57 protein-coding genes (1 of these 57 running past the window's edge) are annotated in these 54,756 nt (G+C 63.2%); 29 read left to right on the forward strand and 28 right to left on the reverse strand.

The annotated features are described in order from the left end of the window. Positions 1-212 precede the first annotated feature (212 nt). On the reverse strand, positions 213-1,700 hold the full coding sequence (locus tag NKI59_RS01060; protein WP_352568512.1) for an ATP-binding protein: 1,488 nt from the start codon (positions 1,698-1,700) through the stop codon (positions 213-215). A gap of 334 nt (positions 1,701-2,034) precedes the next feature. Between NKI59_RS01060 and rpmH the strand changes: the two genes are divergently transcribed. The 5 genes from rpmH (at position 2,035) to yihA (ending at position 5,810) form a co-directional block, all read left to right on the forward strand. Next, on the forward strand, positions 2,035-2,169 hold the full coding sequence (gene rpmH, locus NKI59_RS01065; RefSeq protein WP_008833937.1) for a 50S ribosomal protein L34: 135 nt from the start codon (positions 2,035-2,037) through the stop codon (positions 2,167-2,169). A gap of 23 nt (positions 2,170-2,192) precedes the next feature. Then, entirely contained in the window at positions 2,193-2,546 is a 354-nt protein-coding gene (rnpA, locus tag NKI59_RS01070) for a ribonuclease P protein component (protein ID WP_352539960.1), read from the forward strand. 13 nt (positions 2,547-2,559) lie between these two features. Beyond that, positions 2,560-4,371: a membrane protein insertase YidC gene (gene yidC, locus NKI59_RS01075; RefSeq protein ID WP_352568513.1), complete on the forward strand. Its 1,812-nt coding sequence runs from the start codon at positions 2,560-2,562 to the stop codon at positions 4,369-4,371. 144 nt (positions 4,372-4,515) lie between these two features. Beyond that, positions 4,516-5,154: a CatB-related O-acetyltransferase gene (locus NKI59_RS01080; protein WP_023677492.1), complete on the forward strand. Its 639-nt coding sequence runs from the start codon at positions 4,516-4,518 to the stop codon at positions 5,152-5,154. Then, positions 5,151-5,810, forward strand: coding sequence for a ribosome biogenesis GTP-binding protein YihA/YsxC (gene yihA / locus NKI59_RS01085; protein WP_352472343.1), 660 nt, complete (start codon positions 5,151-5,153; stop codon positions 5,808-5,810). Before NKI59_RS01080 ends, yihA begins: the two co-directional genes overlap by 4 nt. Positions 5,811-5,831: 21 nt before the next feature. On the opposite strand, the gene NKI59_RS01090 is transcribed toward yihA, so the two are convergent. After that, complete coding sequence (locus tag NKI59_RS01090) at positions 5,832-6,581, reverse strand: TetR/AcrR family transcriptional regulator (RefSeq protein ID WP_352455986.1); 750 nt, start codon at positions 6,579-6,581, stop codon at positions 5,832-5,834. Positions 6,582-6,724: 143 nt separating this feature from the next. Between NKI59_RS01090 and NKI59_RS01095 the strand changes: the two genes are divergently transcribed. Beyond that, complete coding sequence (locus NKI59_RS01095) at positions 6,725-7,903, forward strand: HlyD family secretion protein (RefSeq protein WP_352588540.1); 1,179 nt, start codon at positions 6,725-6,727, stop codon at positions 7,901-7,903. Between the two features lie 67 nt (positions 7,904-7,970). After that, positions 7,971-9,524: a DHA2 family efflux MFS transporter permease subunit gene (locus NKI59_RS01100; RefSeq protein ID WP_352702257.1), complete on the forward strand. Its 1,554-nt coding sequence runs from the start codon at positions 7,971-7,973 to the stop codon at positions 9,522-9,524. 126 nt (positions 9,525-9,650) lie between these two features. Here NKI59_RS01100 and msrB read toward each other — a convergent pair whose 3' ends face one another. The 4 genes from msrB to NKI59_RS01120 form a co-directional block, all read right to left on the reverse strand. Further along, complete coding sequence (gene msrB, locus NKI59_RS01105) at positions 9,651-10,151, reverse strand: peptide-methionine (R)-S-oxide reductase MsrB (RefSeq protein WP_023677487.1); 501 nt, start codon at positions 10,149-10,151, stop codon at positions 9,651-9,653. A gap of 174 nt (positions 10,152-10,325) precedes the next feature. After that, a complete protein-coding gene (locus tag NKI59_RS01110) occupies positions 10,326-10,883 on the reverse strand; it encodes a fasciclin domain-containing protein (protein WP_352588546.1) in 558 nt (185 codons plus the stop codon). Between the two features lie 204 nt (positions 10,884-11,087). Beyond that, on the reverse strand, positions 11,088-11,792 hold the full coding sequence (locus NKI59_RS01115; RefSeq protein ID WP_352702259.1) for an anti-sigma factor: 705 nt from the start codon (positions 11,790-11,792) through the stop codon (positions 11,088-11,090). Next, positions 11,789-12,328, reverse strand: coding sequence for a sigma-70 family RNA polymerase sigma factor (locus NKI59_RS01120; RefSeq protein WP_023677484.1), 540 nt, complete (start codon positions 12,326-12,328; stop codon positions 11,789-11,791). The genes NKI59_RS01115 and NKI59_RS01120 overlap by 4 nt, the downstream gene beginning before the upstream one ends. A 126-nt stretch (positions 12,329-12,454) precedes the next feature. Here NKI59_RS01120 and NKI59_RS01125 point away from each other — a divergent pair, with 126 nt between their 5' ends. Together NKI59_RS01125 and argB are read left to right on the forward strand one after the other, a co-directional pair. Continuing rightward, the gene (locus NKI59_RS01125; RefSeq protein WP_352701782.1) at positions 12,455-13,951 is read left to right on the forward strand and encodes an amidase; all 1,497 of its coding nucleotides are present in this window, start codon (positions 12,455-12,457) and stop codon (positions 13,949-13,951) included. Between the two features lie 96 nt (positions 13,952-14,047). Next, entirely contained in the window at positions 14,048-14,941 is an 894-nt protein-coding gene (gene argB, locus NKI59_RS01130) for an acetylglutamate kinase (RefSeq protein WP_023677482.1), read from the forward strand. Positions 14,942-14,960: 19 nt separating this feature from the next. On the opposite strand, the gene bchE is transcribed toward argB, so the two are convergent. Together bchE and NKI59_RS01140 are read right to left on the reverse strand one after the other, a co-directional pair. Further along, on the reverse strand, positions 14,961-16,499 hold the full coding sequence (gene bchE / locus NKI59_RS01135) for a magnesium-protoporphyrin IX monomethyl ester anaerobic oxidative cyclase (protein WP_352701785.1): 1,539 nt from the start codon (positions 16,497-16,499) through the stop codon (positions 14,961-14,963). Positions 16,500-16,601: 102 nt separating this feature from the next. Beyond that, positions 16,602-17,078: an Lrp/AsnC family transcriptional regulator gene (locus NKI59_RS01140; protein ID WP_023677481.1), complete on the reverse strand. Its 477-nt coding sequence runs from the start codon at positions 17,076-17,078 to the stop codon at positions 16,602-16,604. A 140-nt stretch (positions 17,079-17,218) separates the two neighbouring features. Between NKI59_RS01140 and phhA the strand changes: the two genes are divergently transcribed. Then, positions 17,219-18,052: a phenylalanine 4-monooxygenase gene (gene phhA, locus NKI59_RS01145; protein WP_352578141.1), complete on the forward strand. Its 834-nt coding sequence runs from the start codon at positions 17,219-17,221 to the stop codon at positions 18,050-18,052. Here the strand turns inward: phhA and NKI59_RS01150 are convergent. After that, on the reverse strand, positions 18,047-18,547 hold the full coding sequence (locus tag NKI59_RS01150) for a MarR family winged helix-turn-helix transcriptional regulator (protein WP_352701787.1): 501 nt from the start codon (positions 18,545-18,547) through the stop codon (positions 18,047-18,049). The two genes, phhA and NKI59_RS01150, sit on opposite strands and share 6 nt — an antisense overlap. Before the next feature lie 93 nt (positions 18,548-18,640). On the opposite strand from NKI59_RS01150, the gene NKI59_RS01155 reads away from it, so the two are divergent. After that, the gene (locus NKI59_RS01155; RefSeq protein WP_352588558.1) at positions 18,641-18,808 is read left to right on the forward strand and encodes a hypothetical protein; all 168 of its coding nucleotides are present in this window, start codon (positions 18,641-18,643) and stop codon (positions 18,806-18,808) included. Positions 18,809-18,857: 49 nt separating this feature from the next. Here NKI59_RS01155 and NKI59_RS01160 read toward each other — a convergent pair whose 3' ends face one another. Then, entirely contained in the window at positions 18,858-19,619 is a 762-nt protein-coding gene (locus tag NKI59_RS01160) for a GGDEF domain-containing protein (protein WP_352701789.1), read from the reverse strand. 161 nt (positions 19,620-19,780) lie between these two features. On the opposite strand from NKI59_RS01160, the gene NKI59_RS01165 reads away from it, so the two are divergent. Next, positions 19,781-20,488, forward strand: coding sequence for a pyrimidine 5'-nucleotidase (locus NKI59_RS01165; RefSeq protein ID WP_352701791.1), 708 nt, complete (start codon positions 19,781-19,783; stop codon positions 20,486-20,488). 34 nt (positions 20,489-20,522) lie between these two features. On the opposite strand, the gene NKI59_RS01170 is transcribed toward NKI59_RS01165, so the two are convergent. Continuing rightward, positions 20,523-21,362: an LOG family protein gene (locus tag NKI59_RS01170; RefSeq protein ID WP_352701793.1), complete on the reverse strand. Its 840-nt coding sequence runs from the start codon at positions 21,360-21,362 to the stop codon at positions 20,523-20,525. 145 nt (positions 21,363-21,507) lie between these two features. Here NKI59_RS01170 and dapD point away from each other — a divergent pair, with 145 nt between their 5' ends. From dapD to NKI59_RS01190, 4 genes are all read left to right on the forward strand, one after another. Then, the gene (gene dapD, locus NKI59_RS01175; RefSeq protein ID WP_023677474.1) at positions 21,508-22,362 is read left to right on the forward strand and encodes a 2,3,4,5-tetrahydropyridine-2,6-dicarboxylate N-succinyltransferase; all 855 of its coding nucleotides are present in this window, start codon (positions 21,508-21,510) and stop codon (positions 22,360-22,362) included. 30 nt (positions 22,363-22,392) lie between these two features. Continuing rightward, complete coding sequence (locus tag NKI59_RS01180; protein ID WP_352455974.1) at positions 22,393-22,770, forward strand: DUF805 domain-containing protein; 378 nt, start codon at positions 22,393-22,395, stop codon at positions 22,768-22,770. A gap of 21 nt (positions 22,771-22,791) precedes the next feature. Next, a complete protein-coding gene (locus tag NKI59_RS01185; RefSeq protein ID WP_352701795.1) occupies positions 22,792-23,580 on the forward strand; it encodes a hypothetical protein in 789 nt (262 codons plus the stop codon). A gap of 335 nt (positions 23,581-23,915) precedes the next feature. Next, on the forward strand, positions 23,916-25,016 hold the full coding sequence (locus tag NKI59_RS01190) for a GGDEF domain-containing protein (RefSeq protein ID WP_352701798.1): 1,101 nt from the start codon (positions 23,916-23,918) through the stop codon (positions 25,014-25,016). On the opposite strand, the gene NKI59_RS01195 is transcribed toward NKI59_RS01190, so the two are convergent. Then, positions 25,006-26,037, reverse strand: coding sequence for a 2-dehydropantoate 2-reductase (locus tag NKI59_RS01195; RefSeq protein WP_352683066.1), 1,032 nt, complete (start codon positions 26,035-26,037; stop codon positions 25,006-25,008). The two genes, NKI59_RS01190 and NKI59_RS01195, sit on opposite strands and share 11 nt — an antisense overlap. A 129-nt stretch (positions 26,038-26,166) precedes the next feature. Between NKI59_RS01195 and dapE the strand changes: the two genes are divergently transcribed. Beyond that, positions 26,167-27,366 carry a succinyl-diaminopimelate desuccinylase gene (gene dapE / locus NKI59_RS01200; protein ID WP_352683064.1) on the forward strand — a complete coding sequence of 400 codons (1,200 nt, stop codon included), beginning with the start codon at positions 26,167-26,169 and terminating at the stop codon, positions 27,364-27,366. A gap of 2 nt (positions 27,367-27,368) precedes the next feature. Further along, a complete protein-coding gene (locus NKI59_RS01205; RefSeq protein WP_023677470.1) occupies positions 27,369-27,977 on the forward strand; it encodes a hypothetical protein in 609 nt (202 codons plus the stop codon). Here NKI59_RS01205 and truA read toward each other — a convergent pair. The 4 genes from truA to def are packed head-to-tail and all read right to left on the reverse strand — an operon-like array spanning position 27,959 to position 30,715. Next, a complete protein-coding gene (gene truA, locus NKI59_RS01210; RefSeq protein WP_352701801.1) occupies positions 27,959-28,714 on the reverse strand; it encodes a tRNA pseudouridine(38-40) synthase TruA in 756 nt (251 codons plus the stop codon). The genes NKI59_RS01205 and truA overlap by 19 nt on opposite strands. An 18-nt stretch (positions 28,715-28,732) precedes the next feature. Next, on the reverse strand, positions 28,733-29,242 hold the full coding sequence (locus tag NKI59_RS01215) for a GNAT family N-acetyltransferase (RefSeq protein ID WP_352568527.1): 510 nt from the start codon (positions 29,240-29,242) through the stop codon (positions 28,733-28,735). Next, positions 29,239-30,168 carry a methionyl-tRNA formyltransferase gene (fmt, locus tag NKI59_RS01220; protein ID WP_352702261.1) on the reverse strand — a complete coding sequence of 310 codons (930 nt, stop codon included), beginning with the start codon at positions 30,166-30,168 and terminating at the stop codon, positions 29,239-29,241. The genes NKI59_RS01215 and fmt overlap by 4 nt, the downstream gene beginning before the upstream one ends. Positions 30,169-30,184: 16 nt before the next feature. Next, complete coding sequence (gene def, locus NKI59_RS01225; protein ID WP_352455964.1) at positions 30,185-30,715, reverse strand: peptide deformylase; 531 nt, start codon at positions 30,713-30,715, stop codon at positions 30,185-30,187. 103 nt (positions 30,716-30,818) lie between these two features. Between def and NKI59_RS01230 the strand changes: the two genes are divergently transcribed. Continuing rightward, entirely contained in the window at positions 30,819-32,081 is a 1,263-nt protein-coding gene (locus NKI59_RS01230) for a DNA recombination protein RmuC (RefSeq protein ID WP_352701803.1), read from the forward strand. 39 nt (positions 32,082-32,120) lie between these two features. On the opposite strand, the gene NKI59_RS01235 is transcribed toward NKI59_RS01230, so the two are convergent. From NKI59_RS01235 to NKI59_RS01245, 3 genes are all read right to left on the reverse strand, one after another. Further along, a complete protein-coding gene (locus tag NKI59_RS01235) occupies positions 32,121-32,525 on the reverse strand; it encodes a GFA family protein (RefSeq protein ID WP_352701805.1) in 405 nt (134 codons plus the stop codon). 80 nt (positions 32,526-32,605) lie between these two features. Then, on the reverse strand, positions 32,606-33,571 hold the full coding sequence (locus tag NKI59_RS01240; protein WP_352701807.1) for a cation diffusion facilitator family transporter: 966 nt from the start codon (positions 33,569-33,571) through the stop codon (positions 32,606-32,608). A 122-nt stretch (positions 33,572-33,693) separates the two neighbouring features. After that, on the reverse strand, positions 33,694-34,503 hold the full coding sequence (locus NKI59_RS01245) for a transglutaminase-like domain-containing protein (RefSeq protein ID WP_352501143.1): 810 nt from the start codon (positions 34,501-34,503) through the stop codon (positions 33,694-33,696). Between the two features lie 215 nt (positions 34,504-34,718). Between NKI59_RS01245 and NKI59_RS01250 the strand changes: the two genes are divergently transcribed. After that, positions 34,719-34,844: a hypothetical protein gene (locus NKI59_RS01250; protein WP_013528464.1), complete on the forward strand. Its 126-nt coding sequence runs from the start codon at positions 34,719-34,721 to the stop codon at positions 34,842-34,844. 154 nt (positions 34,845-34,998) lie between these two features. Further along, positions 34,999-35,313: a quaternary ammonium compound efflux SMR transporter SugE gene (gene sugE, locus NKI59_RS01255; protein ID WP_352588587.1), complete on the forward strand. Its 315-nt coding sequence runs from the start codon at positions 34,999-35,001 to the stop codon at positions 35,311-35,313. Between the two features lie 82 nt (positions 35,314-35,395). Here the strand turns inward: sugE and NKI59_RS01260 are convergent, their stop codons facing one another. After that, the gene (locus tag NKI59_RS01260) at positions 35,396-35,824 is read right to left on the reverse strand and encodes a DUF6481 family protein (protein WP_023676956.1); all 429 of its coding nucleotides are present in this window, start codon (positions 35,822-35,824) and stop codon (positions 35,396-35,398) included. 230 nt (positions 35,825-36,054) lie between these two features. Here NKI59_RS01260 and NKI59_RS01265 point away from each other — a divergent pair, with 230 nt between their 5' ends. The 3 genes from NKI59_RS01265 to NKI59_RS01275 all read left to right on the forward strand — a co-directional run bounded on the left by NKI59_RS01265 (position 36,055) and on the right by NKI59_RS01275 (position 39,567). Then, a complete protein-coding gene (locus NKI59_RS01265) occupies positions 36,055-37,116 on the forward strand; it encodes an LLM class flavin-dependent oxidoreductase (protein WP_352701809.1) in 1,062 nt (353 codons plus the stop codon). Positions 37,117-37,249: 133 nt separating this feature from the next. After that, entirely contained in the window at positions 37,250-38,410 is a 1,161-nt protein-coding gene (locus NKI59_RS01270) for an AI-2E family transporter (protein ID WP_352701812.1), read from the forward strand. Between the two features lie 155 nt (positions 38,411-38,565). Further along, the gene (locus tag NKI59_RS01275) at positions 38,566-39,567 is read left to right on the forward strand and encodes an LLM class flavin-dependent oxidoreductase (protein WP_352701814.1); all 1,002 of its coding nucleotides are present in this window, start codon (positions 38,566-38,568) and stop codon (positions 39,565-39,567) included. Between the two features lie 144 nt (positions 39,568-39,711). Here the strand turns inward: NKI59_RS01275 and NKI59_RS01280 are convergent, their stop codons facing one another. Together NKI59_RS01280 and NKI59_RS01285 are read right to left on the reverse strand one after the other, a co-directional pair. Continuing rightward, the gene (locus NKI59_RS01280; protein ID WP_352701816.1) at positions 39,712-40,335 is read right to left on the reverse strand and encodes a L,D-transpeptidase; all 624 of its coding nucleotides are present in this window, start codon (positions 40,333-40,335) and stop codon (positions 39,712-39,714) included. 252 nt (positions 40,336-40,587) lie between these two features. Next, positions 40,588-41,607 carry a LacI family DNA-binding transcriptional regulator gene (locus NKI59_RS01285; RefSeq protein ID WP_352449454.1) on the reverse strand — a complete coding sequence of 340 codons (1,020 nt, stop codon included), beginning with the start codon at positions 41,605-41,607 and terminating at the stop codon, positions 40,588-40,590. A 217-nt stretch (positions 41,608-41,824) separates the two neighbouring features. Between NKI59_RS01285 and NKI59_RS01290 the strand changes: the two genes are divergently transcribed. From NKI59_RS01290 to NKI59_RS01300, 3 genes are read left to right on the forward strand one after another with little or no spacing between them, the layout of a single operon-like run. Next, positions 41,825-43,408, forward strand: coding sequence for a sugar ABC transporter ATP-binding protein (locus tag NKI59_RS01290; RefSeq protein ID WP_352701818.1), 1,584 nt, complete (start codon positions 41,825-41,827; stop codon positions 43,406-43,408). Then, positions 43,405-44,718, forward strand: a complete 1,314-nt coding sequence (locus NKI59_RS01295; protein WP_023676963.1) for an ABC transporter permease — start codon at positions 43,405-43,407, stop codon at positions 44,716-44,718. The genes NKI59_RS01290 and NKI59_RS01295 overlap by 4 nt, the downstream gene beginning before the upstream one ends. Then, on the forward strand, positions 44,715-45,680 hold the full coding sequence (locus tag NKI59_RS01300; protein ID WP_254815861.1) for a substrate-binding domain-containing protein: 966 nt from the start codon (positions 44,715-44,717) through the stop codon (positions 45,678-45,680). Before NKI59_RS01295 ends, NKI59_RS01300 begins: the two co-directional genes overlap by 4 nt. Positions 45,681-45,748: 68 nt before the next feature. On the opposite strand, the gene NKI59_RS01305 is transcribed toward NKI59_RS01300, so the two are convergent. The 6 genes from NKI59_RS01305 to NKI59_RS01330 are packed head-to-tail and all read right to left on the reverse strand — an operon-like array spanning position 45,749 to position 52,813. Beyond that, on the reverse strand, positions 45,749-46,210 hold the full coding sequence (locus NKI59_RS01305) for a MarR family winged helix-turn-helix transcriptional regulator (RefSeq protein WP_352578174.1): 462 nt from the start codon (positions 46,208-46,210) through the stop codon (positions 45,749-45,751). Continuing rightward, positions 46,207-46,791 (reverse strand): amino acid synthesis family protein, encoded by a 585-nt coding sequence (locus NKI59_RS01310; protein ID WP_352701820.1) that lies wholly within the window; start codon positions 46,789-46,791, stop codon positions 46,207-46,209. Before NKI59_RS01310 ends, NKI59_RS01305 begins: the two co-directional genes overlap by 4 nt. Then, positions 46,784-47,659, reverse strand: a complete 876-nt coding sequence (locus tag NKI59_RS01315; RefSeq protein WP_352701822.1) for a UPF0280 family protein — start codon at positions 47,657-47,659, stop codon at positions 46,784-46,786. The genes NKI59_RS01310 and NKI59_RS01315 overlap by 8 nt, the downstream gene beginning before the upstream one ends. After that, on the reverse strand, positions 47,656-49,200 hold the full coding sequence (locus NKI59_RS01320; protein ID WP_352701824.1) for a 6-hydroxynicotinate reductase: 1,545 nt from the start codon (positions 49,198-49,200) through the stop codon (positions 47,656-47,658). The genes NKI59_RS01315 and NKI59_RS01320 overlap by 4 nt, the downstream gene beginning before the upstream one ends. Then, positions 49,197-51,953 carry a molybdopterin-dependent oxidoreductase gene (locus NKI59_RS01325; protein WP_352701826.1) on the reverse strand — a complete coding sequence of 919 codons (2,757 nt, stop codon included), beginning with the start codon at positions 51,951-51,953 and terminating at the stop codon, positions 49,197-49,199. The genes NKI59_RS01320 and NKI59_RS01325 overlap by 4 nt, the downstream gene beginning before the upstream one ends. Further along, positions 51,953-52,813, reverse strand: coding sequence for an FAD binding domain-containing protein (locus NKI59_RS01330; RefSeq protein WP_352539932.1), 861 nt, complete (start codon positions 52,811-52,813; stop codon positions 51,953-51,955). Before NKI59_RS01330 ends, NKI59_RS01325 begins: the two co-directional genes overlap by 1 nt. A gap of 272 nt (positions 52,814-53,085) precedes the next feature. Here NKI59_RS01330 and pncA point away from each other — a divergent pair, with 272 nt between their 5' ends. Both pncA and NKI59_RS01340 read left to right on the forward strand, forming a co-directional pair. Then, positions 53,086-53,685, forward strand: a complete 600-nt coding sequence (pncA, locus tag NKI59_RS01335; protein WP_023676971.1) for a bifunctional nicotinamidase/pyrazinamidase — start codon at positions 53,086-53,088, stop codon at positions 53,683-53,685. A gap of 40 nt (positions 53,686-53,725) precedes the next feature. After that, on the forward strand, positions 53,726-54,756 hold the 5' portion of the coding sequence (locus NKI59_RS01340; RefSeq protein ID WP_352701829.1) for a sodium:proton antiporter. The gene runs 397 nt beyond the window's last position; 1,031 of the gene's 1,428 nt are visible here — the first part of the coding sequence; its start codon is at positions 53,726-53,728; its stop codon lies off the right edge, out of view.

Consider the following 54,756-nt stretch of genomic DNA (forward strand, 5'->3'; position numbering starts at 1 on the left):
TCCTGGCCAAAAGTTTTGCCGTCATGCGCCGGCCGGCGAAGGCAAGATCGCGTCACGCGGCGGCCGAGCCGATAGGTCGTCGTCTTGGATCAGTCATTTGCCAATCGGAACGGCCCGTAACGAAACACGCCGTTGCACGGCGGCCGAGCCGATGGCTCGTAGTCTCGGACCAACCATTTGCGAATTGAAACGGTCCGTAACGAAACGGTTCGTTACGCCGGGCGGCGCAGACCGTTGCGGGCCTGGTCGAGCCGGACCGGCTGGTCGGGAATGGTGACGGCGAATGTGGTGCGACCGCCGATCGATTCGACCAGCTCCACCGTGCCGCCATGGGCGCGGATCAATTCATGGGCGATCGCCAGGCCAAGGCCGGTGCCGCCGCTGCGGGCCGAGCCGCGAAATGCCGCGAACAGGTTTTCTCGCGCCTTTGGCGGCAGGCCGGGGCCGGTGTCGGTGACGACGATGCGGCTGACGCTGCCGATGCGCTCGGCCGATATGGTCAAGCGGCGCACCACGGCGCTCTCGGTGTCGGCCGCCATCGCCTGCACGGCGTTGCGACTAAGATTGGTGAGCACGCGGAACAGCTGGTCGGAATCGGCGTCGACCTCGAGCACCGGATCGACGGCGTTGACGAATTCGATGCCGCATTCGATGTCGAGCAGGCCCTGGACGTCCTCGACCAGCTGGCGCAGCCGCAGCCTGCGGCGCGACGGCGGCGGCTCCTGGGTGCGGCCATAGGCCAGCACGCCCTCCGAGTAGGACACCGCACGGTCGAGCGCGCGCAGCAGTTTTGGTGCGAAGGCCTGCACGGTCGGGTCCTTGACCTGGCGCAGGCGGTCCGACATCAGTTGCGCCGAGGCGAGGATGTTGCGCATGTCGTGATTGATCTTCGACACGGCCAGGCCGAGATCGGCCAGGTGCTTCTGCTCGGTCAGCATCTTCTGCAACCGCTCCTGCATCTGCGACAGCTCGCGTTCGGCGACGCCGATCTCGTCGGCCCGGGCGGCGGGGTGAATGATGCGACCGGGATCGTCGGGCGCCTCGGAAAAGGACAGCATCGAGCGTGTCATCGTCCTGATCGGGCCGATCATGATCAGGTCTATCGCGGCGTAGACCAGCATGGCGGTGAACAGCGAGATCAGCAGCGAGACGAAGGCGACGTTGCGCGAATAGATCAGCATGGCATTGCGCAGGCGGTGGTCGGGCATGATCAGCTCGAATTCTTTGTCGCTGTCGCCGACCGGCCCGAAAACGCGCAGCATCCGCTTGCCGCCGAAAAACAGCGTGTCCAGCGCGCCGGTCATACCCTTGATCATGCCGACATTGGCGATATCGATATGCTCGTCGACCTGCGGCGGCATTTCGGCCACGACCAGAAGCCGCGAGACGCCGCCGTCGCGCACGGCGATCGCCTTGGCGCCGATCGCCATCAGTACGTCGTTCTGGGCGGCACGCGACAGCGAGGCAGGTTCGCCCTGCACCAGGACGATGGAAACCGCGGCGGCGGTGCTCAGCCTCTCCTTCAGCCAACTCAGCCTGTAGCTGGCGATCCAGGGCACGAAGATGAGGATTTCGGCCAAGAGCACGAAGACGATGGTGAGCAGCAGCAACTTGGTCGACAGGCCGCGCGCCAGCGGCACCCTGCGGGTGGCCGCCTTCGCCTGGGCGATGCGTTCGTCGGTTGCTGGGACTTCACTCATGCTCGTCGTCACGGCTGCCTGTCATCACGGCTGCTTGTCTTAGGGACTGCTCGTCTTCACGATCGCTTGATCGGGTGAGATTAGGCGATTGCGGCTTTTTTGCCAAATTCATCCTTGGCCGAAGCCGGACAAAGGGCCGCAAGACTTCGATGCCGGTCCGACAATGCCGGCCCGACACGCTGGATTGACTTCCAAAACCCTTCTTTCTATAAGCCCGCTCACGCTCGGGCCATTCGTCCCGGCGCGGTTTCGATCGCGCCAAAACCGGCCCGGCAAAGCTCCTGTTACAAAGTGACAGAATCAAGAAGGGCCGCACCCCGCGGTATTTAAACAAATGAAGCGTACTTACCAGCCGTCCAAACTCGTCCGCAAACGCAGGCACGGTTTCCGTGCCCGCATGGCCACCAAGGGTGGCCGCGGCGTCGTCGCAGCCCGCCGCAACCGCGGCCGCAAGCGTCTCAGCGCCTGAGCACCAAGCGAGAGACAAGATCGTTGCCCGCAACCGGCAAGCCAACGGGTGCCCATCCCAAGCGGCTTCTGAAGCGCGCGGAATTCCTGGCTGTCCGCCGCGGCGAAAAGCGCCGCGGGCGGCTTTTCCTCGTCGAGGTCCTGGGCCGCGGCGACAGCGAGGCGCCGCGCGTCGGCTACACCGTCACCAGGAAGGTCGGCAACGCCGTCGTTCGCAACCGCATCCGGCGGCGGCTGAGAGAGGCCGTGCGCACGCATGCCGCGGATGACATGGCGCCCGGCAATGATTATGTCATCGTCGGGCGCGAAGACGTGCTTACCACTCCGTTCGGCCAGTTGAAGGCCGAACTCTCCCGCAGATTGCGTGGAACACGATAGGCCAAGGGCTTCGATGGAAAACAACCGCAACTTCTTCATCACCATCGCACTGTCGGTGCTGATCCTGGCGCTTTGGCAATATTTCTATGTGATGCCGCGCAGCGAGATGCAGCGCGAAGCCGCCCGCATCGAAGAGCAGCGCGTGGCGGAGCAGAAGAAGGCTGCCCAAGGCACCAGCCCGGGCGCCAGCGAAACACCGGTGCAGCCGGGCGCCATTCCGAGCGCGCCTGGCGGCGACGCCGTGACGCCGGCCAGCCGCGACCAGGCGATTGCCTCGACCAGCCGCGTCAAGATCGACACGCCGAGCCTCGAAGGCTCGATCAACCTCACCGGCGCGCGTCTCGATGATCTCAAGCTCAAGCACTACACGGAGACGGTCGACAAAAACTCACCCAAGATCGCGCTGCTCAATCCTGAGTCGCTGCCGAACGGATATTTCGCCGAGATCGGCTTTGTTGGCGAAGACAAGGTGGGAACGCTGCCGGGACCCAAGACCGTTTGGAACGTCGACGGCAATCCGACGCTAACGCCGGCTACACCAGTGACGCTCACCTTCACCAACGACAAGGGCCTGACTTTCAAACGCTCATTCTCGGTCGACAACGACTACATGTTCACCGTTTCCGACACCGTGCAGAATTCCGGTAGCAGCCCTGTCTCGCTGTTCAATTACGGCCGCATCACCCGCTTCGACAAGCCGGCGGTCGCCAGCATCTATGTGTTGCACGAAGGCCTGATCGGCGTCACCGGCAGCGAAGGCCTGCAGGAACACAAATACGCCGATCTCGAGAAAAACAAGCAGTACACACCGAGCAAGTCCAAGGACGGTTGGCTGGGCATCACCGACAAATACTGGGCGGCGACGCTGGTGCCGACAGAAGCGCAGGAGTTTCAGCCAAACTTCGCTTATTACGAGGACGGCCGTCATCGCTATCAAGCCGACTTCCGCACGGACGCGATTGCGCTGCAGCCCGGCGAATCCAAGACCATTGAATCGGAGATCTTTGCCGGCGCAAAGGAAGTCAACAAGATCAATGCTTACGAGAAAGATCGCAAGATAAGGCTTTTCGAAAAGCTGATCGATTGGGGCTGGTTCTGGTTCATAACTCAGCCGATGTTCTCGCTGATCGACACGCTTTACAAATTCTTCGGCAATTTCGGTCTGGCGATCCTCGCCACCACCGTCATTGTCAAGGCGCTGTTCTTCCCGCTCGCCAACAAGTCCTATGCGTCGATGGCGAACATGAAGAAGGTGCAGCCCAAGATGCTCGAGATCCGCGAGAAATACGCGGACGACAAGATGAAGCAGCAGCAGGCGATGATGGAGCTGTACAAGACCGAAAAGATCAATCCGCTCGCCGGCTGCTGGCCGGTGGCATTGCAGATCCCGGTGTTCTTCTCGCTCTACAAGGTGCTCTACATCACCATCGAGATGCGGCACGCGCCGTTCTTCGGCTGGATCCAGGATCTGGCGGCGCCGGACCCGACGTCGATCTTCAACCTGTTCGGACTGATCCCCGTTACCTTGCCGCACATGCTGATGATCGGCGTCTGGCCGCTGATCATGGGTGTGACGATGTTCCTGCAGATGCGCATGAACCCGACGCCGCCGGACCCGACGCAGGCTGCGATCTTCACCTGGATGCCCGTGATCTTCACCTTCATGATGGCGGGTTTTCCGGCCGGCCTGGTCATCTACTGGGCCTGGAACAACACACTGTCGATCCTGCAGCAGGGTGTGATCATGAAGCGGCAAGGCGCCAAGATCGAATTGTGGGACAATCTGGTCGCGCTGTTCCGCAAGAAACCGTCGCCGGCGGAATAGCCGGCACTCCGACTATGCGAGACCAAAAAGCCCCGGTTCGTCCGGGGCTTTTTGCACAAGCTGCCCGCCTGGATTAAGCGATTGGTACTGCCGGACGGATCGCGCTATTTTGACCTGGCTGGCAGTTGCTCGACGGAGCTCGATATGACCGGACCCAATCCATCGATCAAGCATCCGATCCCGTTGCACACGCGCGTCGGCTTTCTGAAACCGCTGGTGACGGCGCCGAATATCGAGATTGGCGACTTTACCTATTATGACGACCCTGACGGACCCGACAAATTCGCCGAAAAATGCGTGCTGCATCATTATCCGTTCATCGGCGACAGGCTGATCATCGGCAAGTTCTGCGCCATTGCCGAGGGTGCGCGCTTCATCATGAACGGCGCCAATCACGCCATGTCCGGCTTTTCGACCTATCCGTTCAACATCTTCGGCCATGGCTGGGAAGAAGGTTTCGACCCGGCGACATGGTCGAAGGAGGTGCGCGGCGATACAATCGTCGGCAACGACGTCTGGATCGGCATGGAAGCGGTTATGCTGCCCGGCGTGAAGATCGGCGACGGCGCCATCGTCGCGGCAAAGTCGGTGGTGACGCACGATGTGCCGGCCTATGCGATCGTCGCTGGTAATCCGGCCAAGGTGGTGAAGATGCGCTTCGACGACAGGACCATCCGGCGGCTGCTGGCGCTGGCGTGGTGGCACTGGCCGGTGGAAAAGATCAGCCGCAATCTCGATGCCATTCGTGGCAGCAACATTTTTCTTCTGGAGGCAGCGGTTTGAACGCGTTGAACAAGACCACGATCGGCATCGAATTGTTCACGCGAGCCTGGATCTTCATCCGCGGCGTGCCGGCGATGAAATTCCTGCCGCCGGAGGGTCCACCCGAGATCGCCTTTGCCGGCCGCTCCAATGTCGGCAAATCGTCGCTGATCAACGCGCTGGTCAACCAAAAGGGGCTGGCGCGCACCTCCAACACGCCGGGCCGTACGCAAGAGCTCAACTATTTCGTGCCTGGCGGATTTTCGGGAGAAGGCGCCGATCTGCCGCCGATGGCGCTGGTCGACATGCCAGGCTATGGCTACGCCACGGCACCGAAGGAAAAGGTCGACGAGTGGACGAAGCTCGTCTTCGACTATCTCAAGGGCCGGGTGACGCTGAAGCGCGTCTACGTGCTGATCGATGCCCGCCATGGCATCAAGGCCAAGGACGACGAGGTGCTGTCGCTGCTCGACAAGGCGGCGGTGTCGTATCAGATCGTGCTGACCAAGACCGACAAGATCAAGGCGGCGGGGGTACCGCGACTGGTCGAGGAAACGCTCCAGAAGATCAAGAAACGCCCGGCGGCATTTCCCTTCGTGCTCGCCACGTCGTCGGAAAAGAGCGAGGGCCTCGAGGAATTGCGTGCGGCGATCGTGCTCGCCGCCAATGGCGGATAGGCCACCGACCCTGGCAGCCTGTCAGGCGGGGCTGGAGGCCCGTTCCTGCTCTGCAAGCTGTTCGGTGCCGTAGGCCTTCAGGAACACATCGACGCCCGACCTGACGATGTGTTCGATCTCGGCCGCACTTGGCGCCTTGGTGCGATAGGCGAAAATGCACTGGCGGAAAAGGCCGGCCAGGCACAGCTCGGTGAACTGATAGGCGGCAAGCTCGACGTCGTCGATCTTCAGCAGGCCGCGTTCGATAGCCATGTTGAGGAAAACGACGACCCTGTCATGGCCGCGCTTCGGGCCGCGTTCGTAGAACCGGGCACCAAGCTCCGGGATGCGTTCCGACGCGCCGATCACCGTCCGCTGCGCCAGGATGACCCTCGCCGAAGTGATCTTCATGGACAGCACGATGCCGAACTTCACCAGCGTCTGGCGAAGGTCGCCGATCTGGTCGAGCACTTCGTACATGTTCTTGAAAATCGTGCCGCGCTCTTCCTCGATCAGCGCTTCGAACAGCTCTTCCTTGTTGGCGAAGTAGACATAGATGGTGCCCTTGGACACGCCGGCCTCGCGCGTAATGTCGTTCATCGACGCGGCTTCGAAGCCCTTGTCGATGAAGACACGGCGCGCACCCTCGATGATCTGGCTGCGCTTGACCGGGTCTTGCCCCGCGGCTGGGCGGCCGCGCGGCAGACTGTCCAGCAGATCGCACTGGTCCTTGCCGGCGCTGGGCAATGGGCCTGAATCAGGCAAAGGAGCGGCCTTGGGGGCTTCGGCCATAATGTCACACCTCGTAAAATAATTCGAACCATCCGGTTCGATTGCTCTTGATATGGGCCTCTTTAAGCGCTAAGTCAACGTCGAGATCGAACCGAACGGTTCAGTCTGACGAAATTCAGCGCCAATTAATTTAGAGAGATATCATGTCCTCGAACGCGCCCACCAGTGCCGAAGTCCGCCCCTTCCCCAGTGCCAAGGTCCAGCCTGCGATCGAAGCGCCGGAAACCCCTCTCAAGCCCGCCGACGTCACCCCGCTGGCTCCCGCCAAGAAGAAGCGCTCGATGCGCTCGATGTTGCTGCCCATCATCGGCCTGGCCCTGCTGGGCGCCGGCGCCTGGTATGGCTATGATTACTGGACCGACGGGCGCTTCATGATCACGACCGACGACGCCTATGTCCAGGCCGACACGGCGTTCATCTCGCCAAAAATCTCGGGTTATGTCGATCAGGTCAAAGTGACCGAGAACCAGCAGGTGAAGGCCGGCGACCCGCTGCTGATCGTCGATGACGGCGACTACAAGATAGCCGTTGCCCAGGCCGAGGCGCAGATCGCCACGTTGAGCAAGACGCTCGACCGCATCGATGCCCAGACCGAGGCGGCGCGCGCCTCGCTCAAGCAGGCGCAGGCGCAGAAGACCGCCGACCAGGCCGCGGCCGATAATGCGAAGCGAGCTCAGGTTCGTGCCGCCCAGTTGCTCAAGACCCGCGTCGGTACCCAGGCCCAGTTGGACGATGCCCAGACGGCGGTCGAGCAAGCCAATGCCGCACTAGCCGGCGCCGACGCGCAGATCGCGGCGGCTCAGGCGAATATCGGCGTGCTCCAGGCGCAGCGGGCGGAATCGGCAAGCACGCTGGCCTCGCTGCAGCTTGCCCACGACAAGGCGGTGCGGGATCTGTCCTTCACCGTGCTGCGCGCACCCTATGACGGCGTGGTCGGCAACCGCTCGGTCGAGCAGGGCGACCTGATCAGCCCCGGACAGAAGCTCGCCGTCATCGTGCCAATGGACAAGCTCTACATCGTCGCCAACTTCAAGGAGACCCAGCTTGCCCGGCTGATGCCTGGTGAAAAGGTCAGAGTGTCGGTCGACGCGATCGACGGTCAGGACATCGAGGGTACCGTGTCGTCGCTGGCCCCGGCTTCGGGAGCAGTGTTCTCGCTGCTGCCGCCGGAAAACGCCACAGGCAATTTCACCAAGGTGGTGCAGCGCGTTCCGGTTCGCATAGACGTGCCCGCGGATGTGCTGAAGACGGGCAAGCTTCGCGCCGGCCTGAGCGTCGTCGTCGCCGTCGACAGCCGCACGGCGCCTTCGGCATCGAAGTAAAGCGGAACCGGGAGCAAAGGTCATGGCGACCGCAACCCTAACTGCAGGATCGGCGCCGACGCCAGCCATGCCGGTGCCGGTTGACCACATCTCGACACGCCGCGTCATCGCCTTCCTGGCAATGGTGTTCGGCATGTTCATGGCCATCCTGGACATCCAGATCGTCTCGGCCTCGCTGGCCGAGATCCAGGCGGGCCTGAGCGCCAGTTCGGACGAGATTCCGTGGGTGCAGACGGCGTATCTGATTGCCGAGGTGGTGATGATCCCGCTGTCGGGCGTCCTCAGCCGGATGCTGTCGACGCGGGTGCTGTTCACAATCTCGGCGGCAGGTTTCACCGCGGCCAGCGCGCTGGCGGCGACCGCAACCAATATCGACCAGATGATCGTCTACCGCGCCGTGCAGGGCTTCATCGGCGGCGGCATGATCCCGAGCGTCTTTGCAGCCGCCTTCACCATCTTCCCGCCGTCGCGTCGCGCCATCGTCTCGCCGATGATCGGTCTGGTGGCGACGCTGGCGCCAACCATCGGCCCGACCGTCGGCGGCTATATCAGTCATGCCATGTCCTGGCACTGGCTGTTCCTGGTCAACGTCGTGCCCGGCATTCTGGTGACGACGGCCGCCTGGTCGCTGATCGACTTCGACAAACCCAATCTCAAGCTGTTCAGCAAGTTCGACTGGTGGGGGCTTGCCGGCATGGCCGCCTTCCTGGGCTGCATGGAATATGTGCTGGAGGAAGGTCCCAACAACGACTGGCTGCAGGATCAGGCGGTGTTCATCTGCGCCGTCATCATGACCTTCGGCGCGGTGCTGTTCTTCTGGCGCGTGTTCACCGCCGAGGAGCCGATTGTCGATCTGAGGGCTTTCAGCAATATCAATTTTGCCTTCGGCTCGCTGTTCTCCTTCGTCGTCGGCATCGGCCTCTACGGTCTGACCTATCTTTATCCGGTGTTCCTGGGTCGGATCCGCGGCTACGATTCGATGATGATCGGCGAGGCGCTGTTCGTCAGCGGCCTGGCCATGTTCTTCACTGCGCCGATCTCCGGCATCCTGTCGAACAAGATGGACCCGCGCATCATGATGATGATCGGCTTCTTCGGCTTCGCCACGGGGACCTGGTGGATGACGCATCTCACCGCCGACTGGGATTTCTATGAACTGCTGATCCCGCAGATCCTGCGCGGCTGCTCGATGATGCTTTGCATGGTGCCGATCAACAACATTGCGCTCGGAACCTTGCCGCCGGAGCGGCTGAAGAATGCTTCTGGCCTGTTCAACCTGACCCGCAATCTCGGCGGCGCCGTCGGCCTGGCAGTCATCAACACCGTGCTGATCGACCGCAATGCCTTCCACTACGCCAGGCTCTCCGAGCACGTGCAATGGGGAAGCGCCGCTGCGCAGCAGAAGCTGCAGAACATGACGCTCAACTTCGAGCAGACCGCCGGGCTCGACGCCTCCAAGGCGGCCATCTCCAAACTGTCAGGCATGGTCCAGCAGCAGGCGTCGCTGCTGTCGTTCATGGACGTATTCTTCATGCTGACGGTTTTGTTCGCGACGATTGGGCTCTTCACCCTGGTGATCCGCAAGCCAGCCGCTCAGGGCGGCGGTGGCGGAGGCCATTGAGGCGCGCTGGATCCCCCGCCTGGCGCCCTCGCGCATGACCCCGAAAAGCGATTTTCGGGGTCATGCGCAAAATCAACCATTACGAAGTCCTCTCGCGCTCCGACAAAGTCAGGGTCGCAGCCGTCCTCACGCCGTCGCCGGCTTGAAGGTCAAGGCAACGCCATTGATGCAGTGTCGCAACCCGGTCGGCGGCGGACCGTCGTCGAATACGTGGCCGAGATGGCCGCCGCAGCGGCGACAATGGACCTCCGTGCGGGTCATGCCCAAAGACCTGTCCACGGTCTTGCCGACGGAATTCGGGATTTCCTGCCAGAAGCTCGGCCAGCCTGTGCCGGAATCGAACTTGGTCTCTGACGAATAGACCGGCAGGCCGCAGCCGGCGCAAGCGAAGATGCCTTTGCGGTGCTCGTTGAGCAGCGGACTGGTGCCCGGGTATTCCGTGCCCTCCTTGCGCAGCACATTGAAGGCCGCGTCGGACAGGATGGCGCGCCACTCGGCTTCGGTCTTGGTAACCTCGAAAGTCTCAGCCGCGCGTGCATCCTGGGCTCCGCCCATGCGCAGCGCGGTGGCGCCTGCGACAACGCCAATGGCTGCCGCACCACTCAAAAGAAGCTCGCGACGGTTCATGGCCATTCCTCCTGTCATTGCTTGTGCCAAATTCGACCGCCACACGGAAATCAAAAGCCGGTGACGATCGCTGTCCTCAAAGCGGGACTCCGCGCCTATCCACATCTTGCGTGAACGGCGCGGAGTGTGCGCAGGGAGGCCCTTAGCGATATCTTCGCCGGCAGCGTGCGTTTGTTACATCTTCGGCAGGAGAACCTTGTCGACGACGTGGATGACGCCGTTGGACTGCTCGACATCGGCGATCGTCACATTGGCGACGTTGCCGTTCTCGTCGGTCACGGTGACCTTGCCGCCGTCGGCCTTGAGCGACAGTTCGCAACCACCGACCGTCTTGACCTTGTGGGTGCCGCCGTCGTTCTTGACCATCTTGGCGACGTCGGCGGCCATCGCTTTGGCGCCGATGACATGGCAAGTCAGGATCTTGACGAGCTTGTCCTTGTTTTCAGGCCTGAGCAGCGTCTCCACCGTGCCGGCTGGAAGTGCCGCAAAGGCCTCGTTGGTCGGCGCGAACACAGTGAAGGGGCCAGCGCTTTGCAGCGTATCGACCAGGCCGCCTGCCTTGACGGCAGCGACCAGCGTCGTGTGGTCCTTCGAGTTGACAGCATTTTCGACGATGTTTTTCTGGGCATACATGGCGGCGCCGCCGACCATCGGATTTTGAGCATAGGCAATGGTGGCGAGCGCGGAAATGGCGACCGTGCCGGCAAGCAAAATGGTGGCGAATTTACGCATGATTTCAATCTCCTCGGGTTATCGTTCCCCTCATTTGGGAACGCAAGGAGATACGCGATAGAAATGCTGAAGTTTCGCCCTCTCCGCAAAAAAATATTTGTCTCTGCAATTTGCCCGGCGCGGATCGACATCCGACAACAAGCTTTGCAGGCGTTTAAATCGCGGGAGATAGATTTCAGCTCTGCTTCCGGAGATGAGAAGCGGTCAGATGCTCTTCAGATCGCCCGCTGCGACCACCGGTCCAGTCGGCTGGCCGGTCGGTGAACCGCCGGCAGGCTCAACGCTGACCGCAAGCACGGCGCCTTGCGCCAATTTCTCCTGGACGGCGGGCGGGATGGCCAAATGCGCGGTCGCACCGGCCGGGATGACGCCCATCGACACCGGCGCCTTCTTGCCTTCGATCATCCACAGCTCGAAGTCCTTGCCGGCGGCCCGCTCGCCGGAAACGTGGGAAAGACCGACCTCGTGACGGGCAGCATCGTAGACGACGAGATATTTGACGTCGCTGCCTTCGGCCGCCAGCGAGGCGACAAGCCGCGCCTGCGGCGGTTCGGTGGACGGGCGGAAGTAAGGCACGGCGATGTAGATCGCCAGCGCCGCAATAGCGGCGGCGGCAAGACCGCGCCAGAAGCCAAGGCTCGACCACAGGCCGGCGCGCGGCTCTGCAGCGAACAGCCGGCGGTCCAATGCTTCCTTGACCCTGATCGGAGGCTCTGTCTCCGGATAGGCGGCGGCCATCGGCGAAAGATGCGCCTCCCAGGCATCGACAAGGCGCGCGAAGGCGGCGTCCGCATCGATGCGGCGCGACGCGATCTCGCGTTCATCGGCGCCCAGAACGCCAAGAACGTATTCGGCGGCGAACAGGTCGTCGCCCCCACGTTCCGGTCCATTGTCGTCAGCCAGCGTCATCTTTCCAGGCATTCTCTCAGTTTCAACAGGCTGCGGCGCAGCCAGGTCCGCATCGTGTTCAGCGGTACGCCATAGCGCTCCGCCAGTTCGGCATAGCTTTTGCCATCCAGATAGGCGCCCCGGACGGCCGCCGCCCGGTCCTTCTCCAATTCCTTGAGACAATGGTAGATGCGTTCGGACTCACCGCCCGCCACGGCCATGGCCTCCGGCCCCGGCGCCGGATCGGCCACGTCGAGCGCGGCATCGATATAGGCGGCAGGCTCTCGCCGCGCCCTGATCCGATCGATCGCATGATTGCGCGCAATGGCCACCAGCCAGGAGATCGGGCTCAGATCCGAAACGGCGAAACGGTCCGCCTTCGTCCATATCTTGACGAAGACCTCTTGAAGCGCCTCTTCTGCATCTCCCCGGTCCTTCAATACACGAAGGCAGACGCCGAAAAGTTTCGCGCTGGTCTGCCGGTAGAGCAGATCGAACGCAGCCCGGTCCTTCATCGAAGTCCGGACAATCAGGTTGCTGATGTCCTGCGGCGTCATCCGCCGCCAAATTAGGCGATTGCAATGTATTTGCAACGACTGAAATGGTCTTGCGCACCGGCAGCGCCAGCGTCGATTGCCAATGAAATCGCAGCCCGCTAGCTTGCAATGAGCGGGAGGGCGACCATGTCGATCGAGCGGGTTCTGTGGGAGCATGACGCAACCGGCCAGGCCGCACTCGTGCACAAGGGAGAGATCACACCGCAAGATCTCGTCGATGCGGCGATCGCCCGGGCCGAGGCCACCCACCCGGAGATCAACGCCATCGCCGAACCGCTCTATGAGGCGGCGCGGGCGCGGGCGAAAAGCGTCGACCACAAGCTGCCGTTTGCCGGAGTGCCCTTTGCGCTGAAGGACCTCGGCATCGCTATGAAGGGCGTGCCGACGCATGGCGGCAGCCGCATCCCGGCCTTCACCCCCGATTTCAGCTCGGTGATGACGGAACGCTATCTGGCCGCCGGCCTGATTCCGATCGCCACCAGCACCGCACCCGAACACGGGCTGAGGCTGGTGACCGAATCGGCGGCTTTCGGCATCACCCGCAACCCATGGGACACCGCGCATACGACCGGCGGTTCCTCAGGCGGTGCGGCTGCGCTGGTCGCGGCCGGCGTCGTGCCGGTGGCGCATGCCTCGGATGGCGGCGGCTCGATCAGGGTGCCTGCGGCTTGTACCGGGCTGATCGGGCTGAAAACCTCGCGAGGCCGCGTACCCTTGACGCCGCTCGTCACCGAAAGCTGGTACGGCTTCGTCGTCGACCATGCGTTGGCCCGCTCGGTGCGCGATACGGCCCTGCTGCTCGACCTGACCCACGGGCCTGACCCGCTGTCGCCCTACGCGGCACCCTCGCCGAACGGCAGTTTCACTGCGGCGGCTGGGCGCGATCCGGGCAAGCTCAAGCTCGCCTTCTATCGAAAATCGCCGCTCGGCCTGCCGATATCGGAAGAGACGTTGAAAGCTCTGGATGCGGCGATCGGGCTGGCGCGCGAAGGCGGACACAGCGTCGAGGAGATCGACCTGCCCTATATCGATCGCGATTTCATCGCCGATTTCGCCAGAACCGTCGCTGCGGCGGTGGCCGGCACGGTGCGTGGCGAGGCCTTGCGCGTCGGCCGCTCCATCTCAGGCGACATCGAACGCGCCACGCGCGTGATGAGCCGGTTCGGTGAAATTCTCTCGGCCGGCGAAATCTATGCCGGCCTGCAGCGGCTGCACGCAACCTCGCGCCGGCTTATCGCCGAAACCGCGCATTATGATGCAGTGCTGATGCCAGTAATCGCGCACCCGCCGCTCGCCTGCGGCGTCATGGACCCGAAAGGCGCCGACGAATTCATCGAGAATGTCCTGGACAGACTGCGCCTCGCCGGCCTGCTGAAGTTCAAGCCGCTATTCGGCCAGCTGATGGACAAGAGCCTGTGGTTCACCCACTGGCCGGCGATCCAGAACGTCAGCGGGCAACCGTCGATCACGCTGCCGGTTTACGTCACCGATGCCGGCCTGCCGCTCGGCGTCCAGGCCGCCGGCCGCCCCGGCGACGAGGAAACGCTTTTGTCGTTCGCCGCGCAGATGGAAAGGATCTCGGGCTGGCTGGGCCGACGGGCGCCGCTCCAGCGGCCGGCATAGGCGGTGATTTGATCGATGGTGACAGCAAAGCCGTTTGCCCCCTCGTCCAATTCCCGCTAAGACGCCGCCGTTCATGCCAAGCTGGGAGCCACGCCGATGACGGATGTCGCCGCCACCGCCGAAATGCAGGCCGCGCTGCTTTCAAGGGCGCTGCCCTATATGCAGCGCTACGAGAACAAGACGGTCGTGGTGAAATATGGCGGCCACGCGATGGGCGACATCGCGCTCGGCAAGGCTTTCGCCCGCGACATCGCACTTTTGAAACAATCCGGCGTCAACCCGATCGTCGTGCATGGCGGCGGGCCGCAGATCGGCGCCATGCTCAGCAAGATGGGCATCGAATCCAAATTCGAGGGCGGCTTGCGCGTCACTGACCAGAAGACCGTCGAGATTGTCGAGATGGTGCTGGCCGGGTCGATCAACAAGGAGATCGTCGCGCTGATCAATGCCGAGGGCGAGTGGGCGATCGGCCTGTGCGGCAAGGACGGCAACATGGTGTTTGCCGAAAAGGCGCGCAAGACCATGATCGATCCGGATTCCAACATCGAGCGGGTGCTCGACCTGGGCTTCGTTGGTGAGCCTGTCGAGGTCGACCGCACATTGCTCGACCTCCTGGCGCGGTCCGAAATGATCCCGGTGCTGGCGCCGGTGGCGCCCGGCCGCGACGGCCATACCTACAACATCAACGCCGACACTTTTGCCGGCGCCATCGCCGGCGCCTGCCAGGCGACGCGCCTGCTGTTCCTTACCGACGTGCCCGGCGTGCTCGACAAGGACAAGAAGCTGATCGACGAGTTGACCGTGGCCGAGGCCAAGGCCCTGATCAAGGACGGCACGGTCTCGGGCGGCATGATCCCCAAAGTCGAGACCTGCATCGAGGCAATCGAGCGCGGCGTCGCAGGCGTCGTCATCCTCAACGGCAAGACGCCGCATGCGGTGCTGCTCGAGCTGTTCACCGAACACGGCGCCGGCACGCTGATCGTGCCGTGAGGCCGGGTGTCTGAGGGGCTCAAGCGTTTGACGAAATAGCGGTCACGGACTGACGCGACAGGCGTTCGACAACCATCGATTCCTCTTCCTCGTCTTGCGGCGCGCCCCAGAATTCGGCGAGCGTCGGGCCATTTTTGAGGCGGCGGTCGCGGACCAGAAAACCCCAGACTTCGCGGAACCAGACGCGGCGGCCCATTTTGGTGTACCAGCGCATCGAATGCCGTTGCTCCGGATCCTTGTGGAACAGGATGCGGGCCAGCGCCTTGGGCCGCGACTGCACGGCCAGTTCGATCAGCTTGACGGCGAAGAACAGCATCCACGGCTTGAGGCGGGTCATCTGCAGCACCTGATGCTTGTAGTCCCACAGGCGGGCGTCCAGCTGGATCACCTTGCGGTCCCTGGCAATCCTGAAGAACGGCGTCCAGCGATGCGGCGTTACATAGAGCGCCTGGATCTGGTCGGGGTCATAAGCGATCAGCTGGCGGAAGCCGCGCCAGAGGTCGCGCAAACTTTCGTCCTCGAAACCGGCCACCCAGGTCGCCATCGACAAGATGCCGTTGAGGCGCAGCAGCCGTATCGCCTCGCGGTCGGACGAGGTGCTGCCGCCCTTGCGGATCAATGCAAGCGTCTGCTCGTCGGTATTTTCCATGCCAAGCAGCCAGCGGATGACGCCGGCCTGGCGATAGAGATGCAGGCTGTCGGCGTCGCGGACGATGTCGTCGGCGCGGGTGGAGCCGACGATCAGCACCGGCACATTCTCGGCGATCATCGCATCGAGAAAGGCGCGCCAGGCTTTTTTGGACGACGTCGGGTTCTCGTCGGCAAGGTTGATCAGCTCGACGCCATGCTCGCGGTATAGCCAGGCAATCTCCCGCGCGAACTTCCCGGCGTCGCGGTGCCGCCAGCGCGTCCAGAAGCCGCGCTGGCCGCAATAGTTGCACAGATGCGGACAGCCTCGCGAGAATTGCATGACTACTGCGCGCTTGCCGCCCCAATAGCTGTAGCGACTGAAGTCGATCAGTTCCCAGCCGATGCGGTAATCGTCGAAATTGGTGATCGTCCTTGCCGGCCGGGTGGCAAAAGGACGGCGCAAATCGTCAGGAAAAGCGATCCCCGCCACGTCCGACAGCGGCTTGCGTTTCTCAAGCGCTTCGACCAGCGCGACGATTGTCGCCTCGCCCTCGCCGCGCACGATGACGTCGAAGACATTCGTTTCAGCCAGTATGTCGCGCCAGTGATAGGTCGGAAACACGCCGCCATAAATCAGGATTGTCGCTGGCTCGATGTCCTTGACCATGCCGGCGATCAGCAGGGCTGTCGGATGTGCAGAGGTCGAGCCGGAATGGCCGATCAGAATGCAGTCGGGATGGTCGCTCAAGGCGTCCCGGACCAGCGTGGCAAGCGCCATCGGCCCGAATTCGGCGTCCACAAGCCGTAGTTGATGTCCCGCGTCGATCAGCGGACCGCCCAGTGCCAGCAAGCCGAGCGGCGGCAGATGGTCGTCCGGCACACGGCTGCCGATGGCGGTATGCGGCGGGTTGATCAGGACGATTTTCATGGCGGGCCTTATGCAATGGCGGTCCGCATGTCGTAGTCGGCGATCTAGTTCCGGAGATTGGCTCGCTTCAGCAGTTTGTGTGCAGCTTTTCCGCAGAAATGCCTATCGTCTGAGATGTGCAAGCGGCACATGGCCAGGCCCCTTGATGTTCTGCAGCACAAGCTGCGTGTGTACGTCGCGCACGCCTTCGAGCCGCATCAGCCGGTGCATGACGAAGGCATTGAGCTCGTCGACCGACGGCACCATGACATGCAGCAGGAAATCGTAGTCTCCAGTCATCGTCCAGCACGACGACACCTCGTCCATGCGCTGCACGGCGGCGATAAAGGTTTCGGGCGAACCGTCGCTGTGGGTTACGAGGCGCACCTGGATGAACACTTCGACCATCAGCCCGACGGCGCGGCGGCTGAGCACCGCAGCAAAGCCCTTTATGATGCCCGCTTGCTGAAGGGCCTCGAAGCGCCGCGCGCAAGGTGTCGTCGACAGCCCAATCTCCTGCGCCAATTCGGAGACCGGCTTGCGCCCGTCGCGTTGCAGGATGTCGAGCATCTTGATCTCGAATTCATCAAACTGAGGCATTTTCACTCTCCCAAAGCTCGACCGTGGAGTCTTTTACCTCCAACCCCGCATTTGAGCCACCATCAAAGCTGATTTGCCTCGCGCCATCCCGCTAGAATTTCCGGCAATCCGCTGATCATGATTTCCAGGGAGAGCAAGCCATGACAATGAACGTTGCCGACTATGCCCGCGAATGCGCGGCGCGAGGCCTTCGCGGCGATTATTCGGTCTGCCGTGCCGATTTCACCGTGGCGCAGGGCTACAATTACAGCGACGAAGAACAGGCGGTGTGGCGCACGCTGTGCGACCGCCAGACGAAGCTGACCAGGAAGCTCGCCCACCACTCCTACCTCGATGGCGTTGCGGCGCTCGGTCTTCTCGATAAGATCCCGGATTTCGGTGCGGTCAGCGAGAAGCTGCGCAAGTTCACCGGCTGGGAGATCGTCGCCGTGCCGGGGCTCATTCCCGCCGCGCCGTTCTTCGACCACCTCGCCAACCGCCGGTTCCCGGTCACCAACTGGCTGCGAACCCAAAAGGAGCTCGACTACATTGTCGAGCCCGACATGTTCCACGATTTCTTCGGTCACGTGCCGATCCTGACGCAGCCGGTCTTTGCCGACTTCATGCAGATGTATGGCAAGAAGGCCGACAGCGTGATTGCGCTCGGCGGCGACGAGATGATCACCCGGCTTTACTGGTACACCGTCGAATACGGACTGATGCGCGAGCCGGGCCAGCCGCTGAAGGCTTTCGGTGCCGGGCTGATGTCATCCTTCACCGAGCTTCAGTTCGCGGTTGAAGGCGGCGAGGCGCACCATGTCCCGTTCGACCTGGAAACCGTGATGCGCACCGGCTACGAGATCGACAAATTCCAGCGTGCCTATTTCGTGCTGCCGTCCTTCGACGTTCTGCGCGATGCTTTCGAGACCGCCGATCTTGCGGCGATCGTGGCGCGCCGCAAAGGCGAGCCAGCGCTCGACCCGGCGAGCCTATAGGCTGTCGGCTGTTTCCAACGCCTCGGCCTTCAGCCGGGCCAGCTGGTCGCGCTGAAGGTCGAGCGACGCCGTGACGAAGCGCAGGATCGTGGCGAGCTCAGTGTCGCTGAATGTGGCGATCACCTTTTCCCCCTCCTGCGCGATCGCGCCATAATAGCGCGTCGATAGTTCTCGCGTGAGTTCCGTAGCCTCTATGACCACCTTGCGCCTGTCCTCAAGGCTGCGCGTTCGTGTCAGCAGGCCGCGCGCCTCCAGCCGGTCGATCAGCGCGGTGACCGCGGCCGGCGTCAACCCTGTTGCGGCCGCGACCTCGCCAGCCGATCGCGGGCCGCCATAGAGCAGCGATAGGCAATGGCGTTCCCCCATACTCAGCCCAAGCCTATCGCCCACTGCCTCGTCATAAGCCTGCGTCGCGTCCTGCCAGCCCATAATGGCAAGGCTGATGGCGGTCTTCATGTCGGCCCGATTCATGCTCGACGAATTTATTTCGACCATCTAACTATCAATCTGCCTAACATTACGGCCATTATAGTAATATGCTGCATCAGGCGCAAGGCAAGGCCTGTCGCAGCCTGCAAGGAGTGAAACATGAATCAGACCCCAACGCGCGGCCTACTCACACCGGCCGAGGAGTTCAAATATGCCAAGCTGGCGATGGAGTGGTATGGCTGGGGCTCTCCCATTGGCCTTGGCATCGCTCTGGTGGCGCTGGCGGCGGCCGCCCTGCTGTTCCGCATCGCCATCTTCGGATTTTGACAGTCTGGCAGCGGCGCGGTTGAATGCAGCAGAAGGCTTAGGACCGAGCTCAGGCGGCTTCGGAAATATCGCGGTCGATGATCGACAGATTGCGGCCGCGATGCTTGGCCTCGTAGAGCCGCTGGTCGGCGGCGCGCATTAGCTCCGACACTGCGGCGTCTCTGCCGCAGGTGATGCCGCCAATACTGACTGTCAGCGGAACCGTTCGTTCGTCGACGGGCCGGAAACGGATACGCTCGACTTCACGGCGGATGCGCTCGGCGACGCGCCTGGCCTCGTGTTCGGTGGCACCAATCAGAAGGGCGCAGAATTCCTCGCCGCCGATGCGGCCAAGCACGTCGCCGCTGCGCACGCCACGCTCTATCGCGTTTGCGATCAGCAGCAGCGCATCGTCGCCGATCAGATGGCCGTAGCTGTCGTTGATGGTCTTGAAATGGTCGGCATCGACGATCAGCAATGCCCCGCGATCGGATTTGCGCCGGGAGCCGTCGAGAGCGGCAAAGAAACTTTCGCGGTTGAGCATGCCGGTCATGTCGTCGCGGCTCGCCTTTTCCGCCAAGCGCCTGTGCGCGGCGGCGAGTTGGGCATGGGCGCGGGCGAGCTCGCGATGCGCGGTCTGCAACCTTTCGCCCTGCCAGAACGTATAGGCGCCGATGCTCCAGGCAAGCGCGAGCGGGCACACGGTGGATGTCAGCCAGATGGTGCGATTGATCGGAAACCCCATTGCCGGCACGACAATCAGCGTCAGCAAAAGCGAGACCGCGACGGAGGCGAAAGCGATGGCGGCAGACTTTAGAAATATGCGATTCATCGCTTGCTCCCACTGGTCCGTCTTGGTTCCAGCAAAGCGCTGAATGTCACCTTTCGGCGATGCTTAAGATTTTAATCATGGCGCCATTTTTACCACCCAGGGCGCGCATAGGTTGTGGATAAACCTCCTGTTAGAAAGATCGTTTCGTGCCATAAGGACGTATGACCACACTTCCCGACCCCGCCCGCTTTGCCCATGTCACCGACTGGGTGTTCGATCTCGACAACACGCTTTATCCGCATCATTCGAATCTGTTCTCGCAGATCGATGTGAAGATGACCGCCTACGTCGGAGAATTGCTGACACTGCCGCGCGAGGAAGCACGCAAGCTGCAAAAGGAGCTCTACCGCGAATACGGCACGACGCTGAACGGATTGATGATGCGCCACGGCATCGACCCCGATGATTTTCTTGAGAAGGTGCACGACATCGATTATTCCTGGCTGGTTCCAGATCCCGTCCTAGGCACCGCCATTCGCCAGCTTCCCGGCCGTAAATTCATCTTCACCAACGGGGATCGCCGGCATGCCGAACGCACCGCGCGGCAGCTGGGCATTCTCGAGCATTTCGATGATATTTTCGATATCGTCGCAGCCGGACTGAACCCCAAGCCGGCGCGGCAATCCTATGAGAAATTTGCCGAACTCCACGCCGTTACCGGGCAAAATGCGGTGATGTTCGAAGATCTCGCCCGCAACCTGTCGGTGCCGAAATCGCTGGGCATGACCACGGTGCTGGTGGTGCCGCGCAATTTCGAGCCGACCTTCTCGGAAATCTGGGAACGCGACTCGGCCAACGAGGACGATGTGGACTTCGTCACCGACGATCTCGCCGGCTTTCTCACGGCGATCGTCGAAGTCCCTGCTTGAGGCAGCCGGCGCGCTTCAAGTCCTTGCTTGCATGTCAAAGTTTATAGAAGCGGCTGACGATCCCCCAGGCCTCGTCGGCAGTGTCGACGAAATCGATGATATCCTGGTCGCCGGGCGTGATCGTGCCTTGCTCGGCGAGGAAATCGAGGTCGATCGCCCTTGCCCAGAAAGCCTTGCCGAACAGGATGACCGGCACGCGTTCCATGCGGCCGGTCTGGATCAGGGTCAGCGTTTCGAAGAACTCGTCCATCGTGCCGAAGCCGCCTGGAAACACCGCAACGGCCTTGGCACGCATGACGAAATGCATCTTGCGGACCGCGAAATAGTGGAAGTTGAAGCAGAGTTCCGGCGTCACGTAGGCGTTTGGCGCCTGCTCGTGCGGCAGCACGATGTTGAGACCGATCGACGGCGCGCCAACATCGTCGGCGCCACGATTGCCGGCCTCCATGACGCCCGGCCCGCCGCCGGTCACCACGACGAATTCGCGAAAGTACGAGGTGGCCGATTGCTGCGAGCAGAGGCGGGCGAATTTGCGCGCCTCCTCGTAATATTTGCTGTTTTGCTCGAGGTTCTTCTTCTGCGTCTCGTTCTTGGCCGCCCAGGCTTCGCCGCCGGGCTCGGGAATGCGGGCGCCGCCGAACAGGATGACGGTCGATTGGATGCCGCGCTCGGCCAGGATCATCTCCGGTTTCAGCAGTTCGAGCTGCAGCCTGACCGCGCGCAACTCGCGCCGCGTCATGAAATCGGGATCGTTCCAGGCCAGCCGGTATGTCTCCGCGCGCGTTTGCGGCGTGTCCGGCACGCTTCTCGACCGCTCCAGATCCTCGTCCGAATGCGGCAGCGGCGTCCATCCCGCCTTTTCCATGGGAGTCATATTTGCTTTACCCGTCCAATCATTCACTTGCGCCGTCCCGTGACGCTGCCGCGATTGACCCTCCCCAAGCCTTCACATAGGGTCCGCGCGACTTTCAAACAGGTTAAGGCGCCGGCCCTTAACAGCTTGGTAATGGAGCGAATTCATGTCGAAGCCCGATCTCGCGAGCCTCGAGGAGATTATCGAGAACGCCTTCGAGGAACGCGACACGATTTCGACCGCAACCCGCGGCGAGACGCGCGAGGCCATCCAATCGGCGCTCGACCTGCTCGACCGGGGCGTCGCCCGCGTCGCCGAGCGGCAGGCCGACGGCAAATGGCACGTCAACCAGTGGCTGAAGAAAGCGGTGCTGCTGTCCTTCCGGCTCACCCCGATGGAGATCATAAAGGGTGGTCCCGGTCAGGCGGTATGGTGGGACAAGGTGCCCTCGAAATTCGACGGCTGGAGCGCCGTCGATTTCGAGAAGGCGGGCTTCCGCGCCGTGCCGTCGTCGATCGTGCGCCGCTCCGCCTATGTCGCGCCCGGCGCCGTGCTGATGCCGTCCTTCGTCAATGTCGGCGCCTATGTCGACAGCGGCACCATGGTCGACACCTGGGCTTCGGTCGGCTCCTGTGCCCAGATCGGCAAGAATGTGCATCTGTCGGGCGGTGTCGGCATCGGCGGTGTGCTGGAGCCGATGCAGGCCGGCCCAACCATCATCGAGGACAATTGCTTCATCGGCGCCCGTTCCGAAGTGGTCGAAGGCTGCATCGTGCGCGAAGGCTCGGTGCTCGGCATGGGCGTCTTCATCGGCCAGTCGACCAAGATCGTCGACCGCGCCACCGGCGAGATCTTCTACGGCGAGGTGCCGCCTAATTCCGTCGTCGTCGCCGGCTCGCTGCCGGGCAAACCTTTTCCAAACAACGAGCCCGGCCCCAGCCTCTACTGCGCCGTCATCGTCAAGCGGGTCGACGCCAGAACCCGTTCCAAGACATCGATCAACGAATTGCTGCGCGATTGATCTTTCTCAACGAATACGGACGGAATTCGCTTGCCTGATAGATCCGACCTCATCTGGCTTTTCTTCAAAGCTTCGGGCCGCGTCAGCCGCGCGGCCTATTTTCTTGGAGGACTGCTGGTGGCCATCATACAGGCCTTCCCGCTCTACCGTTTCACGCTGGTGCCGGAAGGCACCACCGAGAGCAACATGTGGTCGTTTATTTTCTTCATCGCCTTCATTGCCTCGCTTTGGTCGAACGTGGTGCTGGCGGTCAAGCGGTTGCACGACCTCGACAAGCCGGGCGTTGCGGCGCTGGTGCTTTTCGTGCCGGTTGTCTCGATCATCGCTTTTCTGGTGCTTTGCCTGTTTCCAGGGCAACCCGGCCCCAACCGCTACGGCAAGCGCACCAATGCCCCGGCTGAACCCTGAGCGCCGATCGGACATTTCGTCATGCGCTACCGCTCGCTTGATCCGAAACTGATCCTCGAAACCGCCGCACGGCTGGAAGGGCGCGTCGCCGAGCGCTTTCCCGATGCAGGCTTGCGCGGCGTTGCCGCCGAGCTCGTGTCGCTGTCGCGCGATCTGGCAAAGGCAGCCAAGGCGCTGGAGGCGCCGATCTGGTGGCTGCGCGGCCTCATCATCGCCGCCTTCGTCGTCGGAGCGCTGATGTTCCTGTTCGTCGGCACAATCCTGCCGCTCGGCCGCATCTCGGGAAACCACGATGCCTTCCAGTCGGTGCAAGGCATCGAAGCCTCCCTCAACATGATCATCCTCGCGGTGCTGGGCTTCCTGGCCCTGATTCGCTCCGAGGAGCGGATCAAGCGCAAGCGGGTGTTTCGCCAGCTCCACGGGCTGCGGTCGCTGATCCACGTCATCGACATGCACCAGCTGACCAAGGATCCGGCAACGCTTTCAGCCAGTTTCAAGCCGACTGCGCATTCGCCAGCCCGCATCACCAACGCCGCCGACCTTGCCCGCTATCTCGACTACTGCTCCGAAATGCTGTCGATCACCGGCAAGATCGCCGCGCTGTTCGCGCAATCAGTGAATGACGCCGTGGTCATCGACGGCGTCAATGACATCGAGAACCTGGCTTCGAACCTCTCGCGAAAGATCTGGCAGAAGATCACGCTGATCGAAACCCCTCATGGGCAGCCGGCACGTGCGGCGAAGACCGATCCCGAGCCGGGTACGCCGCGTCGGCCTGCAGTCCGCAGACGACCGGGGCCGGCAAGCTAAAACCGGCCACCCGGCGGCAGATCCGCTAGAACGGTTCATCGTTTCGCAGAAACGCCGAACCGCTCTATCTTTTTGTTTTGACGCAATTCCGGACGGAAAACCGCTTCACACTTTTCCTGGAATTGCTCCAGAGCGGCGGAACGGGGAGTTCCGAAAGCCCGGTTTTGCGCCGGATGCTCTAAGCGAATGTTAATCACCCTGGCCCAGCATGCCGGCGAAGACTGTGTCGACCGGCACGGAGCGCTCGACTGGCAAGCGACCTATCCCTGACCACCAAGGAGCCGCGCAAAACGTGGAGCGCCGCCGCTCGCCTGTTTGCCTGGTTCTCTTCGCCGATGAAATTGGAACCGGAAGCTGTCCGCGCCCGGCTTCTCGACACCACCTTCGACCGCAAATTCGCGGTCCTGTTCGGCACCATCAGCGTTCTGTTGGTTGCGGTCAGCGCCGCTCTTGCCACCGGGGATTGGTGGCCCTACGCCTGGATTGCCGCCGACCTGATGCTTTTCACCGTCCGCGTTCTGCTGATGCGGGAATGCGAGCAGGCCCGCAGGCGCGGCTCGAAAGGGCCGCTGGCGGGCCTGATGGCAGCCAGCGGCGTCTGGTCGGTCGTTTTCGGCCTCGGCTGCTATGGCTGTGTTGCCAGCGGGAATATGGCGCTTTCCGTACTTGCCGCCTTGAATGTCGCAGGCGTCGTCGGCGTGGTGTCGTCACGCAATGCGGCGACCCCGCGCTTCGCCATATTCGTCATGTTGGCCGTAAGCCTGCCTTACGTGGTCGGTGCATTGTTTTCTGCGGCGCCCGGAATGCCGATCGTCGGAATTCAAACGCCGTTCTATGTGGCCGGCGTCATCATCGTGCTGCTTCAGAACCACGCAATCAATGCCCGCATGATCCGCGCCGAACTGGACAATCGCGACCTGGCCATCAAGGACGCGCTGACCGGCCTGCCAAACCGCATCTTCCTACAGGAGAAATTGCGCGACATGTGCCGCGACCTTGCGGCGCCGGCCGCCAATGGCGGCAAGCCGTTTGCAGTGCTCAGCATGGATCTCGACGGTTTCAAACAGGTCAACGACCGTTTTGGCCACGCCGTCGGCGACGTGCTGCTGCGCAAGGTGGCCGAACGATTGAAGCGCGGCTTCCGTCCGGGGGACGTGGTCTTCCGCATTGGCGGCGATGAATTTGTCATCCTTTTGCCCGCAACCTCGGAGATCGAGGCCACCTACCTGGCAAAGCGGGCCATCGAAAAGGTCTCGGTGCCTTTCGACCTCGGGGTCGGTTCCGCCATCCATGTCGGCTTGAGCGTCGGCAGCGCCTTCGCACCCGCCGACGGCGGCGATCCGGAAATCCTGCTCACCTGTTCCGACCATGCGCTCTACGAAGCCAAGCGCACCGGCAAGGGCCGTTACTGGGCGCCTGTGCGGGCTACCATCTGACGGTCGCAGCGACGGCTTCCGGCGACAGGCAGGGCGATCCGCTTCTCTCCTGCTCGGCCGCGCGCACCAGTGCCGTCACGCGCTTCAGCAAAGGTGCCGGCGTGCCGGCGTTTTCGGCCAAACGCAGGACCGCGCCTTGCAGTTCGCCGATCTCCGTCGGCCGGCGGCGCTGAAGGTCATCCCACATCGACGAACGCGCGGCAGGGTCGATGGCAAGCATCCGCCGCGCCAAGAACTTGAACAGCCAGTCGGGCAGGCGAAGCACTTTCGGCAGCAGCGCGGGACGCAGGCCGGCGATGCGAGCGGGTTCGATGCCTGCCGCCATCATTGCCGCCAATGCTTCGTCGATCTGGCCGGCCAGGATCAGCCGCCAGCGGCGATCGGCAAGCTCTGCCGCCAGCGGCAGGCCGGAAAGCGCCACCAGCGCGTTGTTGAGGTTGAGCAGCAGCTTGCCCCATAGCACCGCTTCGATGTCACCATGCGTGGCGACGGCAAAGCCCTCGACGTCGAGCAGTTCGTCAAGGCCTGTCGCGCCCTGTTCGATCATCACCTTGCCGCCGCTGGCGCGGTGCAGGCGAAGCGGCAATTCGCCCTCCGGCGATTGGACCACGTTGAACGGCACCATGCCCGCGAGCACCCGCCGGGCGGTGAGATGGGCTCGCAATTTATCGGCATTGTCGACGCCGTTCTGCAGACTGAGTACCACCGCATCCGGTCGGGCATGGGCCGCAATAAGCCCGGCCATGTCCTGCGTCGCGCCGCTCTTGACCGTTGCCAGGATGACATCGGCACCGGGGAATGCCGCGGCCGGATCGGCGGTGACCGACAATGCCTCCGGCTTGACGGATCGGTCGCGGCCATCACGGTCGGTGATGCGCAATCCACCTTTTTGCAGCGCCTTCTCGATGCGAGGCCGCGCCAGCAGAACCACCTTTCGCCCGGCAAGTATCAGGCAGCCGCCGGCGTAGCATCCGATACTGCCGGCACCGGCGATTACGATCGTCCTGCCATGCGTGATCATGCGATGGCCCTGTCCTGGTCGAGAGGCCTTGCCGCAATTATACGGCATGAAAACCATAATGTCGGCGGCATGGCTGGCCCTTATGTCTGGCCGTGACAGGCCTTGCGCTTTCGACTATCGCTTTTGCCCATGACGCTGCCTACCGATCCGACCAGAAATCTGGCTGCTCTCATCCGCTGCGCTTCCGTGACGCCCGCCGAAGGCGGTGCGCTGAGCGCGCTGGAAGAAATGTTGAAGCCGCTCGGCTTTGCCGTCGAGCGCCCGGTGTTTTCCGAATCCGGCACACCTGACATAGAGAACCTTTACGCGCGGCGTTCCGGCAACGGCCCGCATATGATGTTTGCCGGCCATACCGATGTGGTGCCGGTGGGCGATGAAACAGCCTGGACGCACCCACCCTTTGGCGCCGAGATCGCCAATGGCGAGATGTTCGGCCGCGGCGCGGTCGACATGAAGGGCGGCATTGCTTGTTTCGTCGCGGCGGTAGCGCGACATATCGCGCAGAAGGGCGGCCCGAAGGGGTCGGTCTCGCTGCTGATAACCGGCGACGAGGAAGGGCCGGCGATCAACGGCACGACGAAACTGCTCGAATGGGCGGCCGCCAAGGGCGAGAAATGGGATGCCTCGATCGTCGGCGAGCCGACCAATCCCGACGCGCTCGGCGATATGATCAAGATCGGCCGGCGCGGCTCTCTATCGGGCACGGTCGTCGTCAACGGCCGCCAGGGCCACGCCGCCTATCCGCAGCTAGCCGACAACCCGGTGCGCGGCCTGGTGACGCTGGTCGACGCCTTGCTTCACCCCGTCTTCGACAACGGAACAAGGGATTTCCAGCCGACCAATCTTGAGGTGACCTCTATCGATGTCGGCAATCCTGCCACCAACGTCATCCCGGCGAAGGCGGCGGCTACCTTTAATATTCGCTTCAACGACACATGGACCGCAGAGACGATCCAGGCCGAGATCCACAACCGCCTCGACCGGGCGGCGAAACGCAAGAAATACCGCGCCGGCAAGAAGACGCCGGTCGACTACGAGATCGTCTGGCGCGACGGACCGAGCCACGTTTTCCTGACACGCGACGACAGGTTGATCGAGACGCTTGGCGGCTCGATCAAGGCGGTGACCGGCAGGAAGCCGGCGCTCTCCACCTCCGGCGGCACCTCCGATGCCCGCTTCATAAAGGATTATTGTCCGGTGGTCGAATTCGGACTGGTCGGCAAGACCATGCACATGGTCGACGAACGCGTGGCGATTGCCGACCTCGAGACGCTGACGCAGATTTATCTGCGCTTCGTTGAAGACTGGTTTGCGCAGGACATATCCTAGTGATGCTTTCAGCGGATGAAACCTACGCTTCGCTTGCCGGTGCCTGGCGGCTGATGCTCGGCAAGGCCGACGGATTTCGCCTGCTCGACCTTTCGGCGGACGGATTCTGGAACTCCTTTTTTGCCATCGTCGTCGCGGCGCCGGCACTGATCGTCGGCTGGGTCGGTATTGCCAACGAGATCGGCGATCCCAACGCATTCGTCGGCCGTTTCAGCATGTTGATCCGCCTGGCAACCGTCGATATCGGCGCCTGGGTGCTGCCGCTCATAGGCCTCGCCCTGGTGGCGCCGCGGGTCGGCGTCGGCGGCCGTTTCGTCCATTATGTCGTGGCCAGCAATTGGGCCTCGGCGATCATCGCCTGGATGATGCTGCCATCGGCGTTGATCCGGCTTTTCCTGACGTCGGCCAACGAAGTCTCCGGACTCGTGTCGCTGCTGTTGTTCGCGCTGTCGATGGTCTTGACCTGGCGGATGACCAACGTTGCGATCGGCAGGGGAGCGGCCGCCGGCAGCGCCGTTTTTGCCGGCATGTTCGTGGCGTCGCTGATCGTCCTGTTCGGACTGCAGGCGCTGCTCGGGATCAGCGTTCCGGATCAGCCAGGCGTCGGATAATCGACGCCGACGAGAAACAGCCCGTCGGGCGGCGCCACCTGACCGCAGGCCGCACGGTCGCGCGCCTCAAGCGCCGCCTTGAGGTCGGCAACAGTCCAGCCGCCTTCGCCGACACGTTTGAGCGAGCCGACCATCGAGCGCACCTGGTTGTGAAGGAAGGACCGCGCCGAAGCGCGGACTTCGATGAAATCGCCGGTGCGGCTGACATCCAGCCGGTCGAGCGTGCGGACGGGGCTGGTAGCTTGGCACTGGGTCGAGCGGAAGGTGGTGAAATCATGCCGGCCAAGCAGCACCTTTGCCGCTTCGTGCATGGCACCGGCATCGAGCTGCTTCGGTACCCACCAGATCTTGCCCTTGTCGAGCGCCGCCGGCGCGCGCCGATTGACGATGCGGTAGACGTAGTGGCGGCCGATTGCCGAGAAACGCGCATCGAAGCCATCCGGCACGACGGCGGCCTTCAGGATGGCGATGCGCACCTTGGCCGCTTGCAGATGCGCGTTGACGGCGTCGCGCACCTTGTCGCCGGGCCATGCCTTGATCAGATCGACATGCGCCACCTGAGCGGTCGCATGGACGCCGGCATCGGTGCGGCCGGCGGCGCGCAGCGAAACCTGTTGACCACAGAACTTCTCGATCGCCTGCTCGATCGCCTGCTGCACCGATGGCTGGTTGGCCTGGCGCTGCCAGCCGGCGAAGAGACTGCCGTCATATTCGATGTCGAGGCGAAAACGAGGCATTCCCGGATCGAGGCGAAATCAGGCGGCGAGGGCTGAGCCGAAGGCCGAGGCGTAGACCAGCCTGCCGGTCTCCGGCGCCTCGCCCCAGGCAAGCGCCTGCAGGGCTTCGCCCTGATAGTCGCTGTCGAATTTCGCGGCACGGGCACGACTGTAGCCGAAACGCCCATAATAGGCCGGATCGCCGAGCACCACGGCGAGCGTCTCGCCAGCAGCCTTCAGGCGGATATGCGCCTCGCGGACCAGCGCACCGCCGATGCCGGTGCCGTGGAACGACGGCTCGACCGCCAAAGGAGCCAAAGCCACCGCCGGGAAGCTCTTGCCGCCATTCTGCACGAAAAGCCGTGAAAACAGGATATGGCCGACCACTTGCCCGTCTTCGTCCGCCACCAGTTCGACGACGGCATCACCGCCGGTGACCAGCGCGTCGACCAGTCCGGCCTCCGTCTGCTGGCCGAATGCGTGTTCTTCGACAAGGCGGATCGCCTCGCGGTCCCGCGGCGTCGCCGCGCGTATGGACATCATGCTCATGACAATTTCATTCCTTTTTCGAGCTTGGCCCCGCGCAGAAACTCCTGCGCGGCAATGGGCCTTGCGCCCGCACGTTGAACTTCGACCGGCCTGATCGCGCCTGACCCGCAGGCGACCGTCAGCCGGTCATCGAGAATTCCTCCCGGTTCGCCGGCGCCTTGCGAGAGCGTCGAGCGAAGCAGTTTCAGCCGTTCCACGCGGCCGCCGATTTCGGCCTCACACCATGCACCGGGAAAGGGCGACAGGCCGCGAATCTGGTTGTGCACGTCGCCGGCAGGTCGCAGCCAGTCTATGCGAGTCTCCGATTTATCGATTTTCTTGGCGTAGGTCACCCCCACCTCCGCCTGTGTGGTAAATGTCAGCGTATTCCGCTCCAGCCGTTCGAGCGCTTGCACCATCAGCGCAGCACCGAGGACCATCAGCCGGTCGTGCAGATCGCCGGCCGTCATGTCGGGTCCAATGGGACATTTTTCAACCATTGCCACCGGCCCGGTGTCGAGGCCTTCCTCCATCCGCATCACCATAATGCCCGTTTCGGTATCACCGGCCATGATGGCGCGCTGGACAGGGGCAGCGCCGCGCCAGCGCGGCAATAGCGATGCGTGACCGTTGAGGCAACCGAGCCGCGGCGCCTCGAGAATGGGTTTGGGTAGAAGCAATCCGTAGGCGACGACCACGGCGACGTCGGCGCGCAAGGCGCGGAACGCCTCCTGCTCCGCCTCGCTCTTCAGCGACACCGGCGACCGCACCTCGATGCCAAGCCGCGCCGCCTCGCGCTGCACCGGCGACGGCGTCAGTTCGAGCCCGCGCCGGCCGCCGGCGCGCGGCGGCTGCGTGTAGACGGCCGTCAACCCGTGCCCGGCCCCGGCAATCGCCCGCAGCGTCGGCACGGAGAATTCAGGCGTACCCATGAAGATGACACGCAGGGGCATTCGTCGACGCCTACCCCACCATCTTGCCCGGCGCCTTGTCCCTGGCGAGCTTCTTGAATTTCTTGACCACCATGTCGCGCTTCAGCTTGGAGATGTAATCGATGAACAGCACGCCGTTGAGGTGGTCGATTTCATGCTGCAGGCAGGTCGCCATCAGGCCCTCGGCCTCGATCTCCTGCAGCTTGCCGTCGCGATCGAGATATTTCACCCGCACCGCCGCGGGGCGCTCGACCTCGGCATAGTAGTCCGGGATCGACAGACAGCCTTCCTCGTAGACCGAACGCTGGTCGGAGCTTTCAAGGATTTCGGGATTGATGAAGACGTGCGGTGCCGGCGTCTCGTCCTCTTTGGCCAGGTCGATCACCAGCATGCGCAAGGGTTCGCCGACCTGGATCGCTGCGAGGCCGATGCCGGGCGCGTCATACATGGTGTCCAGCATGTCGCCGGCCAGTTTGCGCAAATCCCCGTCGACACGCTCGACCGGTTTTGAAACCTGACGCAGGACGGGATCGGGAAGGATGATAAGCGGCTTGATCGACATGGCGTCTCACCTAAGACGTCGCAGGAAAAGCGTCAACCGGGGCGCCTCCGGGCCGTTCACGTTTTGATCTGTGCCGACGTTCCGAATCATCTATGCTGTCGGCATGAACGAACTGGCCACCATCCTGTCCGAACCTGTCGCCCGCCTCGGCGCCACCACGCTCACCCTCGGCCATGTCCTGGGTTTCGGTGCAATGCTGTTCCTCGGTCTGTTCGTGGCGTTGGTCATTGCGCTGTGGCGATCGGCCAAGGCGCGTGCGGTAGCGGCCGCGGAAGCCGCCGACCATGCCCGCGACGCCGAGGCGCGGATGGCTGGTATCTTGGCAAGCCAGGCGGAAATGCAGGGCCGCATGGGCGCCATCGCCGAAGTGTTCGGCGCGCGCCAGGCCGAACTCACCCAGTCGATCGGCCAGCGCCTCGATGCCATGACCGGCCGCCTGGGCCAGACCATGACCGAGCAGACGAGATCGACGCATGAGAGCCTCGCCAAGCTGCAGGAACGGCTGGCGGTCATCGATATCGCGCAAGGCAACATCCAGTCGCTGGCCGGCCAGGTCGTGCAATTGCAGGCGATCCTTTCCAACAAGCAGACGCGCGGCGCCTTCGGCCAGTCGCGTATGGAAGCCATCGTCGCCGACGGATTGCCGCACGGCGCCTATGAATTCCAGGCGACCTTGTCGAATGGCAGCCGGCCCGATTGCCTGGTGAAGATGCCGAACGGCGCACCGTCGCTTGCCATCGATGCAAAGTTTCCGCTCGAGGCCTGGAATGCCATCCGGGCCGCCGAAGGCGCCGAACTGCAGAAGACCGCCGCACAGGCTTTCCGCCGCGACATCGAGGTGCATGTCCGCGATATTTCCGAAAAATACCTGATCCAGGGCGAGACGCAGGACACCGCCTTCATGTTCGTGCCTTCGGAATCGGTGTTCGCCGAAATCCACGAGAATTTCGAGGCCGTTGTCCAGAAGGCGCATCGCTCACGGATCGTCATCGTCTCGCCATCGCTTTTGATGCTGTCGATCCAGGTCATCCAGGCAATCCTCAAGGATGCCCGCATGCGCGAGCAGGCACACCTGATCCAGGGCGAGGTTATCCGGCTGATGGAAGATGTTTCCCGGCTCGACGAGCGGGTGCGCAAATTGCAGACGCATTTCGGTCAATCGGCCAAGGATATCGAGGACATCCTTGTCTCGACATCGAAGGTGACCAGGCGCGGACAAAAGATCGAGGCGCTGGAGTTTGGCGTGCAGCCGGCGGAGGACACCGCTGGTTCGAATGGCAGCGGAGCAAAAGCGGAAATCAGCCCGCGCGTCGCCGATTCGAAAACCGGGCAATTGAGGCTAAGGGTCGTCGAAGGCGACGATTGAGAGCTGCGCCGGAACCGGAGGCTTCGCCCCGGTCTGGCGCTACTGCTCCTCGATGATGGTTGTGCCTTCGAATTCCGGCAGCCAATGCAGCGCCGAGCGGTGCCAGATCTGCTTTCTCGGCACCAGTTGCTCGCGCTGCCGTGCCGTGCCGACCCTGATACCGTAAACCTTCGGTCCCTCGCCCGCCGACGTGGCGTAGAGATGCGAGCCGCACTCACCGCAAAATGCCTGGGCGCGCTTGGCGCCGCTCGAACCGGTCTTGATATAGATCTTCGGCGTGCCCCTGGTGATCCTGTAATTGTCCTCGGACGCCGGCACGGTGACGCGAAAGGCCGTTCCGGTTAGCTTCTGACAATCGATGCAGTGACAAATGGTGGTCTTTTCCGGATCGACTTCGGCCTCGTAAGTGATAGCGCCACAATGACACGCGCCGTCGATTTTCATCTTCGTTCCTCCTGGAGCTTTTGCCTGCGATCATAGCCGGGACTGCCCGATGGCGCATCGATTTCCTCAAGCCATTTTCCTTAGGCCGGTTCTTGTCCGGATGCCCCCGCCAAGGCCTTGCTCCGGCGTTCCCAGGTGCCGGTGGTCTGCGGCTTGACGAAGAGCCGCGTCACCTCCGGCATCTCCGCCTTCAGCCGCGTCTCGAGGCGCTCGACGCAGGTCTCTATCTCCGGCGCCGACAAATGATCCTCGAACTCGATGCTCAAAGCGGCGACGATCTCCTGCGGACCCATATGCAGCGTCAGCACGCCATTTGCCCGTTGCACCGCCGGGTCCTGCTGGATGATGGCCAGCACCTCTGTTTGCACCTCGGGCGAGGCCGGCTCGCCGAGCAGCAGGCTCTTGCTTTCGCGCGCCAGGAAGATCGCGGTCGCGCCCAGGATGAGCGCGATGCCGATCGACGCGGCGCCGTCGAGCTTCGGCATGTCCAGCAATTCCGCCGCCAATATGCCGGCGAAGGCGACAACGAGGCCGAGAAGTGCCGCGCTGTCCTCGAAGAGTACGGTGTAGACACTCGGATCCTTGCTGAGCTGCACCGCCTCAAGCCAGCCGTGGCTGCCTTTTTGGTGGCGGAATTCCTTCAGCGCCACCAGCCAAGAGGTGCCTTCGAAGAGAAAGGAAAGGCCAAGGACAGCGTAGTTCACCTTGGCGTTGGCAATCGGCTCCGGCGCCATGATGTGCGTCACGCCTTCGTAGAACGATATGCCGGCGCCCAGTGCAAAGACGAGGAGCGCAACGATGAAGCTCCAGAAGTACAGCTCGCGGCCATGGCCGAGCGGATGCGTGCGGTCGGCCGGCCGGGCGGCACGGTGCATGCCGTAAAGCAGCAGGCTGCCATTGCCGGTATCGACGAGCGAGTGGACGCCTTCCGAGAGCATTGCCGAGCTGCCCGTGAACAAGGCAGCGGCAAATTTGGTCAGTGCGATCGCAAGATTTCCGGCGAGCGCCGCATAGATCACTTTTTTCGACCCGCCATGCGCCGCCATGGTGTGCTGCCTTGGTTGATGCACCGAGATTGGCGGAGCGCCCGCCCACGCTCCACAGTCCCCACAACGCCCGAAGTGCCCAGTTGTTCACAAGGTCAGTTGTTCAAAAGGGCGGCGCGGGGCTATTCGACGACCTCGTCCGTCCAGACCTTGAAGCCAGCCAGCGCGCCCGGCCCAAAAATGTGGGTCAGCGGCACATCGGCGGCATCGCGTCCGGAGGCAATCAGGATGCGGCCGATGCGCGGCGCGTTATTGCGCGGGTCGAACGCGTGCCAGCGGCCGCCGAGATAGACCTCCATCCAAGCGGCGAAATCCATGTCCGACCACGGCTTTGGCAGGCCGATATCACTGATATAGCCGGTGCAGTAGCGGGTCGGAATGTTCAGGGCGCGGCAGAAGGCAACAGCGAGGTGAGCAAAGTCGCGGCATACACCACTCTGCTCGCGATAGGCCTCGGCGGCGGTGCGCGTCGGCCGTGCATTGAAATAGTTGAAGACGATGTGGTTATGGACGAAGTCGCAGACCGCCTGGACGCGCGGAATGCCGAGCGGGGTGCTGCCGAACAGCCGCCACGCTTCATTCGACAGCACGTCGCTCTCGCAATAACGGCTGGGCAGCAGGAACAGCAGCGTCTCCGATGGCAGATCGCGCACCTCGTGCTGCCACGCCGTCAGCTCGCGCGTCTCGAAGGAGCCGGGGTCGCGGATCACCGCGTCCGTGCCGAACGCAAAGCGCCCGGCCGGCGCAACGAAACGGTTGCACCAATTGCCGAAACTGTCGCGGTAGCTTTCGATTGGCACCGGCGGGTTCGACGTCAGGAAGTCCGGCCGCTCAAGATCGGATGCGCGCGAATAATGGACGTTTAGCATCGCGATCAGCGGTGTTTCCTGCGGGAAGTCGAAGCTCATCTGGCAACCGATGTGGATCCGCATTGTCGTCCTGACCGGCCTGCCTGATCATCAGCCGGCGAAACGCAAGGGCTGATGCTGCAGTGCGAAGAAGACCATGGCACGGACCGCTGTGGTTTACGAGGGAATTAGAAACCGGTTGACAGCCATCGGCCAGGGCGACTGCACGGCAGCGGCCTCTTGCAGTCGAGCGTTTTCTCTTGTTTCACTTCGCCAGACGTCAACTGGAGGAACGAATCATGGCTAAGGGTGCGATGAAGGCAGGCAAGGAGGCCCGCAAGCCGAAGAAGGACGCGAAGAAACCGGCTCCGGCGCCGGCCCTGAAGGCACCGCCGGTGAAGGCGATGAAGCTGAAGGACAAGTAGGGCCGCAGCTACCGTTTCGGCTTATCTCGACCGGCCGCAAACGCGGCCGGTATGATTGTTCACTAAGCTCACGCGCATCCCCTATGGATGCGGCGAAGGCAATTTTTGCGCTTTTCAAGAAATCGGCCGGAAGCCATCGAAACGGAGCGTTCCGATGTCGTGGATCTTCCTGTTGTTCGCCGGACTGTTCGAGATCGGCTGGGCGATCGGCCTCAAATACACCGACGGATTCTCGAAGCCGCTGCCGAGCGTCCTGACGGTAGCCTCGATGATCGTCAGCCTGACCTTGCTCGGCCTGGCGCTGAAGGCGTTGCCGGTCGGCACCGCTTACGCGGTGTGGACCGGCATCGGCACCGTCGGCACGGCGCTGTTGGGGATATGGCTGCTCGGCGAGCCAGCGACGGCGATCAGGCTGGCCTGCATCGCGCTAATCGTCTGCGGCATCATGGGACTGAAGCTCGCGGCTTAGCCGATTCTGACGGACGAACGCGTGCGGGGCCGCTGCAAGGCGGCCCCGATTCTTGAATTCCGCTGATCAGCGCCGGAAAGCGCTATCGCGCGGAGAAGCCGGGCGGCGTCCTGCCGGTGCGCTGCTTGCGCGCCGCATAGCGCGCATCACGCTTGGCCTTGCGTTCCGCCTCGTCGGCAAGAAAACGGGCGATGCGCTCGTTCTCTTCAGCTTCCCGGATCTTCGCTTCGGCCTGTGCGGCTTCTTCCGCGGCGATGCGTGCCGCTTCGGCGGCTGCCTCGCGCTCGGCCTTTTCGGCCGCTTCGCGCGCCAGCTTTTCCTGCTTCAGCCTGGCCTTTTCGGCCTCGCGTATCGCGCGGGCCTCGAGGATCGCCTTGCGCTCGGCCTGTCGTGCCAGCACCGCTGGATCGTCTGGCGCCGGCTTTGCCTTGAAGCGCTCCAGAAGCGCCTTCTTTGCCTCGTTTGCGGCATTGCGCCGCTCGAAAACGTCTTTTTCCCTATAGATAGCCAAGTCCACTTCCCTGAAGTCAATTTGCGAGGCTTACATACGCGCGAAAACCGAGAGTTCAAGCGCCAAAACGGTATGCCAGCCATGAAATTCTGATCTGTTGCAGCCGGGAGACGCCATTTCGATTGAATTCGGCTGAAAGCCACCCGCACTGTTCACCATCCAGGCATCTGGCGGGGCGGCGGACTGATCGCTACGTGTAGCGCCAAGACAAAACGCTGAGATGACACACTATGGAACTCGGTCTCTACACCTTCGCCGACGTCAGCCCGGAACCAGCTCCCGGTGCGATCGGTGCGCATGAGCGGTTGCGCAACCTGATCGAGGAGATCGAGCTCGCCGACCAGGTCGGGCTGGACGTCTTTGGTCTCGGCGAGCACCACCGTCCCGACTATGCTGCCTCGGCTCCGGTGGTGGCGCTGGCGGCAGCGGCCGAACGGACCAAGCGCATAAGGCTGACCAGCGCTGTCACCGTGCTGTCGTCCGACGATCCGGTGCGCGTCTTCCAGCAGTTTGCCACCCTCGATCTTCTGTCCGGCGGCCGTGCCGAGATCATGGCCGGGCGCGGCTCGTTCATCGAGTCCTTTCCGCTGTTCGGCTACAATCTCGAAGATTATGACGAGCTCTTCGCCGAGAAGCTCGACCTGCTGCTCGCCATCCGCGATCATGTCAAGGTGACCTGGTCGGGCAGTCTGCGCGCGCCGATCAACGACCGCGGCGTCTACCCGCGGCCCTTGCAGGACAAATTGCCGATATGGATCGCCGTCGGTGGAACACCGCAATCCGTCGCCCGCGCGGGCGTGCTCGGGTTGCCGCTGGCACTGGCGATCATCGGTGGCGAGCCGGCGCGGTTCGCACCGCTGTTCGACATCTACAGGGATGCAGCCAGGCGCGCCGGCAACGATCCGGCAAGCCTTGCCACCAGTCTCAACGTCCACGGCTTCATTGCCGACACCACGGACCAGGCAGCCGACGATTTTTACGGGCCGCAGGCCGAGGTGATGAACCGCATCGGCCGCGAGCGCGGCTGGGGGCCGACATCGCGGGCGCATTTCGACCAATCGCGCGGCCCAAACGGCGCGCTGTTCGTCGGCAATCCAGAACAGGTGGCCGAGAAGATCATTGCCCAGCACAGGATATTCGGCAACGACCGCTTCCTGCTGCAAATGGCGATCGGCACCATGCCGCACGCCAAGGTGATGAAGGCCATCGAACTCTACGGCATTAAAGTCGCGCCGATCGTGCGCCGGGAAACTGCGAAGGCCGTTCCCGCCGTGGCGGCGCCGGTTGCCTGATTCCCAGTCACCTGATTCATTGGCAAGGCCGCGAGGCGGCCTTGCCGGTGACGCCGGCTAACGGAACCTTGAAGCGACAGAGGCGTTTTCGCCAACGGTCTGCACCAATCGCGGTGTGCCGCCGAGGGTCAGAATGAAAGCCGAACCCGACGCTTCGGGCGCAAGCGCTGCCGAAAGCCCGGATCCGCGCGTCGAGGCGCGGGCGGATGCGCATCTGATGCGTTCGCTGCTCGTCGGCATCTTCATCCTCATGGCGATCTACGCGCTTTACTTCGCCCGCGCCTTCTTCATGCCGGTCATTCTGGCTTTCCTGCTGGCGCTGACGCTGACGCCGATCGTTCGCTTCCTGCGCAAGCATGGCATGCCCGATGTCATTTCAGCGACACTGTTGGTGCTGCTTTCGTTCTGCCTCGTCGCCATCGCGGGATATCTGCTCAGCGGCCCGGTCATCGACCTCATCAACAACACCTCGACGATCGGCCAGCAGCTTACCGAACGTCTGGCACAACTGCGCCGTCCGTTCGAACGGATCGTGGAGATTTCGCGCCAGATCGAGGGCCTGACACAGACATCCCAGGAGCCGGGCGTTCAGAGGGTGGCGACGGCGCCATCCGGTATTCTCTCGCAGGCCGCCGGCAATGTGCTGTCGGCCGGCGCCAGCGTTACCATCGTCTTCGTCCTGTCGCTGTTCCTGCTCGCCTCGGGCACGATGTTCTATGAAAAGATCGTCCAGTCCTTCCCCAGTCTCAGCGAAAAGAAGCGGGCGCTGCGCGTCGTCTACGACGTAGAACGTGAAATCTCGCATTATCTGCTTACTGTCACGGTCATCAATACATGTCTCGGCGTGGTCATCGGGCTCGGCCTGTGGGCGCTCGGCGTGCCCAACGCGCAGGTCTGGGGCGCGGCAGCGGCTCTGCTCAATTTCCTGCCCTATATCGGGGCGCTGACCACCATCACGCTGGTTACGATCATCGCGCTGATAAGCTTCGACACGATTTCCTATGCGCTGCTGGCGCCGGCCTTCGTTCTTATGTGCGATGTCGTCGAAGGCCAGTTCGTGACGCCGACGGTGGTCGGCCGCCGTCTCGAAATCAACGCAGTGGCGATCCTCATCGCCATCGCCTTCTGGTCGTGGCTGTGGGGTTTTGTCGGCGCGCTGCTGGCGGTGCCGCTGCTGGTCGTCATCAAGGTGTTCTGCGATCATTTCGACGGTCTCAGCCATGTCGGCAATTTCCTGGCGGCGCAACACACGGCGGCGATCGAGGACGAAGAGATTCCCGAGGTGAAAAAGTAGCGGCTTAAAGGGTCAAAAGCGTCCCCCGATGGGGCAGATCACGACCTTGCATCGGTCGCACGTCCGTTGTGCCCTCAGCGCTCCATCAACATTTTGAATTTGCCGCCTCGGCAACGGCTTCCTACATCCCTTCGGCCCACAGGAAACCCGCGCCGATGACCGTTCTTTCCGTTCTCGACCTGTCGCCGATCGTCGAAGGCAGCAACGCTTCACAGTCACTCGCCAATTCGCTCGATCTCGCCCGTCATGCCGAGCGGCTGGGTTACCGGCGCTATTGGCTGGCAGAGCACCACAATATGCCGGGCATCGCCAGCGCCGCCACCTCGGTGGTCATTGCCCATGTGGCCGGCGGCACCAATACGATACGCGTCGGCGCCGGCGGCATCATGCTGCCCAATCATTCGCCGCTGGTCATCGCCGAGCAGTTCGGTACGCTTAACGCTCTGCATCCTGGCCGCATCGATCTCGGCCTCGGCCGGGCGCCCGGCACCGACATGGCCACGGCACGGGCGCTGCGCCGTAACCTCGACGCTGGCGCCGACAATTTCCCGCAGGACGTCGTCGAGCTGATGGGTTACTTGCAGCCGGCCGAAGACGGCCAACGCATCCGCGCGGTGCCCGGCGAAGGCGAAAAGGTGCCGATCTGGATTCTCGGTTCCAGCCTCTACGGCGCGCAGCTTGCCGCCATGCTCGGCCTGCCCTACGCCTTCGCTTCGCATTTTGCGCCGGCCGAGCTCGACCATGCTCTGGAGATCTACCGCTCGCGTTTCCAGCCTTCGGAGCAGCTCGACAAGCCTTATGTGATGCTCGGCCTCAACGTCTTCGCCGCTCCTTCCGATGCCGAGGCGCGGCTGTTGTTCACCTCGCTGCAGCAGGCCTTCGTCAATCTGCGCACCGGCCGGCCCGGCCGATTGCCGCCGCCGGTCGAAGGATATGAGCGCGACCTCGATCCAATGGCCAAGACCATGCTCGGCCAAGCGCTTTCCTGCGCCGTCGTCGGCTCTCCCGAAACGGTCAGGCAAGGCATCGAGGCGTTTGTGCGCCGCACAGGCACCGACGAGCTGATGGTCACAGCGCAGATTTTCGACCATGCGGCGCGGGTGCGCTCGTTCGAGATCCTCGCCGACGCTCACAAATCGCTGTCGGAAGCTGCCTGAGAGTTGGTTCGCCACTTGCCACTGTTGCGGGCAAGGCCGGAACATCGCGAACAGGTGTGCGAAGACATAGCGAACATTTCGCGCGTTTTACGCGGAGGTTTTCGATCCGTCATGCTCGTCCGTTAGCGGGAAACGCGGCGTCCACTAAATGACGATCACCTTGGTGCCGATTGTGGCGCGGTCATAGAGATCGATGATGTCCTGGTTCATGAGGCGAATGCAGCCCGCCGACACAGCTTTGCCGATGGACCACCATTCAGGGCTACCGTGCAGGCGATATCCAGTGTCACCCTTCTCGTTGAAAAGATAAAGCGCCCGCGCCCCGAGCGGGTTCACGAGTCCGCCCTCCATATGGGCCGGTATGATGCGGCCTCGCTTCTGCTCGCGCACGATCATCGCGGACGGCGCGCTCCAATCCGGCCATTCGCGCTTCCTCGCAACGTGAGCAGTGCCATGCCACTCGAAGCCCGCCTTGCCGACGCCGATTCCGTAGCGCAGCGCCTGACCGTCTCCCAACACGTAGTAGAGGAACTTCGCTCCTGTATCGACAATGATGGTGCCCGGCGCCTCTTCAGTCGCATAAGGCACTGTCTGCCGATGGAACTTTTGGTCAACCTTGTAGATCGGAACCGGCGGAACGCGAAAACCGGCGTCGGTGAGGCCGCCATAGGCCGAGGGGAAAGTCTTAAATGCGCCGCCGGTGGTGCAGCCGAAGAATGCGACCATCCCAGCAAGTACCAGCCCGATTAGGATCGATTTCACGCGCATGACTCAAGCCGGCGCCCGTGTGGGCGATCAGCCGCATCTCGTCATATTCCTAAACCGACATGCTTCGATTGCCAAGATTTTCCTGACTGTCGGCTGGCTGATTGTTGGCCACTTGGCTCGATCGGCGCCGCGTCCTTCAATTGCTCGGTTTTCGAACGACGAACGCCCGTAGTGGCTGCGAAGGCCGGGGTCGGCAGGACAGAGGGAGCGCTGTCCGTCCGGCATTGCAAAGTTTCTGACAGAGCCCAAGCGCTACGCGCTGACGCTCTGCGCAGTCGCACCTAGCGGACGGCATGAATTGCGGATCATCAAGCGTCCCTTGAGCGTCAGCTTGCGCGGCGGCGCATCCCTGTTTCCGGCGAGCCGGTCGAGCAGCAGATTGGCCGCCTGTTCGCCAATCGCCTGCACCGGCTGTGCGACCGTGGTCAATTGCGGCCGGAACACATCCGACCACGGAAAGTCGTCGAAGCAGGCGACCGAAATATCCTCCGGACATGACAGGCCGATATCGCGAATGGCCTTCATGGTGCCGATCACCATCGGGTTGTTGGCCGAAAAGATGGCGCTCGGCCGGTCGTGCAGCGAAAGCAGCTGCATGGTGGCGTTGTAGCCGTCTACTTCATGGAAGTTGCCGAAGCGGACGAGTTCGGCCTCGGCCGGCAGGCCGGCGGCCTGGAGGGCCTCGCGGTATCCCGCCATGCGGTCATGCATCGGCGAGATATCGAACGAGCCGGAGATGTAGCCGATGCGCCGATGGCCGAGATCGATCAGGTAAGTGATGGCGTCGAACACCGCGCGCTGATTGTCGAGAACGACGGCATCGGTGTCGACACCCTGGCAAACACGGTCGAGCAGCACGACCGGCACATTGGCGTCGTCGACAATCCGTTTGAGGATCGCGCCGTCACCGACACGCGCGACGATCAGTCCGTCGACCATGCGGTCGAGCAGCAGCCTGATCTGGTCGTCCTGCGTGTTCAGGTGCTCGTCGGTGCAGCACAGCATGACGGCGTAGCCGGCCCTGTCGAAAGCCTGCTGGATGACCGAAACCACGTCGGTAAAGAACGGATTGGTGATGTGTGGGACGGTGAGCCCGATGGTGCGTGTGGTGCCCATCTTCAGGCTGCGGGCAATGGCGTTGCGCTTGTAGCCGATGTCGCGGATCGCCTGTTCGATGCGCTGGCTGAGCTCGGGGCTGACGGTCGCGGTGCCGTTGATCAGCGCCGATACGGTGGCCACGGAAACACGCGCCGCTTCGGCCACATGAAGCATGGTCGGTGCAGTGGATTTGCGCTGCTTTTTTCGTCCTGACGCTGTCATTTTCGAAACGTTTCACCACTCCGCGGCAGCAATACGTACGGAATCTTATGATTTTGCGCAAGAATTGAAATGGAACAATCTTACGCTCCAGATATTGGCTTGACATGATCGAAACGTTTAGATTAGCGTTTGAGGCGTTAGGTGACGACGGAGGGAGGCCGTCCTTGTCATGCAGCACGGCAATTCCATCCCTGCGGAAGGCGCTACGGCGGACGGCTCGGCTATCGTGCTGAGGGCCGAGCACATCTCCAAATCCTTCGGCGGTATCGCAGCACTCGTCGATGTCGGCTTCGAGCTGCGGCGCGGCGAAGTCCATGCGTTGATGGGCGAGAACGGCGCCGGCAAGTCGACGCTGATGAAGATCCTGTCCGGCGTCTACACGGATTATATCGGAACGGTCAGTATCGATGGCCACCCGGTGCGCTTTACCGGCGTCCGCGAGGCCGAGCGCGCCGGCATCGCCATCATCCACCAGGAGCTGAACCTCGTCCCCGAACTCAGCGTCGCCGACAACATTTTTCTCGGCCGCGAGAAGCTGATCGCCGGGCTGATCGTCGACCGCAAGGCGAGCAGCCGCGCTGCCGGCGCGCTCTTGCAAAGGCTCGGCATCGAGCTCGACCCGGATGCACGCGTCGGTGCCTTGCGCGTCGGCGAACAGCAACTGGTCGAGATCGCCAAGGCGCTGTCGATGTCGGCACGCATCCTGATCATGGACGAGCCGACCTCCGCCCTTTCGCCAGCCGAATGCCAGCGGCTGTTCCGCATCATCCGCCAGCTCGCCGACAGCGGCGTGGCGATCGTCTACATTTCGCACCGCATCGACGAGGTCATGCATCTGGCCAGCCGGGTCACGGTGTTTCGCGATGGACGCCACGTCCTGACGCAGGCGATGGACAAGCTCGACGAAGACGCCATAATTTCGGCGATGGTCGGGCGAAACCTGCTTGCTTCCTCCCAGGAACACCGCATCCCCGGTGGCAACACCGTCCTTTCCGTAAGCGAGCTGTCGCTGTCGAAGCCCAATCGCCATGGCTGGCGCACCGTGCTCGACGGCGTCAGCTTCGACCTTGCCGCCGGAGAAATTCTCGGTATCGGCGGGCTGCTGGGCTCGGGCCGTACCGAAATCCTGGAAACCATCTTCGGGTCCAGCGGCGGACGTGCCGGCGGTGAGATCAGGCTCGGTGGCGAGGCTGTAGAAATCCGTTCGCCGCGCGATGCGCGCCGGCTCGGCATCGCTCTGGTCACGGAAGACCGCAAGACGCAAGGCCTGCATCTCGAGGCCTCGATCACCGACAATGTCGCGCTGCCGCTGGTCGGCGCGCTGGCGCGGTTCGGCGTGCGCTCGCTGGCCGGTGAGCAAGGGCTGGCACGGGACGCCGTCAAGGCGCTCGGCATTCGCTGCGAGACCGTCGAGCAGCCGGCCGGCACGCTCTCCGGCGGCAACCAGCAGAAGGTCGTCATCGGCAAATGGCTAGCGACGAGGCCGCGGGTGCTGCTGCTCGACGAGCCGACACGCGGCATCGATGTCGGTGCCAAGCGGGAAATCTACGATCTCATCTTCAAGCTGGCGCGAGACGGGCTGGCGATCGCCGTCATCAGCTCGGAATTGCCGGAGCTGCTGCATCTTTCCGACCGTATCCTGGTCATGGCCGACGGCCGCCAGACGGGAATCCTGTCCCGCGCGCAAGCCAGCGAGGAGGCCATCATGCGGCTTGCGGCGGCGCGACGGACGATGACGAGGCCTGCCGCATGAGCATTTTGCATATCCTGTCCCGGACGAAGCTCTATTGGGGCCTGATCGCCATCTTCCTGATCGGCGTGCTCGGCTCGCCGATCAGCTCCAAGGGCAACAACATCTTCCTGTCCTACGGCAACCTGCTCGATGTGCTGCGCCAGGTGTCGACCACCGGGCTGATTGCCACCGGCATGACTGCGGTGATCATCACCGGCGGTATCGACCTTTCCGTCGGCTCGCTGATGGCTATCTGCACGGTCGTCTGTGCCATGCTGCTGACGGTCCCCGGCGTGACGCCGGCGGTGGTGCTGGGGGTGCCGACAGTTGCCCTGGCAGCCCTTTGCCTCGGCATTCTCGTCACTCGTTTCATCCTGCTGAACATCGAAAAATCCCGCGCCGGCGCGCAGGCCACGCACGACATCAGGTTGGACAGCGTTCGCGGGCTGGTGACACCCGGCATTGTCGGGGTGATCCTGTGCAGTCTGGTGCTGTGGTTCCTGCTGCCGCAGGTGGGCTCAAAATTCGGCGTGCTCGGCGTGCTGCTGGTGGCGCCTTGCGTCGGCCTGCTGTTCGGCGCGCTCAACGGCTTCATCATCGTCGCCGGGCGGCTGCAGCCGTTCATCGTGACGCTGGCGATGATGGTCACTGCGCTCGGCATCGCCCGGCTGACAGCCGGCCAGAACAATGCGGTGCTGCCGGTCTACACCGGCTCGAATGCCACCGCCGATTTCGAAATGCTGCGCTCGCTGGTATTCGGCGTGATCCCGATGCCGGGCCTGTTCTTCCTCGGCGCCATCCTGATCTACGGCGCCGTGCTGCGCTTCACCCCGTTCGGCCGCTATGTCTATGCGATCGGCGGCAATGAGGAGGCGGCGCGGCTGTCGGGCATCGCCGCAGGCCGCGTGAAGATCGCCACCTATGCCGTGTCAGGGCTGCTGGCCGGCATCGCGGCGGTGCTCTATGTCGCGCAGTACCGGCAAGGCAAGCCGGACGCCGGCGCCGGGCTGGAGCTCGACGCGATTGCCGCCGTGGTCATCGGCGGCACCAGCCTGATGGGCGGACGCGGCAGCCTCACCGGGACGTTCTGCGGCGTGCTGATCTTCGGGCTGCTCTCCAACATCCTGCAGCTGCACAACATCAATTCGAACCTTCAGCTGGTGCTGAAGGGGATGATCATCATCGGTACCGTGCTCGTACAGGAGCGCAGTGCCGGTGATCTTCTCTTCTATCTGCGACTGCCCGGCGGGCAAGCGCACAAGGAAACGGCCGCGGCAAAGCGGCCGTCGCAAGAGACCGCGTCTCTGAATATTGGAGGAAACAAGAAATGAAACGACGTGAATTGTTGAAGCTCGCCGGGCTGACAGCGGCACTCCTGACCACGACCGCCATGCTTGCCGGCGGCGCCCATGCGCAGGACAAGAAGTGGAAGATCGGCTTCTCGCAGGTGACGACCATCGAACCCTGGCGCGCCCAGTTCAACAAGGACATCCTGGCCGAAGCGGCCAAGCATCCGGAAGTCGAGCTGATCATCACCGACGGCGAGGACAAGACCGAGAAGCAGGTCGCCGATGTCGAAAACCTTATCCGTCAGGAGGTCGATGCGCTCTTGGTATCACCGAAAGAATCCGCCGGCCTGACCGGTGTCGTGCAGCAGGCGATCGATGCCAAGATCCCGGTCTTCGTGCTCGACCGCAACGTCGAAACCAACGACTACACGCAGTTCGTCGGCGGCGACAACAAGCTGATCGGCCGGGCTGCCGGTGAATATGCCGTCGAGCTGCTTGGCGGCAAGGGCAAGGCCGCCGGCAACGTTGTCGAGATCTGGGGCGGCATGGGCACCCAGCCGGCACACGACCGCCATGACGGTTTCCATGAATTCACCGACAAGGAGCCGGGCATAAAATACCTGCTCGACCAACAGTCGGGCGACTGGAAGCAGGACCAGGCCTACAACATCATGGCCACGGCGCTGCGCAACAACGAGAAGATCGATCTCGTCTACGGCCACAATGATCCGATGGCCTATGGCGCCTATCTTGCCGCCAAGGACGTCGGACGTGAGAAGGACATCAAGTTCATCGGCATCGACGGCCTGCCCAATGAAGGCGTGCAGCTGGTCGCCAATGGCGAGCTGACGGCGACGTTCACTTATGTGACGCCGGGCGCCGAAGGGCTGCGGCAGGCGATCAAGTTCCTGAACGGGGAGAAGGTGGAAAAGACCATCACCCTGCCGACGCAGAAGATCACCAAGGAAAATGCCGCCCAGATCCTGAAGGACAACGGCCTCTGAGACGAGGCTTTCCTGCCGGGCGTTCAGCGCCCGGCAGGAACAACAACCAAACGCCGGCAGGCAGCAGATTAAGCCAGCTTGGCCAGCAGCTTCATGAAAATGGCCGCTTCCTTGGCGGAAAGCGGCGCCAGCGTTTCCTGCGTAATCTCACGGGCAAGCGGAATCAGCCGCTCGATCGCGTCGCGCCCCTCGGCGGTCAGATTGACCAGCAGGCGCCGTTTGTCGATTTCGTGTTTGCTAAGTTCGACAAAGCCACGCGCTTTCAGCCGGTCGATGACGCCCTTCACGGTCGCCGCATCCATGGCGATCAGGCTGCCAAGCTGGTTTTGCGAGGTCTCGCCGACGTCGCGCAATTTGGCCAAAGCGGCAAATTGCGGCGGCGTCAGATCGGCGATGTGTGCGGCGAAGATCGAGACATGGCGCTGATGCGCCTTGCGCAGGATGAAGCCGACCTGCTCCTGCAAGCGATAGTCGTTTTCGTCAGGCTCCTCGGCCTCGACCAGCTTGAGCAGATTGTCCTCGGCGCTCACCGCAGCCCATCCCATGCCTTAATGTCCTTGGCCGCCAGCCCACCCATGCGGTCGTGCACGCGCGGGCCGCAGGTCATGGCGAGGCAAAACAGGATCTCGTCGGGACGGGGGCCGTCGCTGATGCCGATTTCCATGGCATCGAAATGGCTGCGCACATAGGCGGCGTTGATGTGGCCGAGCGGCACATCGAGCCGCGCGCCGAAGCCGCCGACCTTCTTCGCCGAGGGCACGATCGCCTTGGCGTCGCCGAGCCGTTCGCGCATGGCATAGCCGCCCGGCACATGCCACAGCGCGCCATGCTCCAGCTCGCCCGCCATGCCGACGATGGCGCCCTTGCCGTAACCGTCGATCTGTTTGAGATCGCCGCCCAATGCGGCAATAAGCCTGTCGGAGAGCAGCAGCCCGAGCGGCTTCAAATCCTCCATGGCGCTCTGCAGTTCCTCGACGTAACGGCCGGCGAACGGGTTCTTGACCACAGCCATGGCCGCCGCGCGGCGCCGCGGCACCTTCGCCACCGGCCCGCCTTCGTGAAAAATCTCTTCGGTCAGCACGGCGATCTTGCGGATCGGAAACTCAGGCATGAGCAATTTCCCTCTCTAAAGCTTTATTGGCGAGCGCCATCGGACCTGCGATGCGCGCCTGACCGCCGAGGAAAAGCGCCGCGGCGGCAATCAGGCCGCGCCGCCGAAACTCCTCGGCAACGGCAAATCCGCCTTCCAGCGCAATAGCGATTTCAGCGGCGGAAAGCAGCCCCACGCCCTGCGTCACCAAACGGTCGCCGAGGTCGCTGTCAGGTGCGAGATCGCGCGCCCGTATGCGCCTAACGGCCGGATGACCGGGCAGGTCGACGGCGTTGGCGATCAAGGTCGCGGCGGCATCGGCTTCAGCACCCGTTCGCGCCAGCACCGTGACCGCGTCGGCGATGCCCAGCGAAAAGGAGCGGCCGCGCCAGCCGCTTGTCGCGACACCGCGGATCCCGTCTTCGGGGCGGATCGTGAGACGATCTGCCAACCCATGACCTGTCCCGGCAATGGCAAGCGTCATCGACTGCCCGTGGCCGAGATAGATCGCGCTGTCGCCGCCATTGTTGACATAGGCGCGCTCGAGCCGGCGGCCGGCAAGCAGCGCGCCAAGCACTTCGTCGGCTACCGAGCCGGCGACGGCCGCCATCGGTGTGATGAATTGTTTCGCTAGCGGAACGACCGCCGCTTCCATGCGGCGCGCCGTCGGGCCAGCGAAAGCACGTGGCCGCGAGGCGGCCGGGCGCCGCAGTTCGGGCAACTCTTCGACCAGTTCGGGCAGGATTGTCTGGAAGCGCGCCACTGCCTGGCGATATGCGGCGCTGCATTCACTCGCCTCGCCGAATGACTCGACGATCAGGTCGATCGGCCCATGATTGAGGTGAAGCCTCCGGCCGTCCTCGAGCCAATGCGCCTGCGGGCCGTTCATCGCCCGGCCCCGTTTGCGGTCGCGCGACGCAACTGCGCCAGCGGCGGCCAGGGATTGTCACGGGGTGCGGCCGTGCCGCGGCGCGGATTGAGATATTCGCCGCCCTTGGCCAGGATATCGTCGACGCTGCGGATTTCGCCTTCGTAGCCGCCAAGCCTGACATAATCGTCGCGGCGTATGGTGAACTCGATCGGCGCCACCAGCGCCGGGGTCGGCACATAGCCGAAGGCGCCTTCCGGCACGCGGGTGACGTCGACCATCAGCGTGATGCCGCCGCCCGGCCAGACATAGACCGGCGCGCCGCCGACCGTCACATAGGTCGTCAAGCCCTGCACCGAGCGGGTCAGATTGACCGGGTTCTCGGTGACGCCGGCGCGCAGCGAGCCGCCGGCGCCGCCGACGAAAAGCACGGTGCAGAGCGCCGGCTCGCAATTGTCCTCGATCAGTTCGACCGACTTCCGCAGCCGCTCCGGGAACGGTTTCTGGACCGGCTTCAATTCGTCGTCGAGCTCGTAATAGGCGAATTGCTCGCCGGTGGTCGAGACCATCAGCAGCGACATGCCGGGGCGCGCACCCTTTTTGGCGTTCCATTCACCAAGGATCGACAGCGGGTCGGAAATGCTGGTGCCGCCCCAGCCGAGGCCGGGCTCCGACACCTTGAAATAACGGCCCGGCGTCGAACGGCGGCCGATGATCTTGATGCCGGTATCCTGCCAGCCAAGCACCTTGCCGGCCTGATGCTCGGAGACGACGCCGGTGATGTGGTCATCGACCACCACCACCTCGTCGACAAGGCCGCGCCATTGGGTCGCGAACATGCCTATGGTAGCCGAACCGCAGCCGACGCGCATGCGCTGCTCGAGCTTGCCGTCGATGACCGGCGGCTTGCCGGCTTCGACGATGACGGTGGCGCCGCCGTCGATGACGAGTTCAACCGGTCTGCGGTTGCACAGGGCGAGCATGGCGTCGCAGGTGGCGCGCCCTTCAGCCTTCGAGCCGCCGGTCAAATGATGTACGCCGCCCAGCGACAGCATCTGCGAGCCGTATTCGCCGGTCGTGACATGGCCGATCGCCTCGCCTTGGGCACGGACCGTCGCCGTTTCGGGGCCGATATGACGGTCGGTGTCGATCTTCACCTTGACGCCGCAATAGGAGAAGATGCCCTCGGTGACGACGGTGACCAGATCGACGCCCTCGACCTCCTGGCTGACGATGAAGGGCGCCGGCTTGTAATCGGGATAGGTGGTGCCGGCGCCGATGGCGGTGACGAAGCGGCAGCCGGTGTTGACCAGTTCGCCGTCCCATGCCTCGCCTTCTTCGGCAAAGGGTACGATTGCGGCGCCGGTCTCGGCCGCGTGGTCGAGGATGGTCAGTGGATCCATCCGCACGATCCTGCCGCCAACATTGCCGTAGCGGTCGCAGGCGCCGGTGCGGCCATCGGCGATGTAGCACATGACCGGACAGGCATCGCAGCGGATCTTCTCGGCCACCAGCTTCTCGCCGGGATCGTGTGTCTCGAAGCGTTCGGCAAGCTCGCTCATCGGCGCGCCTCCTTGTCGAGGATGGCGGCGCGGATGCGGGTTGGCGTCGCCGGAATTTTGGTGACCAGCACACCCGTGGCGTGGCGGATGGCGTTGAGGATCGCCGGCGCCGTCGGGATCAGCACATGCTCGCCCAAACCCTTGGCGCCGAAGGGTCCTTCCGGATCCGGAACTTCTATCAGGATGGTCTCGATCGGCGGCACGTCGCCGATCGTCGGGATCAGATAGTCGTGCAGGTTTTCAGTGCGGCCGGGGATATATTCTTCCATCAGCGCCATGCCGATGCCCTGGGCGATGCCACCCTCGATCTGGCCCTCTGCCAGTAAAGGATTGATGGCCTTGCCGACATCGTGGGCGGCGGTGATTTTTATAAGCTTCACGGTGCCGAGCCTGAGGTCGACCTCCAGTTCGGCGATCTGGGCGCCATAGCCATAGACGGCATAAGGCTTGCCTTGGCCCTTGGCATCGAGCGGCAGCGTCGGCGGGTCGTAGCTTTCCTCGGCGCGAAAGACGAAGCCTTCGGCGTCTACCTTCAGCGAGGAAAGATCGATGCGGCGCGTCGCTTCGCCTTCCCTGATGCTCAGGCTTGTGCCGTCCAGCGCAATCGCCGCCTTTTCCGAGACATTGGCGAAACGCAAGATCTCATCGCGCAAGGCGCGGCCGGCCCTTTCGGCGGCCTTGCCGGTGACGAAAGTCTGGCGCGAGGCCGAGGTCTTGCCGGCGTCGGGGGTGATCGCCGTGTCAGCGCTTTTCAGCATGAATTTTTCGAGCGGAAGACCCAACGCATCGGCGCAGATCTGCGCGATGACGGTGTTCGAACCTTGCCCGATATCGACCGCACCCTGATGCAGGACGACTTCGCCCGATGCCGAGATGCCGACCTTGATGCTCGACGGATTGGGCAGCGAGGTGTTGCCGCAGCCGTACCAGCAAGAAGCGATGCCGACGCCGCGTTTTTTTTCGCTGCTGCTACGGGCGTTGAACGCGTCGGCGTCAGTTAGGGCACGCCGCCAATGTGAGCGCAGGGCCTCCAGGCAGTTGGCGATGCCGACGCCAGACTCGAGCCGCTGCCCGGTGACTGTTTCGGATCCGTTCCGAAGGCAGTTCTTCAGGCGAAACTCGAGCCGATCCATGCCGAGCCTGTCGGCCAGCTCGTCATAGAGGGTCTCCTGCATGATCGTCGCCTGCGGCACGCCGAAACCGCGAAAGGCGCCGGCAATCGGGCCATTGGTGTGGATGGCGCGGCCTTCGGCGCGATAGTTCGGCGTCGCATAGGGGCCGGAGGCGTGCACCGGCACGCGGTTGGCGACCGTCGGCCCCCAGCTGGCATAGGCGCCGGTGTTGAAATCGCCGGCGAAGACCATGCCGGTGATGCGGCCGTCGGCAACGGCGCCGATGCTCGCTCTCATCTGAGCGGGATGGCGCTTGGTGGTCGAGATCATCGATTCGGTGCGGCTATAGGCGAGCGCCGCCGGCCGGCCGGTTTTCATGGCGACGAGGCCGATGAGCGGTTGCAGCGAGACGTCGAGCTTGGAGCCGAAGCCGCCGCCGGTGGCGGTCGGCACGATGCGCACCTGTTCCGGGGCAAGGCCGAGCACTTTTGCCGTGTCGTCACGGTCCATATAGGGCGCCTGCGTGCAGGCGACGACGACCAGCGTGTCGCCGTCCATGAAGGCATAGCCGGCTTCCGGTTCGATATAGGCATGCTCGACATAGCAGGTGTCGATGGCGCCGGAAACGACGAAAGCCGCACCGGCGAGCGCGGCTTCCGGGTCGCCACGCTCCACGAAGCCGGAGGTGAGCAGGTTCGAGGGCCGGTTTTCATGGACCAGTTGCGCACCGCCGGCCTGCGCTTCGCCAGTTTCCAGAAAATGCGGCAACTCGGTCCAACTGACAGGAAAATCGGCAAGGTCGAGATCGAGGATAGCCTCGCGTTCGCCGGCAACCAGCGCCACCGCCTCACCGCGAAAGCGCGAAACCCCTTCGGCCAGCGCCGGCTGGTCGGCGAAGGGCGCGATGACGCCGAAACAATTCTTTCCCGGAATGTCGGCGGCGGTGAAGACGCCGGCAATGCCAGGACGGGACTTCACCCAGCTGCCGAGATCGCCGAAGCTGAAGGCGGCATGATAGTGCGGTGAGCGGACCACCAGCACCGACAGCGCATCGGCGGGGAAGGAATCGCCGCCGAATTTTTCGCCGCCAGTGACTTTCGGAAGGCCATCGAGGCGGATCGGGGAGGAGCCAACGGCATGGCCAGAGGATGGCATGCGCTGATCGAGGCCGTCGGCGTGGCGCCAAGCATCCATCACCGCGGTGACGATCTTGCGGTAGCCGGTACAGCGGCAGAGCACGCCGCCAAGTGCATCCTGCGTTTCGGCCTCGCTCGGGCAAGGCGTCCTGTCCAGGAGTGCCGTTGCCGCGACCAGCAGGCCGGGCGTGCAGGCGCCGCATTGCGCTGCGCCATGGCTGAGGAACGAAGCCTGCAGCGCCGACAACCGGCCATTGGCGAGGCCTTCGACTGTCGTCACCACGGTGCCGGAGGCGGAAGCCGCGGGCATCAGGCAGGCGCAGACCGGCTCGCCGTCGACCAGCACCGTGCAGGCGCCGCAATCGCCGGCATCACAGCCGATCTTGGTGCCGGTCAGCCGCAACTCGTCGCGCAGCACCGCGGACAGCCGCCGCACCGGCGGCACACAAACGCTGACGGCGGCGCCGTTGACTTCGAAGGCGATGTCGGCGCGCTCCATGCCCATCAGGCCGCCGCCCTTTCGTCGGGAACAGCGCCCATCGCACCAAGCACGGCGCGGGCGACGATCTCGCGCGCAGCGTCCAGCCGATATTCGGCGCTGCCGCGCACGTCGCCGATCGGCGACAGCTCGTCCATCGGTGCGGATTGGATCGCAGTGGCCAGCGCGTGGCCGACGGGCCGGCCGCGTAGCGCCGCCTCGACACCCGCCAGGCGCCTGGCGACAACCGAGCAGGAACCGACGGCGACGGCCGCGTTCCTGACCATACCATCTTCGACGGCCAGGCGTGCGGCGGCCATGGCGATGGAGATGACGAGATAACGCCGCGCGCCGAGTTTCACGAAGGCGGAGCTGCCGGCGGTCGCGGGTTTGGGAATGCGGATTGCCGTGACCATTTCGCCGGGCTGCAGTGCGGTGCGACGGTTGCCGAGGATGAATTCTGCAAGGGGCAGATGCCGGGTCGCCACAGCGGAACGCAGTTCGACTTCGGCATCGAGCACCAGCAGCGCCGGCACGCCGTCGGCGGCCGGCGAGGCGTTGCAGAGATTGCCGGCAATCGAGGCAACGTTCTGGATCTGCACCGAGCCGACTTCCCGCGCCGCCTGCTTCAGCGCGTCGAAAGCCGCCGGCAGAGGATGGCGGACGAGATCGGTCCAGGTGGTGCGCGCGCCGACGAGCCAATGGTTTTCGGCTTCGGCAATGCCGCGCAATGCCACCAGGCCATTGATATCGAGGACATTGTCGCGGAAAGGCTTGCTGCCCTGTGCCGGATAGAAGTCGGTGCCGCCGGCGAGGATGCGCCATTGCCCTTCGCCCAGCAAAGCGAGGGCGTCGTCGACCGTGGTGGGTTTTGCGTAACGGATCACGCTTTGCCTTCCCAGAATGGGCTTCCCGAGAGGGGATCCTGCCGAAAGATTTTCCCGAGCATTCAAGGCAGGAAATTCATTCGTATGCAAATGATATCAAGCCGGCAGGAATTGTCAAAGCCAGAGTTTGCACGGCTGTTGGCACCGGTGCACCCGGAACGCATTTGTTATGCCATGAGAGGTTGACGCAGCCGGCCATCTGGTCAAGTTTCTGCGTCCGGTCGCGTTTTCATTGGAGCCTAAGCTCAAGACCAAGAAAATAAGGAGGCTCCATGGCCGACGAAGCGCTTGTCGTTATCGACCTGCAGAACGATTTCTGCCCGGGTGGCGCCCTTGAAGTGGCCGGTGGCGACGAAATCGTGCCGTTGGTCAATGACCTAATCCGGCGGACCGAGCACGTCCTGCTGACGCAGGACTGGCACCCTGCCGGCCATTCGAGCTTTGCCTCCAGCCACCCCGGCAAGCACCCGTTCGAAACGATCGACGTGCCTTATGGCCACCAGACGCTGTGGCCGGATCACTGCATCCAGGGCAGCCTGGGATCGGATTTCCATTCGGGCCTCGCCTGGAGCAAGGCCGAGTTGGTGATCCGCAAGGGGTTCCGTCCTGCGATCGACAGCTATTCCGCATTCTTCGAGAACGACCGGACGACGCCGACCGGCCTTGCCGGCTATCTCCGGGATCGGAACATCGAGACGCTGACCCTGGTCGGCCTGGCGACGGATTTCTGTGTCGCCTTTTCGGCGCTCGACGCGGTCAAGCTCGGTTTTGAGACGTCCGTGCGGCTCGACGCCTGCCGCGGCATCGATCTCAACGGCTCCGTGGAGAGGATGCTGGGCCGGATGCGCGATGCCGGCGTGACACTGATTTGAACGTCATCCAGCCGAACCTGACAGACTTTTGAGGGGCTTCATGCGGTTTGCGGCGTTGACGGCAAGTGCTGCACTTATTGCAGCAATCTTTTCTCCGAGAGCGGTTCTCGCGGCCGAAGCGCACGAATTGCCGGGCGCCGCCATGTCGCTTTGGTGGGTGCTGCCGTTTGCCGGGCTATTGCTTTGCATCGCGACCGGCCCGCTGCTGTTCCATCATGCTTGGGAGCACCATTACGGCAAGATCGCTGCCTTCTGGGCAGCGTTGGTGATCGGGCCGCTGGCCATCGCCTTCGGCATCCCGTCCGCCACGCAGGCGGTGCTGCATGCGCTGCTCACCGAATACATGTCGTTCATCATCCTGCTGTTTGCGCTGTTCACCATTTCGGGCGGTATCTTCGTTGCCGGCAACATACACGGCACGCCGCTGGTCAATGCCGGGCTGTTGCTGGGAGGGGCGCTGCTTGCCTCGATCATCGGCACAACCGGCGCCTCGATGATCCTGATCCGGCCGCTCATCCGCGCCAACGACAACCGGCGCTTTAACGCCCATGTCGTCATCTTTTTCATCTTCCTGGTGTCCAACATCGGCGGGTCGCTAACGCCGCTGGGCGATCCGCCGCTGTTCGTCGGCTTTCTGCGCGGCGTCGATTTCTTCTGGACGACAGTTCACCTGCTGCCCGAGACGCTGTTCGTCGCCGGCGTGGTGCTGGCTGTTTTCCTGGCGATCGACATCATCATGCATCGCCGGGAGGAAGGCGCGCCGAAGATCAAGGATCCGACGCCCGACAGCAAGGTGCGCATTCGCGGCCTGGCCAACATCCCGCTACTGGCCGGCGTAATCGCCGCGATCCTGATTTCCGCTGCCTGGAAGCCGGGGGTGAGTTTCTCTTTTCAGGGCGTCAGCCTCGAGCTGCAGAACCTGCTGCGCGACGCCACCATCCTGATACTGGCCTTCACCTCGCTTGTCGTCTCGCCGAAGGAATTTCGCGGCGCAAACGCCTTCAGCTGGGGGCCGATTGCCGAGGTGGCGAAGCTGTTCGCCAGCATCTTCATCTGCATCGTGCCGGTCGT

The organism is Mesorhizobium sp. M0598 (genome assembly GCF_040320865.1).
In the GTDB taxonomy this organism is placed as follows: Bacteria; Pseudomonadota; Alphaproteobacteria; order Rhizobiales; family Rhizobiaceae; genus Mesorhizobium.

Excerpts from the sequence above, each read along its gene's own strand:
- NKI59_RS01060 (WP_352568512.1), bottom strand. The coding sequence starts at position 1,700 with ATGAGTGAAGTCCCAGCAACCGACGAACGCATCGCCCAGGCGAAGGCG.
- rpmH (WP_008833937.1), top strand. The coding sequence starts at position 2,035 with ATGAAGCGTACTTACCAGCCGTCCAAACTCGTCCGCAAACGCAGGCAC.
- yidC (WP_352568513.1), top strand. The coding sequence starts at position 2,560 with ATGGAAAACAACCGCAACTTCTTCATCACCATCGCACTGTCGGTGCTG.
- NKI59_RS01080 (WP_023677492.1), top strand. The coding sequence starts at position 4,516 with ATGACCGGACCCAATCCATCGATCAAGCATCCGATCCCGTTGCACACG.
- NKI59_RS01090 (WP_352455986.1), bottom strand. The coding sequence starts at position 6,581 with ATGGCCGAAGCCCCCAAGGCCGCTCCTTTGCCTGATTCAGGCCCATTG.
- NKI59_RS01095 (WP_352588540.1), top strand. The coding sequence starts at position 6,725 with ATGTCCTCGAACGCGCCCACCAGTGCCGAAGTCCGCCCCTTCCCCAGT.
- NKI59_RS01100 (WP_352702257.1), top strand. The coding sequence starts at position 7,971 with ATGCCGGTGCCGGTTGACCACATCTCGACACGCCGCGTCATCGCCTTC.
- msrB (WP_023677487.1), bottom strand. The coding sequence starts at position 10,151 with ATGAACCGTCGCGAGCTTCTTTTGAGTGGTGCGGCAGCCATTGGCGTT.
- NKI59_RS01110 (WP_352588546.1), bottom strand. The coding sequence starts at position 10,883 with ATGCGTAAATTCGCCACCATTTTGCTTGCCGGCACGGTCGCCATTTCC.
- NKI59_RS01115 (WP_352702259.1), bottom strand. The coding sequence starts at position 11,792 with ATGACGCTGGCTGACGACAATGGACCGGAACGTGGGGGCGACGACCTG.
- NKI59_RS01120 (WP_023677484.1), bottom strand. The coding sequence starts at position 12,328 with ATGACGCCGCAGGACATCAGCAACCTGATTGTCCGGACTTCGATGAAG.
- NKI59_RS01125 (WP_352701782.1), top strand. The coding sequence starts at position 12,455 with ATGTCGATCGAGCGGGTTCTGTGGGAGCATGACGCAACCGGCCAGGCC.
- argB (WP_023677482.1), top strand. The coding sequence starts at position 14,048 with ATGACGGATGTCGCCGCCACCGCCGAAATGCAGGCCGCGCTGCTTTCA.
- bchE (WP_352701785.1), bottom strand. The coding sequence starts at position 16,499 with ATGAAAATCGTCCTGATCAACCCGCCGCATACCGCCATCGGCAGCCGT.
- NKI59_RS01140 (WP_023677481.1), bottom strand. The coding sequence starts at position 17,078 with ATGCCTCAGTTTGATGAATTCGAGATCAAGATGCTCGACATCCTGCAA.
- phhA (WP_352578141.1), top strand. The coding sequence starts at position 17,219 with ATGACAATGAACGTTGCCGACTATGCCCGCGAATGCGCGGCGCGAGGC.
- NKI59_RS01150 (WP_352701787.1), bottom strand. The coding sequence starts at position 18,547 with ATGGTCGAAATAAATTCGTCGAGCATGAATCGGGCCGACATGAAGACC.
- NKI59_RS01155 (WP_352588558.1), top strand. The coding sequence starts at position 18,641 with ATGAATCAGACCCCAACGCGCGGCCTACTCACACCGGCCGAGGAGTTC.
- NKI59_RS01160 (WP_352701789.1), bottom strand. The coding sequence starts at position 19,619 with ATGAATCGCATATTTCTAAAGTCTGCCGCCATCGCTTTCGCCTCCGTC.
- NKI59_RS01165 (WP_352701791.1), top strand. The coding sequence starts at position 19,781 with ATGACCACACTTCCCGACCCCGCCCGCTTTGCCCATGTCACCGACTGG.
- NKI59_RS01170 (WP_352701793.1), bottom strand. The coding sequence starts at position 21,362 with ATGACTCCCATGGAAAAGGCGGGATGGACGCCGCTGCCGCATTCGGAC.
- dapD (WP_023677474.1), top strand. The coding sequence starts at position 21,508 with ATGTCGAAGCCCGATCTCGCGAGCCTCGAGGAGATTATCGAGAACGCC.
- NKI59_RS01185 (WP_352701795.1), top strand. The coding sequence starts at position 22,792 with ATGCGCTACCGCTCGCTTGATCCGAAACTGATCCTCGAAACCGCCGCA.
- NKI59_RS01190 (WP_352701798.1), top strand. The coding sequence starts at position 23,916 with ATGAAATTGGAACCGGAAGCTGTCCGCGCCCGGCTTCTCGACACCACC.
- NKI59_RS01195 (WP_352683066.1), bottom strand. The coding sequence starts at position 26,037 with ATGATCACGCATGGCAGGACGATCGTAATCGCCGGTGCCGGCAGTATC.
- dapE (WP_352683064.1), top strand. The coding sequence starts at position 26,167 with ATGACGCTGCCTACCGATCCGACCAGAAATCTGGCTGCTCTCATCCGC.
- NKI59_RS01205 (WP_023677470.1), top strand. The coding sequence starts at position 27,369 with ATGCTTTCAGCGGATGAAACCTACGCTTCGCTTGCCGGTGCCTGGCGG.
- truA (WP_352701801.1), bottom strand. The coding sequence starts at position 28,714 with ATGCCTCGTTTTCGCCTCGACATCGAATATGACGGCAGTCTCTTCGCC.
- NKI59_RS01215 (WP_352568527.1), bottom strand. The coding sequence starts at position 29,242 with ATGAGCATGATGTCCATACGCGCGGCGACGCCGCGGGACCGCGAGGCG.
- def (WP_352455964.1), bottom strand. The coding sequence starts at position 30,715 with ATGTCGATCAAGCCGCTTATCATCCTTCCCGATCCCGTCCTGCGTCAG.
- NKI59_RS01230 (WP_352701803.1), top strand. The coding sequence starts at position 30,819 with ATGAACGAACTGGCCACCATCCTGTCCGAACCTGTCGCCCGCCTCGGC.
- NKI59_RS01235 (WP_352701805.1), bottom strand. The coding sequence starts at position 32,525 with ATGAAAATCGACGGCGCGTGTCATTGTGGCGCTATCACTTACGAGGCC.
- NKI59_RS01240 (WP_352701807.1), bottom strand. The coding sequence starts at position 33,571 with ATGGCGGCGCATGGCGGGTCGAAAAAAGTGATCTATGCGGCGCTCGCC.
- NKI59_RS01245 (WP_352501143.1), bottom strand. The coding sequence starts at position 34,503 with ATGCGGATCCACATCGGTTGCCAGATGAGCTTCGACTTCCCGCAGGAA.
- NKI59_RS01250 (WP_013528464.1), top strand. The coding sequence starts at position 34,719 with ATGGCTAAGGGTGCGATGAAGGCAGGCAAGGAGGCCCGCAAGCCGAAG.
- sugE (WP_352588587.1), top strand. The coding sequence starts at position 34,999 with ATGTCGTGGATCTTCCTGTTGTTCGCCGGACTGTTCGAGATCGGCTGG.
- NKI59_RS01265 (WP_352701809.1), top strand. The coding sequence starts at position 36,055 with ATGGAACTCGGTCTCTACACCTTCGCCGACGTCAGCCCGGAACCAGCT.
- NKI59_RS01270 (WP_352701812.1), top strand. The coding sequence starts at position 37,250 with ATGAAAGCCGAACCCGACGCTTCGGGCGCAAGCGCTGCCGAAAGCCCG.
- NKI59_RS01275 (WP_352701814.1), top strand. The coding sequence starts at position 38,566 with ATGACCGTTCTTTCCGTTCTCGACCTGTCGCCGATCGTCGAAGGCAGC.
- NKI59_RS01280 (WP_352701816.1), bottom strand. The coding sequence starts at position 40,335 with ATGCGCGTGAAATCGATCCTAATCGGGCTGGTACTTGCTGGGATGGTC.
- NKI59_RS01285 (WP_352449454.1), bottom strand. The coding sequence starts at position 41,607 with ATGCTTCATGTGGCCGAAGCGGCGCGTGTTTCCGTGGCCACCGTATCG.
- NKI59_RS01290 (WP_352701818.1), top strand. The coding sequence starts at position 41,825 with ATGCAGCACGGCAATTCCATCCCTGCGGAAGGCGCTACGGCGGACGGC.
- NKI59_RS01295 (WP_023676963.1), top strand. The coding sequence starts at position 43,405 with ATGAGCATTTTGCATATCCTGTCCCGGACGAAGCTCTATTGGGGCCTG.
- NKI59_RS01300 (WP_254815861.1), top strand. The coding sequence starts at position 44,715 with ATGAAACGACGTGAATTGTTGAAGCTCGCCGGGCTGACAGCGGCACTC.
- NKI59_RS01310 (WP_352701820.1), bottom strand. The coding sequence starts at position 46,791 with ATGCCTGAGTTTCCGATCCGCAAGATCGCCGTGCTGACCGAAGAGATT.
- NKI59_RS01315 (WP_352701822.1), bottom strand. The coding sequence starts at position 47,659 with ATGAACGGCCCGCAGGCGCATTGGCTCGAGGACGGCCGGAGGCTTCAC.
- NKI59_RS01320 (WP_352701824.1), bottom strand. The coding sequence starts at position 49,200 with ATGAGCGAGCTTGCCGAACGCTTCGAGACACACGATCCCGGCGAGAAG.
- NKI59_RS01325 (WP_352701826.1), bottom strand. The coding sequence starts at position 51,953 with ATGGGCATGGAGCGCGCCGACATCGCCTTCGAAGTCAACGGCGCCGCC.
- pncA (WP_023676971.1), top strand. The coding sequence starts at position 53,086 with ATGGCCGACGAAGCGCTTGTCGTTATCGACCTGCAGAACGATTTCTGC.